This window comes from Nocardioides sp. NPDC087217 (genome assembly GCF_044744805.1).
GTDB lineage: Bacteria > Actinomycetota > Actinomycetes > Propionibacteriales > Nocardioidaceae > Nocardioides.
In genome coordinates, this window is the sequence record NZ_JBIUZB010000004.1 from 224,406 (window position 1) to 280,088 (window position 55,683).

Below are 55,683 nucleotides of genomic sequence, written 5' to 3' on the forward strand. Positions count from 1 at the left end.
CCTAGACGGCTGACCCAGCGGTCACGGGTCTCGGCGACCTCGGGGAAGTCGAGGCCGTTGTCGATCTGGAGCACAGGGAACGGGATCTTGGCGGGGAAGAAAGCCTTCTCCGCAAGTCGCAGCATCACGATGCTGTCCTTGCCCCCCGAGAACATCAGGACAGGCTTCTCGAACTCGGCCGCGGCCTCGCGGAAGATGTGGATCGACTCGGCTTCCAGCTGGTCGAGCTGGCTGAGCCGGTAGTCGGCGTGTGTTGCAGTCATTACGGAACCAGAGGACCTCTCCGTCAGGTTGAGGCGCCCATGCTAGTGGCGGCTTCCACGGCACGGCGAAATGTCCCATCCCCGCGTGGGCAGGAATCCGAGTGTACGCAGGCGACGGGCCATGTCCGGAAGCGCCACTCGCACGGTGAGATGGCCGGCGTGACCTGGTCAGCGCCGCGGCGCCACGGCGACCCGGTCCCCGGCCAGCAGGAAGGCGATCTTGTCGACGTCGTCCGCCGGAGACGGCGCCAGATCGAACCGCAGGAACAGGTCGCGTACGCCGCCGGGGTCGATGTCCTCGCCCGGCCGAAGGCCCAGCGCCTGCCGGATCGTCTCGGCGTGGATGCGCCGGCCGCCGAGCCGGTCCCAGCGCTCCGTGACGAGCGCCGCCTGCGCGCCGAAGGTGGCCAGCTCGGTGCGGGTGGCGGGGATCCCGACCGAGCGGGCCCGGCCCAGGTCGGCGATCCTCGCGGAGGCCTCCTCGGGTGTCGTCGGGCGCAGGATGTGCGTCGAGGGGTGCTCGTACGTCGGCCAGAACCACTTCCCCGAGGCCCGCCGCAGCGCGAACTTCCCGTGGTGGCCACCGAGGGAGAACCGGGGCCGAGCCCGCTGGTCGAGCCACGAGGTGGGCTGGTTGCGCAGCGCCGCGAGCCGGGTCGTGATCTCGGGCAGTGGCGCCTCGACCGGGTGCGGCGCCCGGCGCCAGGGCAGGTCGGGGTCGGCCGAGAGCGAGACCGCGCCGGGGAGATCGTCGCCGTAGGAGGCGAGCAGCGTCATCGGCTCGGTGTCGGGCAGCCCTCGCTCGCGCGCCCATCTGCGGCGTACGTCCTCGCGGGCGGGGAGCAGGTTGTCCAGCCAGGCGCGGGCTGCTCCCGGGTTCAGGGCGGGGCCGGTGCGGGGGAGGGAGAGCGAGATGGGCGTCGGGCCGGCGGTCTCGGCGTAGATGAAGTCGATCCGGTCGCCGACCTGGCGGAAGGTGCCCATCCGGCGCCGGCCGGCGAAGGCGTACAGCTCTCGCATCAGGGGCCGGTCAGACAGTGGGCCAGGACGGCGTCGAGGTCGACGTCCTCCAGGGGTGGGGCGATCGGGGAGAGCTGCGTGGGCGCCAGGTAGACGTCGAGGACCTCCAGCAGGGCGAGCGCCTTGCCGAGCTCGGCGCGCGGGTGGCCGGACTCGACGTCGACCACGAACCGCCGGCCCACGCCGGCCCGGTGCGCCAGCTCGCCCTGGGTGAGTCCGGCGCGGCGCCGGGCGGAGCGCACGGCTGACCCGAAGGCGGCCGGTGAGGTCAGGTACGGCGACGGCACGATGAACACTCTACGTGATGTTCCCGTACGGGAACATCGCTGCTTTATGCGCTGTGCCCGGTCTCGAACCGCTGCTTACAGTGCCGAACATGAAGATCACCGTTGTCGGCGTGGGCTACGTCGGGATGTCGCTCGCCGTCCTGCTCGCCCAGAAGCACGACGTCGTCGTCCTGGACATCTCCCAGGAGCGGGTCGACCTGGTCAACGCGGCCAAGACCCCGATCGAGGACGCCGAGATCACCACCTTCCTGGCCACCAAGGAGCTCGGCCTGCGCGCGACCCTCGACAAGGAGGACGCCTACGCGGACGCCGCGTACGTCATCGTCGCCACCCCGACGAACTACGACGAGGCCTCGAACTACTTCGACACCTCCACCGTCGACAGCGTGATCGCCGACGCGGTGACCTACGCGCCGGAGGCGGCGATCGTGGTGAAGTCGACCATCCCGGTCGGCTACATCGCGGCCAAGCGCGAGCAGCACCCCGAGGTGACGCTCTTCTTCAGCCCCGAGTTCCTTCGCGAGGGCAAGGCGCTCCACGACAACCTGCACCCCTCCCGCATCGTCGTCGGCGACGACTCCCCGGCGGCGAAGGGCTTCGCCGAGCTGCTGCTCGAGGGCTCGCTCGAGCCCGACGTACCGGTGCTGATGACCGGCGCCACCGAGGCCGAGGCGATCAAGTTGTTCGCCAACACCTACCTGGCGCTGCGGGTCGCCTACTTCAACGAGCTGGACACCTACGCCGCCACCCACGGGCTCAACACGACCCAGATCATCGAGGGGGTCGGCCTGGACCCCCGGATCGGCTCGCACTACAACAACCCGAGCTTCGGCTACGGCGGCTACTGCCTGCCCAAGGACACCAAGCAGCTGCAGGCCAACTACCAAGACGTCCCGCAGAACCTCATCTCGGCGATCGTCGAGGCCAACACCACGCGCAAGGACTTCGTCGCCACCGACGTCCTGCGGCGCGAGCCGAAGGTGGTCGGGGTCTACCGGCTGATCATGAAGTCCGGCTCGGACAACTTCCGCGAGTCCTCCATCCAGGGAGTGATGAAGCGGATCAAGGCCAAGGGCGTCGAGGTGGTCATCTACGAGCCCGAGCTCGACGAGCCGGAGTTCTTCCACTCAGAGATCATCAAGGACCTCGACGAGTTCAAGCAGCGGGCCGACGTGATCATCGCCAACCGGCGCACCGACGTGCTCGCCGATGTCGCCGACAAGGTCTACACGCGCGACATCTACGGGCGCGACTGAGGCCCACCGGCGGAAGAGTTCTGCTCCCGTGGGCGACCTGCGGGTAACGGACCGGTGAACATCGGTTCGCAATGAACCGTGCGCGGATGCGTACAGTTATGGTCGCGTCTTCTGTTCAGTTCTAGGAATGAGGCAACATCATGGCTGGTGACTCCGAGACCCGCCCCTGGGGTTCGTGGCACGTCATCGACATCGGTCCGGGCTACAAGGTCAAGCGGATCGAGGTGCTGCCCAACAGCCGCCTCTCCTACCAGACCCACACCCACCGCTCCGAGCACTGGGTGGTCATCTACGGCAAGGCGACCTGCATCATCGACGGCGTGACCACGATCGCCGGCCCGGGTGAGTCCGTCGACGTCGGCGTCGGCCAGGCCCACCGGATCTGCAACGAGACCGACGAGCCGCTCTCGATCATCGAGGTCCAGCGCGGTGGCTACACCGGCGAGGACGACATCGTCCGCCTCGAGGACGACTTCGGTCGCGCCGAGGCCGAGCAGAAGGTGGCCGCGGAGGCTTGAGTCAGCTGTAACACGCTGTTACAAGCACTACCCGGTCGTTCAGAACGACCGGATAGTGCTACGAACAGCGTGTTACACGCCTGGTCAGGCCAGCAGGCCGAGCAGGTACTTCCCGTAGCCGCTCTTCAGCAGCGGCTGGGCGAGCTGGGAGAGCTCCTCGTCGGAGAGCCAGCCCTGGCGCCAGGCGACCTCCTCGGGGGCGCCGATCTTGGTGCCCTGGCGGTGCTCGATGGCGCGGATGAAGTTGGCGGCCTCGTTGAGGTCCTCGAGGGTGCCGGTGTCGAGCCACGCGGTGCCGCGTGGCAGCACCTCGACCGAGAGCGTGCCGGCCTCCAGGTAGATCCGGTTGAGGTCGGTGATCTCGAGCTCGCCGCGCGCGGACGGCTTCAGGTTGCGGGCGTGCCCGATGACCGAGCTGTCGTAGAAGTAGAGGCCGGGGACGGCGTACGGGCTCTTCGGCTTCTCGGGCTTCTCCTCCAAGGAGATGGCCTTGCGGTTCTCGTCGAACTCGACGACGCCGTACGCGCGCGGGTCGGCGACCCGGTAGCCGAAGACGGCGCCGCCCGTGATCGTCTTGAAGCGGGCCAGCTGGGTGCCGAGGCCGGGGCCGTAGAAGATGTTGTCGCCCAGGACGAGACCGACGCCGTCCTCGGACTCGTCGAGGTAGCCGACGTCGGCGCCGATCGTGAACGCCTGGGCGAGGCCGTCGGGGGAGGGCTGCTCGGCGTAGCTGATGTTGACGCCGAGATGGCTGCCGTCACCCAGGAGCCGGTGGAAGCCGGAGGCCTCGTGGGGCGTCGTGATCACCAGGATGTCCCGGATCCCGGCCAGCATCAGCGTGGTCAGCGGGTAGTAGATCATCGGCTTGTCGTAGATCGGCATCAGCTGCTTGCTGATCGCGAGTGTGATCGGGTGCAGACGTGAGCCGGTGCCTCCGGCAAGGATGATCCCCTTCATGGTCAGTTGATCCTACGGATGTTCACCCCACGTTCTAGGGAACCCACCGGGGCGAGGCGACCACCGGGTGGTTAATTCTGCCTACGATGAACCGGTGAGACGGATTCTTGTGACAGGCGGGGCCGGGTTCATCGGCTCCAACTTCGTGCACCACCTCGTGGCCAACACCGATGCGTACGTGACGGTGCTCGACAAGCTGACCTATGCCTCCTCGGAGGCATCGCTGGCGGGGCTCCCGGAGGATCGGGTGAGGCTCGTGGTCGGCGACATCGCGGAGGCCGCGGTCGTCGAGCCGCTGGTGGCGGAGTCGGATGCCGTGGTGCACTACGCGGCCGAGTCGCACAACGACAACTCGCTCTCAGACCCGGCTCCGTTCGTCCAGACCAACATCGTCGGCACCTTCGTGCTCCTCGAGGCGGTCCGGCGTCATGACGTACGTTTCCACCACGTCTCCACCGACGAGGTCTACGGCGACCTGGACCTCGATGACCCGAAGCGGTTCACCGAGGACACGCCCTACCAGCCGTCCTCGCCCTACTCGGCCTCCAAGGCCGGCTCCGACCACCTCGTCCGCGCCTGGGTGCGCTCCTTCGGTGTCCGCGCGACGATCTCCAACTGCTCCAACAACTACGGCCCCTGGCAGCACGTCGAGAAGTTCATCCCGCGTCAGATCACCGAGGTGATCGAGGGGCGCCGGCCGCGCGTCTACGGCGACGGGCTCAACGTGCGCGACTGGATCCACACCGACGACCACTCCTCGGCGGTCTGGACGATCCTGGAGAAGGGCCGGATCGGGGAGACGTACCTGATCGGTGCCGACGGCGAGAAGTCCAACGTCGACGTCGTCCGCGCGATCCTGCGTCACTTCGGGCGTCCCGAGGACGACATCGAGTGGGTCACCGACCGCGCCGGCCACGACCGCCGCTACGCGATCGAGTCGGGCAAGCTGCGCAGCGAGCTCGGCTGGGAGCCGAAGTATCAGGACTTCGACAAGGGCCTGGCCGCGACGATCGCCTGGTACCAGGAGAACGAGGCCTGGTGGTCGCCGCTCAAGCACGAGACCGAAGCCAAGTACGCCGCGAAGGGGCAGTGATTCTCGGTGGCTGAGCTTCGCGTCGACGAGACGCCCATTCCAGGTCTGCTGGTTGTCCACCTGCCCGTGCACGGAGACGCCCGTGGCTGGTTCAAGGAGAACTGGCAGCGCCAGAAGATGGTGGAGCTGGGGCTCCCCGACTTCGGCCCGGTGCAGAACAACATGTCCTTCAACGCCTCCCGCGGCGCGACCCGAGGGATCCACACCGAGCCGTGGGACAAGTTCGTCTCCGTCGCGTGCGGGCGGGTGTTCGCGGCGTGGGTCGACATGCGTGAGGGGCCGTCCTTCGGAGCGACCTTCTCGATCGAGATCGGCCCGGAGACCGCGGTCTTCGTGCCGCGTGGGGTCGGCAACTCCTACCAGGCGCTGGAGGACCGCACCGTCTACTCCTACCTGGTCAACGACCACTGGCGTCCCGGGTTCGCCTACCCGGCGCTCAACCTCGCCGACGAGACCGCCGCGATCCCGTGGCCGATCCCGTTGGAGTCGGCCGAGATCTCCGAGAAGGATCTCGGCAACCCGCGCCTGGCCGAGATCACCCCGATGAAGCCGAAGAAGACGCTGATCATCGGCGCCAACGGCCAGCTCGGCCGGGCACTCGTGTCGGTCTTCCCGGACGCGGACGCGGTCGACCTCGACGAGCTCGACATCTCCGACGAGAAGGCGGTCGCGGCCTGGCCGTGGCCCGACTACCAGCTCATCCTCAACGCCGCGGCCTACACCGCGGTCGACGTCGCCGAGACCGCCGACGGCCGGCGTACCGCCTGGGCGGCCAACGCGACGGCTCCCGCGCTGCTCGCCCGGGTCGCCACCGAGCACCGGCTGACCCTGGTGCACTACTCCACCGAGTACGTCTTCGACGGCACCGCCACCGAGCACGCCGAGGACGAGCCGGTCTCGCCCCTCGGCGTCTACGCCCAGTCCAAGGCCGCCGGCGACATCGCGGTCGCCGGCACCGCTCGTCACTACATCCTGCGCACCTCCTGGGTCGTCGGCGACGGCAAGAACTTCGTACGCACCATGGCGGCTCTCGCCGAGAAGGGCGTCTCGCCGACCGTGGTCGACGACCAGATCGGCCGGCTCACCTTCACCGACACCCTCGCCGCGGCCACTGCTCACCTGCTGCGGTCCGAGGCTGCGTACGGGGTCTACAACTGCACCAACGCCGGGGAGCCGTGCTCGTGGCGGGACATCGCCGCGGAGGTGTTCTCGCTGTCGGGGCGTGACCGGGCCGATGTTGGTGCCACCTCGACCGAGGCCTACTTCGCGGGCAAGGAGGGCGTCGCGCCGCGACCGCTCAACTCGGTGATGTCCCTCGACAAGCTCACCGCCACCGGGTTCGAGCCCGAGGACCATCTCGACGCCCTGCGCCGCTACCTGAAGGCCTGACTGCCGACTCGGCTCGTCCTGACCAATTCTCCCGTCGAGTCGGCTCGTCATGACGAGCCGACTCGGCCGTGCTACTTCTCCGAACGCTCCGGCAGCCGCCAGGCGGCGGCGTTGTTGTCGAAGGCCTCCAGGCCGCGCGACTGGCGGATGAAGCCCCATACGAGCGGGCCGAGGAGCAGCATCGCGCCGCCGAGGAGCAGCAGGAAGGTGGCGTCGGCGCCGAGCATCTTGGCGCCGGAGAGCGTCAGCATGATGACGATGCCGCGCCGGATGACCGACTGGGAGACCCAGCGCGCCATCCGGGAGCCGAGGAACGTGCCGGGGGTGCCGCCGAGGATGAGCGGGATCAGCACCGCCCACTCGACGCCGTGGTTGAGCACCTGGCCGATCGCGGCGGCCAGGACGAGCGGCACCGCCTGGAGCAGGTCCGTGCCGACCAGCTTGACCGCGGAGAGGGTCGGGTAGACCAGCAGCAGCGCGATCATGATGACCGAGCCGGAGCCGACCGAGGTGATGCCGACCAGCAGACCGCCGAGCGCGCCGATCACGACCGTGAGCAGCGGCTTCAGGCGGGGATCTTCCTCGGGAGCCTCGTTGCCGCCGGTGACCAGACGCAGCTGCAGGTACATCCGGAACATGTAGGACGCCGCCGCGAACAGCAGAGCCCCGCCGAGGACGAGCTTGAGGAAGTGGTCGGTGTCGCCCGGCGCCAGCTTGTGGACGAAGGTGCCCAGGAACGCGCACGGCACCGAGCCGATGATGAGGTACGTCGCCAGCTTGATGTTGGGCGAGCCGTGGCGCCAGTGCACCGCGGCCCCGACCGACTTGTTGACCGAGGCGGCGACGAGATCGTTGGCGACCGCGGTCGTCGGGGGCACCCCGAGGAAGATCAGCGCCGGGGTCATCAGGGCGCCACCGCCCATGCCGGTCAGCCCGACGACGATGCCGATGCCGAAGCTGACCACGAGCACGCTGAACGCGTCTTGGGTGAGGAGGTCGGCGAACACGGGGCAACTCTCACATAGTCTCGCCCCCATGCCAGCACCAGTGCCGTTCGCCGAGATCATCCGCTCCGACTTCGTCGAGGGACACCACTACGGGTCCGCCGTCTCCCTGGCGGCCGACGGAACCGTGAGCTGGTCGCTCGGTGACGTCGACTCCCCGATCCTGCCGCGCTCCTCGAACAAGCCGGTCCAGGCTCTCGCGATGGTGATCCTCGGCCTCGACCTGCCGCCCGCCCTGCTCGCCCTCGCCTGCGCCTCCCACTCGGGCGAGGCGTTCCACCAGGAAGGCGTACGCCGCATCCTCGCCACCGTCGGCCTGGACGAGTCCGCGCTGGGCAACATCGAGGACTACCCGTTCGGTGTCGAGGCGCGGGAGGAGGCGCTCCGTCACGGTGAACCGAAGACCCGGCTGGCGATGAACTGCTCCGGCAAGCACGCCGCGATGCTGGCCACCTGCGTCGCGGCAGGCTGGCCGTTGGAGGACTATCTCGACCCGAAGCACCCGCTCCAGGAGGGAATCCAGGAGGTGCTCGAGGCGTGCACCGGCGAGGCCACGTACGCCACCGTCGACGGCTGTGGGGCGCCGGCCCTGTCCACGTCGCTGACGGGTCTGGCGCGGGCGTTCTCGACGATCGGCTCGGCGGTCGACGGTCCGGCCGCGCGGGTCGCCGAGGCGATTCGCTCCCACCCCGAGTACGTCTCGGGCACGACCCGCGACGAGGTGGCGCTGCACCGGGCCGTACCCGGGCTGATCGGCAAGCTGGGTGCCGAGGCGGTCTACGCCGTCGCGCTTCCCGACGGCCGCGCGTGGGCGCTGAAGGCCGACGACGGCGGTGACCGGGCGCGCCCGGTCGTGATGGCCGCCGCGCTGCTGCGGGACGGGGTCGGTGACCTGGAGGGGGTCGATGCCGAGGCCCTGCGGGCGACCGGCGCGGCGACGATCCTCGGCGGCGGCCGTCAGGTGGGGGAGATCCGCGCGCTGCTGTGACCTGCTAGCGGGCTGCTAGCGCTCACAAGGCGCGAGAGACCTTGCATTTCTGCCCGTTGACGAAGCAACTAATGGGTGATGTTGGTCACTTCGGTCGCTCAGGCCTTGTGTTTGCTAGCAATTGTTAGCACACTGGAGTCATGGTCAAGAGCAAGGTCACGAGTGCGGTTGGCACGCTCGGCGAGTATCTGAAGGAACAGAGGATCTCGGCTGAGATGTCTCTGCGTCAGCTCGCCGACCAAGCAGGCGTGTCCAACCCCTACCTCAGCCAGATCGAGCGCGGTCTGCGCAAGCCATCGGCTGAGGTCCTCCAGCAGATCGCCAAGGCGCTGCGTATCTCGGCGGAGCAGGTCTATGTCCGTGCCGGGATCCTCAGCCCCGACTCCAATGTCGGGGGGTCCGTGGAGCTCGCCGTGCTCGCCGACCCGAGCCTGACCGAGCGGCAGAAGCACTCGCTGCTCGACGTCTATCACTCGTTCCTTGCTCTCAACAGTCGTGTCACCGACGATGCGCCGGCCGCCGATGAAACCGCTGAACCCCATCATGAGGAGAACCCAGATGCCCACCCTGCCCAAGATTGAGACCACCAAGCCCCTCAACGCCGTCGCCGGTGTCGCGGACCTCGCCTACGAGACCGTCAAGGACCTCGCCACCGACCTGCAGAAGAAGGTCGAGGACTACCGCTCCGAGGCGACCACCAAGCTGACTGACGCCCGCTCCAAGGCGACCGAGAAGGCGACCGCCTACCGCACCCAGGCGACCGAGAAGGCCACCGCTGCCAAGTCCACCGTGACCGGCTTCGACCCGAAGTCCCTCCCGGCCCTGGCCAAGGAGCAGTACACCGTTCTCCCCGAGAAGCTGAAGACCACCGTCAAGGCCAAGCTCGACGAGACCACCGACTCCGCCACCGGCACCTACGACAAGCTCGCCACCCGTGGTGAGACCTTCGTCGCGAAGTTCAAGAAGTCCGAGACCCCTGAGGCCCCGGCCGAGGCTCCGAAGGCTGAGGCCCCCAAGGCGGAGGCCCCGAAGGCCGAGGCTGCTCCGGCCGAGAAGCCGGCCCCCGCCAAGAAGGCTCCGGCCAAGAAGGCTCCCGCCAAGAAGGCCTGATCCAGGCTCTCAACCGAAGACGGCCCGCTCGAAAGAGCGGGCCGTCTTTCATTTGCCGACGCGTCAGTTCTGCAGGCCGAGACGTCACTTGCGTCGGCCGAGTTGGCGCACGAGTGCCATCTCGACCGGCGGCGTTGACGCTTCGGCCTGCGGGGGTGACGCCTCGGCTGTGGTCAGCTGGGGTAGTCGGCGCCGGCCGCCTGGCGGGCCTCCCAGGCGGTGGCGACCATGGAGCGCAGGTCGTGGCGCATCTCCCAGTCGAGGTCGCGCCGGGCGAGCTCGCCGGTGGCGACGATGCGGGCGGGGTCGCCGGGGCGACGCGGCTTGATGACCGGCTCGAAGTCGATACCGGTGACCTCGCGGATGGCATCCATGATCTGCCGCACGGAGGAGCCGTCGCCCGAGCCGAGGTTGTAGACCGGCTCGAGGTCCTTGCCCTCGGCGAGCCGCTTGGCGGCGACGACGTGGGAGTGGGCGAGGTCGGCGACGTGCACGTAGTCGCGTACGCAGGTGCCGTCGGGGGTCGGGTAGTCGTCGCCGTTGATCTGCGGCGTCTTGCCCTTGGCCAGCGCGTCGAAGACGAGCGGGAAGAGGTTGTGGGGGCTGGTGTCGTAGAGGTCCTTGCTGCCGGACCCGACGACGTTGAAGTAGCGCAGGCTGGTGTGGGCGAGCCCCTCGGCGCGCGCCACGTCGGCGATCAGCCACTCGCCGATCAGCTTCGACTCGCCGTAGGGGCTCTCCGGGTTGGTCGGCGTGGTCTCGGTGACCAGGTCGACGTCGGGGGTGCCGAAGGTCGCGGCGGACGAGGAGAAGACCAGCTTGTCGACACCGGTGGCCGTCATCGCCTCGAGGAGGTTGGCGGTGCCGGTGACGTTCTGTGCGTACGTGTGCAGTGGCCGCTGCACCGACACGCCCGCGTACTTGAAGCCGGCGAGGTGGATGACTCCCTCGACGCCGTGGTTGGAGATCGCCTGCTCGATCGCGGACTTGTCCAGCAGCGTCGCCTCGACGAACGTGACGTTGTCGGGCACGAACTTCGCGAACCCCGAGGACAGGTCGTCGATGACGACCGGCTCCATGCCCGCGTCGAGCAGTGCCTGCACGACGTGCGATCCGATGTAGCCCGCGCCTCCGGTAACCAACCAACTCATGCGATGAAGATAGCGGGGTGCCCTGAGCGGTTAGGTTTGCGGGGTGAGGCTCCTGCACGGTGACGGCGACCCGACGACCCCTGAAGGCCTGCGCGCCATCTACGCACCGCCTCGCCTGCCATGGCTGCGGGCCAACATGGTGAGTTCCCTGGACGGTGCGGCGACCGGCTCCGACGGCCGTTCCGGCACGGTCAACAACGCGGTGGACGTCGACGTCTTCCACGTCCTGCGTGACCTCGCCGACGCCGTTCTGGTCGGCGCCGGGACCGCCGTCGCAGAGACGTACAAGGCCAAGGGCGCGCCGATCGTCGTCGTCTCCCGCCGCGGCCGGATCCCCGACGATCTCCGCGGCTGCGAGCCCGGCGCGGTCCGGCTCGCCACGGTGGCCGAAGCGCCCGGCCTGGAAGCCGCGCGCGACGAGATCGGCGAGGAGAACGTCTACGTCACCGGCGCCTCCGAGGTCGACCTGCCGGCGCTCCTCGACCGGCTGCACGAGGAGGGCATGCAGCATGTGCTGTGCGAGGGCGGGCCGGCCCTTCTCGGCTCGCTGCTCGAGGCCGGCGTGGTCGACGAGCTCTGCCACACGATCACGCCCAAGCTCCTCGCCGGCGACGGCCGGCGAATCGTGACCGGGCCACCCACGGACGTACCGGTGTCGTTGGGTTCGCTCATCGAGCACGACGGCACGTTGCTCGGACGTTGGCTCGTAAACCCATGACGTTCACGGTCAGTTTCCGGTAACGAAATCTTGAGACCAAGAGTTTTACTCTTGACGGGGTCCGACCCAGCCGCTTGACTCACCGATCGTGCCAGGTATGACGGCCGTCACGACCAAGCGACCACGTCAGGCACTCTCGGGAAGACGCATACGGGAGTGGCTGATCTTTGTCGCGTTCGTCGCGCCCAACGTCGCTCTGATCGCGGTCTTCACCTACCGACCGCTCTTCCAGAACATCTACTACTCCACGCTCAACTGGACGCTGGGCTCGAAGTTCGCGACCCCCGTCGGGCTGGGCAACTACCGCGACTTCTTCACCTCCGGCGAGGCGAGCAAGGTGCTCACCACGACGGCGATCTTCACCGTCGCGACCGTCGGCCTCACCCTCGCCCTGGGTCTGGGGGTCGCGCTGGCGCTCAACCGAAAGCTTCCGGGCGCCGGGTTCGCGCAGGCCACGGTCTTCGCGCCGTACATCCTCTCCGGCTACGGCGTCGGGCTCGCCTGGCTCTACATCTTCGACCCCAACATCGGCGCGCTCTCCGCGATCCTGCGCGACATCGGCCTGAACAGCCCGGAGTGGATCAACTCGCCTCCGTGGACGCTGACGATGGTGATCATCGTCTACGTCTGGAAGAACCTCGGCTATGCCGCGGTCATCTACCTCGCCGGCCTGCAGGCGGTGCCGGGTGACGTGCTGGAGGCAGCCGATCTCGACGGCGCCGGCCCGGTGAGGCGGTTCTTCACGGTGACCCTGCCGCTGCTGTCGCCGACCACGTTCTTCCTGATGGTCACCACGATCCTGAACAGCCTGCAGGCCTTCGACCTGCTGATCGCGATGGACAAGCTCGGCCGCGGCGCCCGCACGCTCATCTTCGACGCCTACCTGACCGGCTTCAAGGAGCAGAGCCAGGCGGGCTACTCCGCGATGCTGTCCACGGTGCTCTTCGCGATCCTCGTGGTGATCACGCTCGTCCAGCTGGTCGTCGTGGAGAGGCGGGTCCACTACCGATGAGCACGACGGCTCCCTCACGCAAGCTGCGGCTGACGCCGCTGACCGTACGCGACTACCTGGTGCTCCTGCTCGCCGTGCTCGTCGTCGTGCTGCCGCTCGGCTACATGTTCCTGGCCTCCTTCAAGGGCAGCGGCGACCTGGCGACCACCGACCTTGTCGTCTTCCCCGAGGTCTGGCAGCCGGAGAACTACGCCGAGGCCGCGCAGAAGGTCCCCTTCGGGCGGCTCTTCCTCAACTCCACCATCGTCACGGTCGTCGGCGCCGGGCTGAAGGTGCTGCTGGCGATCCTGACGGCGTACGGCCTGGTCTTCTGCGAGTTCCCCGGCAAGAAGTACATCTTCTGGGGCGTGCTCGCCACGATGATGGTGCCGCCGCAGGTCACCGCGCTGCCCAACTACGTCTTCATCAGCAGCCTCGGCGGCGAGAACACCTACTGGGGCCTCATCCTGCCGGGTCTCGGCACCGGCTTCGGTACGTTCCTGCTGCGCCAGGCCTTCATGCAGCTGCCCTACGAGGTGATCGAGGCGGCTCACCTCGACGGCGCCGGCCACTGGCGGAGGCTGTGGCACTGCGTGGTGCCGATGTCGCTTCCGTCGATCGCGACCGTGGCCCTGGTCAACGTGGTCTACGAGTGGAACGACTACCTGTGGCCGCTGATCATCATCACCGATCCCGAGATGATGACGCTGCCACGCGGTCTGACGCTGCTGCAGAACAGCGAGTCCGCGGCCAGCTCGTTCGGCGTCCTGATGGCCGGCACCGTGATGGTGCTGCTGCCGATCCTCGTCGTCTTCGCGTTCCTGCAACGGCACATCGTCAACGGCTTCACCCAAGGCGGCGTCAAAGGCTGACGTTCGCCACAACAGGGAAGGGATGCACCATGAACACCTCGTCCAACCTGCATCGCTCGGGTCTGATCCTGGACCGACGACGGTTCCTCGGCCTCAGCGCCCTGGGCATCTCCGCGGCGGCGCTCTCCGCCTGCGGTGGTGGCCCCTCGACCAGCGGGGGAGGCGGCGGCGCCAGCAAGGTCGAGCAGATCGACTTCAGCGGGGTGAAGCCGGCCAAGGAAGTCACCTTCTGGACCTCCAACCCGGGTGACTCGATCAAGGTCAGCACCGAGATCGTCAACGCCTTCAACGCCTCCCAGTCCGACATCACCGTCAAGCTCGTCACGGCCGGGGCCGACTACGAGGAGATCGCGCAGAAGTTCCAGACCGCGCAGACCGGCGGCGACCTGCCCGACATCATCAATCTGTCGGACGTGTGGTGGTTCCGCTACAAGATGAACGACCAGATCATCCCGCTCGACTCGCTCTTCGAGGCGCTCGAGTTCGACACCGACGACTACGTCGACTCGCTGCTGGGCGACTACCTCTACGACGACGCCCACTGGGCGGTCCCGTGGGCGCGCTCGACGCCGCTCTTCTACTACAACAAGGACCACTGGAAGAAGGCCGGGCTGTCCGATCAGGGCCCGCAGACCTGGGAGGAGTTCGGCGAGTGGAAGACCGAGCTCGCCGCGACCAGCGGCGCGAAGTTCGCCTTCCAGTTCCCCGCCCTGGCGGGCTACGCCGGCTGGACCCTGCAGAACAACCTGTGGGGCTGGGGCGGCGGCTGGTCGAAGGAGGAGTCGTTCGACATCACCTGCAACTCGGCCAGCTCGGTCGAGGCGCTCTCCTTCCTCAAGGACTGGGTCTACAAGGACAAGGTCGCCGGGGTCGCCGGGGTCGACCAGATCCAGGACTTCGCGGCTGGCGTCGCGAGTGCCACCGTGGGCTCGACCGGTGACCTGATCAACGCGATCACCTCGGCGAAGTTCGACGTCGGCGTCGCGCCGCTGCCGGCCGGGCCGGCGGAGGCCGAGCGCATCTGCCCGACTGGCGGCTCGGGCGTCGGCATCCCGAAGGACATCAGCCCGGAGCGGCAGCTCGCGGCCGGCACCTTCATCAAGTTCCTCACCGAGCCCGAGCAGGCGATCAGGTTCTCGGAGGCGACCGGCTACGTGCCGATCCGCAAGTCCGCCGACCCCGCCGCGATCCTGAAGAAGACCCCGCAGGCGCAGGTCGCGATCGACCAGCTCCCCAACACCCGCTCGCAGGACTACGCCCGTGTCTTCCTGCCCGGTGGCGACTTGGAGATGGCCAACCACATGGCCTCGATCCTCACCGAGAACAAGGACGTCCAGACCGAGATGGACAGCCTGAAGACGGCGCTGGAGAAGATCTACACCGACCAGGTGAAGCCGCACGTCTGATGAGCACCTGCGTAGGGCACCCCGCGGGGTGCCCTACGCTCGGTTCTCGTGAGCGAGGACTTGGTAGTGGAGCGGCGCCCGGGCGTCGTACAGGTGACCTTCAACCGGCCGCAGAAGCACAACGCCTTCACCGCGGAGATGTACGGCGCGCTGCACGGCCTGTGCGACGAGCTGGCCACCGACGAGTCGGTGAAGGTGCTGGTGCTGACCGGCACCGGCGGGCGGGCGTTCGCCGCCGGCAACGAGATCTCCGACTTCCTCTCCCGCGACGCGGTCGACTACGAGGACTGGATCCGCGCGCTGCTCGAGAAGCTGTTCGCGCTCCCGCAGGTCACCATCGCGGCGGTCGACGGCGTCTGTGTCGGCGGCGGGCTCGCGGTCGCGACCCACTGCGACCTGCGGGTCGCGACGCCGCACTCGCGCTTCGGCTACCCGATCGCGAAGACGCTCGGCAACGCGCTCGCGGCCTCCATCGTCTACCGCGCGGCCGCCGTCTTCGGCGAACCTGTCGTGCGGGAGATGCTGCTCGCGGCACGCCTGGTCGGTGCGGACCGCGCCTATGCCACCGGCGCGCTGACCGCCGTCACCGACTCGCTGGCCGACGAGGTCGACGCGCTGGTCGAGGGCATCCTGCCGCTCTCCGGCGTCACGGTCCGGGCCACCAAGAGGCAGCTCGCCGCGTACGCCGCCCGGTCGGAGGCCTCGCCGGAGGGCGATGAGGATCTGCTGCGCGAGGTCTACACGGGCGCCGACTTCAAGGAGGGCGTACGCGCGTTCCTGGCCAAGGAGAAGCCCGCCTTCCGCTAGGCCGCGTCGAGGTCCACGTCGACGTCACGCCTCGTCGTCGAAGTCGATGCGGATCATGCTGCGCTCGATGGTGGACAGGTCCGCGATCGTCGGCTCCTGGGCGCCGCTGACCTTCAGCCCGAGCTCGAACGGCGACGCACCGTTGTCCAGTGCTGCGCGCAGAGCGGTGCCGACCTGCAACGGTGTGGTCTGCAGGAGGACGGCTCGGCCGTGCCGTACGCGGCCCTGCTGAGTGACGGTCACCGGTGCGGGGTCGGTGAAGTTGAACCGCCATGGCCGCTCGGTGAAAACCGTCGGGATGCCGTTGATCGTGTGCAGGCACACCGGCACCCGCAACGTCCTGCCGCTGCGTCGGCCGGTGAACTCCAGCAGCGCCTTGAGGGCGATGCGTGGGCCCAGCCGAGGATCGGTCAGGACCCGCCTGACCAGGGGATTGACCATCCGCATCAGGGCCGGTGGCGGTGGCGCCAGCCGCACCGTCGTCGACGTCCGTGTCCTCGTCTGTGTCATCGCGCGCTCCTCGCACTCGTCCTGCGACGATGCTAGGAAGACGGCGGACGGCGCGATATACCACCAATCTGGCATTCCGGGGCCGCTCGGTTGAGCCTACGGTGGGTGGATGAGCGCCGACACGATGCGGCGGGGCGCGGAGAAGATCACCCGGCTCTGTGCCGAGCCGCGCGATCTCGTGTCGCTCTGGAACGAGACCACCGAAGTCCTCCAACGGGTCGTCCCACACTTCTGGACACCGTGCTTCTACACCTTGGATCCCAGCTCGCTGTTGATGACCAGTCACTTCCACCTCGGTCTTGCCGAGTTTCCCGGCGAGTGGCTCGCTGCCGAGTACTACGCCGACGACGTCCATCAGCTCACCGATGTGGCCCGCTCGACCTCGGGTATCTCGACCCTGCACGAGGCGACCGGCGGCGATCCATCGTCCAGCCCGCGGTGGCACCGGAACATGGCCATGGGAGGGGACCAGGAGCTCATCGCCAGGCTCCGCACCCGCTCTGGTGAGGTCTGGGGAGCTCTGGGTCTCTACCGCGAACCACGGGACGCGATGTTCACCGAGCTCGAGAAGGCCTTCGTCATGTCGGTTGCACCGGCGCTCGCCGAAGGCGCCCGTGCGGCACTGCTGGTGGGGCAGGCCCGCGAGCCAGAATTCGCCGACTCGCCGGGCCTGCTCATCCTCGACCGCAGCTGGAACGTCGACTCCGCCACACCGGGCGTCGAGCGTTGGTTGTCCGAGCTGCCCGACGGTGACTGGGACGCCGGTCGCCTGCCGTCCTCGGTGCTCACCCTCGCCGGCCGGGTGCTGGGCATGGCCGAGAATCCTGACCGCGGCGAGATCGCCGTGTTCCGCGTTCTGTCACGAACCGGCATCTGGGTCGTCCTGCACGGCGCTCGCCTGACCTCGACCGGTGACCCGCGCATCGCGATCATCATCGAGCCGGCCAATCCTGGCCGGCTGTACCCGTTGTTGATGTCCGCCTACGGGTTGACCGAACGCGAGAAGGAGGTCACCAGGCTCGTCCTGCAAGGCAGCTCGACCGCGCAGATCGCCGCCGACCTCGTGCTCTCGGCCCACACCGTCCAGCAGCACCTGAAGAGCATCTTCGACAAGACCGGTGTCCACAGCCGCCGCGACCTCGTCGGCAAGGTCTTCTTCGCCCACTACGAGCCTCGGCTCCGCGACAACGAGCGCCGCGCCCAGAACGAGCAGCCGCTACGCGGAGAGCCCTGGCAAAGCCGTTGACCTGCGGACGAGGTTGACGGACGATGACCCATGCCTTCCGAGCAGAAGACGTACGTCGAGACCGACCAGTTCCGAGACGCGCTGATCCGGCAGAGCGATGTCAGCGGTCTGGAGATCCGGGACTGCTGGTTCGAGGAGCGAGTGAAGATCGTCGACTGCTACGGCCGCGACGTCTATCTCGGCGGCGACTTCGGGCGGGTCGTGGTCAACGACATCGACGTGACGGCGTACGTCGAGGCCGAGCTCGATCGTGTCGAGCCCAACCGGGCGCTGGCCCGCGAGGCGCAGACGGCGGCTGAGATCCGTGCGGCCTGGGCGGCGATCGAGGCGACCTGGGCGGCGACGTTCGAGCGGGTCCGGGCGCTGCCGGAGGAGCTGCATCGTCGGCGGGTCGACGACGAGTGGTCGTTCATCGAGACCCAGCGTCATCTGCTCTACGCGAGCGACAAGTGGCTCGGCAACCCGGTCCTCGAGGAGGACGAGCCCTACCATCCGCTCGGTTTCGGCCCCGGCGGCGATCCGGACGGAGTTCCAGGAATCACCGTCGACGCCGACCCGTCGCTGGAGGAGATCCTGGCGCCCCGCCTTGCCCGGATGGCCACGATGCGCACCTACGTGGCCGGTCTCACCGATGCCGACCTCGACCGGCTCTGCACCCGCAAGCCGATCGGCAACGACCCCGCCGCCGACTACACCGTGCGCCGCTGCCTCAAGGTCGTGCTCGCCGAAGAGGCCGAGCACCACCGCTATGCCGTACGTGACCTCGCCGTTCTCACGGCCGGATGAGGAGCAGCATGCGATCGATCGTGCCGGTCTTCGGCTGGTTCGTGCTGACCCTGGTGTTCGTCGACGAGCTGCTCGCGATGGCCGCCTTCGGCGTATGGGGCTGGCAGCACGAGCCGCGGTGGCTGCTGGTCTGGCTGCTGCCGCTGGCGGCCATGTTCGTCTGGTGGTCGTTCGCCTCGCCGAAAGCGCCTCGCGGTGGTCCCGTGATCCGGCCGGTGGCCAAGGTGATCGTCTTCGGGCTCGCCTCGCTGGCGCTCCTGGACGCGGGCCAGCCGGGATGGGCGCTCGCTCTGCTGGTCTTCTCGGTCGTCGTGAACGGCGTGGCTCAGGTGCCGGCGATCAGCCGGCTGCCCAACGATGTGCCTCGACCAGACTCGGTCCGTACCAGGTGATCAGCCGGCCGCTGACCAGCTCGGTCGGCGTCTGCGAGAACGCCTCCGGGCCGTCCTCGGCGGTGAAGACGTACGGCTCGTCGGGCAGCAGTACGGCGTCGGCCCCGGCGCCGTCGATCTCGGCCAGCTCGGCGTGCGGATAGCGGTCCGCGTGCTCGCCGAAGACGTTCTCCCAGCCCAGCCGCCGCAGCAGGTCGCCGGTGAACGTCCGTGAGCCGACCACCATCCAGGGATCCCGCCAGATCGGCACCACGACCCGGCGAGTGACCCGGGGGAGCGGCCCGCACCAGAGCCGGCGAGCCTCCGCGAGCCAGCCCGGACGGTCCCAGCCGAGGCCGTCGAGGAGGTTCTCCATGGACGCGATCGCCTGGGGGACCGTCTCGATGTCCGTGACCCAGACCCGGACGCCCCGCTCCCGCAGCCGGCGTACGTCCAGCTCCCGGTTCTCCTCCTTGTTGGCCACCACCACGTCGGGCTCCAGCGCCGCGACCGCGGCCAGATCGGGGTTCTTGGTGCCGCGCACGCGCGGCACGTCGAGGTCTGCCGGATGCGTGCACCAGTCAGTCGCCCCGACGACCCGGTCCGCCGCGATCGAGACGAGCGCCTCGGTCAGCGACGGGACCAGCGAGACCACCCGGGTCGCCGGACGCGGGCCGTCGTACGCGGTGCCCAGGTCGTCGGGTCGGCCCGAATGCTCACCGAGGTAACTCACTCAACGCTCGCTTCCTTCGTGGAACTCCACGAGGGATGTGGCTGTTCACCGAGTTACCTCGGTGAACAGCCACCCCCTCACACGTTGCGCCGATACTGCCCGCCGACCTCGAAGAACGCCTCGGTGACCTGGCCGAGCGAGCAGACCCGGGCCGCGTCCATGAGCGCGGCGAAGACGTTCTCGTCGGAGGTGGCGGCCTGCTTGAGACGTACGATCGCCTCTTCCGCCTCACGGGAGTGGGCGGCCTGGAAGGCGTGGACGCGGTCGAGCTGGGACTTCTTCTCGGTCTCGGTCGCACGGGCGAGCTCGACGGGGCCGGCGGGGGCACCGTTGGTGTCGCGTACGAACGTGTTGACGCCGACGATCGGCAGCGTGCCGTCGTGCTTGCGGTGCTCGTAGAGCATCGACTCGTCCTGGATCTTGCCGCGCTGGTAGCCGGTCTCCATCGCGCCGAGCACGCCGCCGCGCTCGGAGATCCGGTCGAACTCCTTCAGCACGGCCTCCTCGACGAGGTCGGTGAGCTCGTCGATGATGAAGGAGCCCTGGAGCGGGTTCTCGTTGAACGCCAGGCCCCACTCGCGGTTGATGATCAGCTGGATCGCCAGGGCGCGCCGCACCGACTCCTCAGACGGGGTGGTCACGGCCTCGTCGAAGGCGTTGGTGTGCAGCGACTGGGCGTTGTCGTAGATCGCGATGAGCGCCTGCAGCGTGGTGCGGATGTCGTTGAAGTCCATCTCCTGCGCGTGCAGGGACCGGCCCGAGGTCTGGATGTGGTACTTCAGCTTCTGCGAGCGCTCCGAGGCGCCGTAGCGCTCCCGCATCGCGATCGCCCAGATCCGTCGGGCGACGCGGCCGATGACGGAGTACTCCGGGTCCATCCCGTTGGAGAAGAAGAAGGACAGGTTGGGCGCGAAGTCGTCGATGTCCATGCCGCGGGCCAGGTAGGACTCCACATAGGTGAAGCCGTTGGCGAGGGTGAAGGCGAGCTGGGAGATGGGGTTCGCCCCGGCCTCGGCGATGTGATAGCCGGAGATGCTCACCGAGTAGAAGTTGCGCACCCCGTTCTCGATGAACCACTCCTGGATGTCGGCCATGCAGCGCAGCGAGAACTCCGTGGAGAACAGGCAGGTGTTCTGTCCCTGGTCCTCCTTGAGGATGTCGGCCTGGACCGTGCCGCGGACCGTCTGCAGCGCCTTCGCCGGGTCGATACCGCGCTCGCGCGCCTGGTCGATCACGGTGTTGAGGAAGAACGCCAGGATCGTCGGCGCCGGACCGTTGATCGTCATCGACACCGAGGTCGTCGGGGCCAGCAGGTCGAAGCCGTCGTAGAGCGCCTTCATGTCGTCCAGCGTCGCCACCGAGACGCCGGAGGTGCCGACCTTGCCGTAGATGTCGGGGCGTACGTCGGGGTCACGGCCGTAGAGGGTGACCGAGTCGAACGCGGTCGAGAGCCGGGTCGCGGGCTGGCCCTCGGAGAGCAGCTTGAAGCGGCGGTTGGTGCGGAACGGGTCGCCCTCACCGGCGAACATCCGCGCAGGATCCTCGTTGGCTCGCTTGTAGGGGAAGACGCCCGCGGTGAACGGGAAGAACCCGGGCAGGTTCTCGTTGCGCAGGAACCGGGTCAGCTCGCCGCGGTCGGTGTAGCGCGGGGTCGACACTCGCGGGATGTAGTTGCCGGCGAGCGACGTGCGGCCGCTCTCGTCAGCCGCGTACGTCTCCCTGGTCTCCTGCCAGGAGGAGAGCTGCTTGCGCAGGTCGTCCGGGATCTCGCTGGCTGGAGCCTCGAGCTCGGGGTGGTCCGCGGCCACGATCTCGTAGGCCTGCTCCTTCCGCGCCGCGGCGACGAGCTCGACGGTGCGGGCGTGGTAGTCGCGTACGTCGCCCGCGATGTCGGCGAGGTAGCGGACCCGCTTCTCGGGGATGATCGGGTGGAGGCCCGTCGAGTGGCGGGTCGAGACCTGGGGAAGGACGCCCTCGCTGATGGCGAGCCCGGCCTCGGCGAGGAGCCCGCGCAGGTGCTGGTAGAGCGCGGTGACGCCGTCGTCGTCGAAGGCGGCGGCCGAGGTGCCGAAGACGGGCATGTCGTCGGGGGAGGAGGTGAACGCCTCCCGGTTGCGGACGAGCTGGCGGGACACGTCGCGCAGTGCGTCCTCGGCCCCGCGCCGCTCGAACTTGTTGATCGCCACGACGTCGGCGAAGTCGAGCATGTCGATCTTCTCCAGCTGCGACGCGGCGCCGAACTCGGGCGTCATCACATAGAGCGAGACGTCGACGAAGTCGCTGATCCCGGTGTCGCCCTGGCCGATGCCGGGGGTCTCGACGATGACGAGGTCGACGGCGGCCTTCATCACGGTGAGCACGTCGCCGAAGTGCTCGGGCACCTCGTGACCGCCGCGCGTGGCGAGGGAGCGATAGTACGTCGTCGAGCCACCATCGGTGATGGCGGCGAGCGAGTTCATCCGGATCCGGTCGCCCAGCAGCGCACCGCCGCCGCGCCGCCGGGTCGGGTCGATGGCGAGTACGCCGATGCGGATCTTGTCCTCCTGGTCGACCCGCAGCCGCCGGACCAGCTCGTCGGTGAGCGAGGACTTGCCGGAGCCGCCGGTGCCGGTGACGCCGAGCACGACGGCCTGGTCGGCCTCGCGCAGCCGGGTGAGGAAGTCCTCGGGGAGCCGGCCCTGCTCGGCGCCGGTGATCGCGCGTCCGATGGAGAGCCCGTAGCCCGCGATCACGCCGTTGGGGGTGATGGGGAAGGTGGGCCACAGGTCGCGGTCGATGTCGCGTACGACCGTGTTGATCATCCCCGGGAGCCCCAGCCGCTGGCCGTCCTCGGGGGAGAAGATCTTGACGCCGGAGTTGGCCAGCCGCTCGATCTCGTAGGGAACGATCACGCCGCCGCCACCGCCCACGACCTTGACGTGGCCGGCGCCGCGCTCCTTGAGGGCGCACACCAGATACTCGAAGAACTCCACGTGCCCGCCCTGGTAGGAGGAGACCGCCACGCAGTGCGCGTCCTCCTGGACGGCGGCGTCGGCGATCTCGGTCACCGAGCGGTTGTGGCCGAGGTGGATCACCTCGCATCCCTGCGCCTGGAAGATCCGGCGCATGATGTTGATCGCCGCGTCGTGACCGTCGAACAGACTGCTCGCGGTCACGATCCGTACGTGGTTCTGGGGGATGTGGAGGTCGGACATGGGCGGTGCTCCCAGGGAATAGTTGGACGTCCAAGTAATTCCAGCATAGGTCGTCCCTGGCGTACTTGCCAGTACGCGACGTCGGCGTCTCAGCCGACGGCATCCCCCGAGGCCGCGCGGAGCTGGGTGAGCAGCGCGGTCAGGCCGTGCACGTCGTCGATGCCGGGTTTCTCGAAGACCTCGCTGTTGAGCGAGATGGTGGCCGCCTCGACGACCTCGCGTCCGGCGTCGGAGATGGCGGCGAGGACCACGCGACCGTCGTCGGCGGAGCGGCTGCGGCGTACGAAGCCCTGCTTCTCCAGGCGGGCGACGGCGCTGGTCACCGAGGCGGGGTGGACCTGGAGGCGGGAGCCGAGCTTGGCCATCGGGAGCTGGCCGTCCTGGGTGAAGGAGAGGAGGCGGAGCACCTCGTAGCGGGCGAAGGAGAGGTCGTGGGGGCGCAGCGCCGCGTCGACGCGCTCCATCACGAGCTGGTGCACGCGCACGAGCGAGGTCACCAGCGCCATCCCGTCGGCGGCATCGGCCCAGCCGTGCGCGATCCACTGCCGTTTCGCCTCGCCGATCGGATCCATGCGGGCCAGCATCACACAGATGGCTTTACGAAATGATTACGACGGCGCGCCGAACGTCCCGAGCAGGTTGAGAATCACCGCGACGCCGATGACGGTCGCGATCACCGAGAGCGTCACGACCAGGCCGACGGCGACGGAGAAGCCCGCCCCCTCGTGCCGTGCGCCGCGCTGCTGCAGCGCGTAGAGCCGGGCGACGCTGGTGATCAGCGTGCGCCCCTCCTCGGCGTCGAAACGGTACTGGTCCAGGTCGGGGACCGCCTCGGGGTCGTGCACGGTCCACACGCCCTGGTCGGTCTGCTCGTCATCGGCCTCGATGCGGCGTACGCCGGTCCTCTGCGTGTGCGGCACGTCGCCGAACCAGACGAGGCTGCGGGTGTCCTCGATGATCGCGTACGAGCTCCGGGTCGGCATCGAGACGTGGTAGGTGAAGACCCAGTGCAGCTTGGCGGCCAGCAGCGTGGAGTGCCAGCGTTCGTCGGCCAGGTCGAGCTCCACGTCGAAACCGCGCGCCGTCTCGGTCGCCTTGTAGGGCGTTCCGTCGCACACGCGCGCGACATGTTCGAAGAAGGGCCTCGCATGAGGGGACACGTCTCAAGAGGTTATCGGTTCCGAGGACTCTGTGGGCTCACTCCGTGGCGTTGGGCGGCACGTCGATCTGGAAGTGGACCCGGCCACCGTCGACGTCGTCGACGGTGAGGATCGCGTCGTACTTCTCGCCCTCGGAGGTGAGGACGCAGGTCATCTCCGTGCCGACCTTGCCCTCGAGATCACCGGGGCAGTCGAGATCCTCGGGCGTGACGCCGATGGCGTTGGTGAGCTGCTCGGTCGCGATCCGCTCGACCGTCTTCTCCTGCACGTAGTCCTTGTCCGAGCCGCCGCAGGCCGTCAGAGACAGACTGAGCGGCAGCACGAGCAGTGCCGCGCCGGTGGTGGCGCCCGAGAAGGCGCGGGTGCGTGTCATGCGCACAGACTAGGGGTAGGCAAAGATCAGGCAGACGTACGCCGCACCAGCACGGGCGAGCAGACGCGAGCGGCCGCCGACCCCGATGGGGCCGGCGGCCGGGCGGCGGAGGGGTCAGCCCACCGGAGTGAAGTCGCGCGCCCCGATGAACGTGGGCCGCGGCCTCGGGGCCGAGAACGGCTCGACCGCGGTGTTCTCCACGCTGTTGAACACCAGGAAGACGTTCGAGCGCGGGTAGGGCGTGATGTTGCCGTTGGACCCGTGCATGCAGTTGCAGTCGAACATGACTGCGCTGCCGGCGGCGCCGGCGAGCACGTCGATCCCGTAGGTGTCCGCCATCTTCGTGATGGTCTCCTGGTCCGGGGTGCCCGCACCCTGCATCACCAGCGAGGACTTGTAGTTGTCCTCGGGAGTGGCGCCACCGCACGAGACGAACGTCCGGTGCGTGCCGGGCATGATCATCAGCGGCCCGTTGAAGGAGTGGTTGTCGGTCAGCGAGATCGAGATGCTGGCGGTCCGCATCCGGGGCAGGCCGTCCTCGGCGTGCCAGGTCTCGAAGTCGGAGTGCCAGTAGAAGTCACCGCCGCCGAAGCCGGGCTTGAAGTTGATCCGGCTCTGGTGGATGTAGACGTCCGAGCCGAGGACCTGCCGCGCCCGGCCGACCACGCGCGGGTCGGCTGCCAGCCGGGCGATGAGGTCGCTGGTCCTGTGCACCTCGAAGATCGAGCGCACCTCCTGCGAGGCGGGTTCGATGATGGTGCGCTCGTCGGCCCGGGTGTCCGGGTCGTTGCTGAGCCGGTGCAGCTCGGCGCGCAGCTCCGCGACCTCCTCGCGCGTGATCAGCTCGGGGACGGTCAGGTAGCCGCGCTCGTCGTAGGAGTCGAGCGTCTGCTGATCCATCGGCCCGTCGGCCGCGGTGCCGCAGACGACCTCGTCCAGGCGGGGGAGCGTGCTGAAGCCCTCTTCGAGACGGGTGGGGTACACGTCCTCGACGTGTTCGATCGCAGCGGTCATGCAGGTACCTCCTCGGTCGGGTTGCTGGCGTCGGGCTCGGTGAGGAGCGGGTAGACGCCGTCCTCGTCGTGCACCTCCCGGCCGGTGACCGGCGGGTTGAAGGTGCAGATCAGACGCAGGTCGGTATGGGCGGTGACGGTGTGCTTGTCGTGCTTGTCGAGCAGGTAGCACATCCCGTCGCGGATCTCGTACGTCTCTCCGGTCTCGCGGTCGAGGAGCTCGCCCTCACCGCCGACGCAGTAGACGCACTCGATGTGGTTGGCGTACCAGAACTCGTTCGTCGTCCCGGCGGGGATGTTGGTCTCGTGGAAGGAGAAGCCGACGCCCTCGCGGGCCAGCACGATCCGGCGGCTTCGCCAGGTGCCGTGCTCGGACTCGACGCGTACGTCTCGGTCGGTCTTGTCGAGGTCTTCCAGATAGGTGACGCGCATGTTCTCTCGTTTCAGCTGTCGGGGGAGGTCAGGCCGGGTTGCCGTCGCCGAGGACGGACGCGGTGGCCTCCTCGACGATGGCGAGACCGCGGGCGAGCTCCTCGGAGGTGACGGTCAGCGGCGGCATCGTCTTGAGCACCTCGTCCTCGGGGCCGGAGGTCTCGACCAGCAGGCCCCGCTCGTACGCCGCCGTCGCGATCTTCCCGGCCGCGCTGACGTCCGGGAAGGCGATGCCGGTCAGCAGGCCGCGGCCGCGGACGGTCGCACCCTCGTACCGCTCGGCGACCTTCGTCAGCCCGTCCCGCAGCTCGGCGGCCTTCGCCTGGACGTCCTTCTGGAAGGAGTCGTCGGACCAGTACGTCTCCAGCGCCGCCCGGCCGGTGACGAAGGCGAGGTTGTGACCGCGGAAGGTGCCGTTGTGCTCACCGGGCTCGAACTGGTCCAGCTCGGGCCGGATCAGGGTCAGCGCCATCGGCAGGCCGAAGCCGGAGATCGACTTCGACAGACAGACGATGTCGGGGGAGAACCCGGCCTCCTCGAAGCTGAAGAAGGTGCCGGTACGTCCGCAGCCGGCCTGCACGTCGTCGACGATCAAGATGATGTCGTACTCGCGGCACAGGTCCGAGAGCGCCTTGAGCCACTCCAGCCGGGCGGCGTTGAGGCCGCCCTCGCCCTGAACGGACTCCACGATGATCGCGGCCGGCTTGTCGACGCCGGAGCCGCTGTCCTGGAGCACCCGCTCCAGCCACATGAAGTCGTCGACGGCACCGTTGAAGTAGTCGTCGTACGGGATCTTCGAGCTGTTGGTCAGCGGGATGCCCGCGCCCTTGCGCTTCATCGAGTTGCCGGTCACCGCGAGCGAGCCGAGCGTCATCCCGTGGAACGCGTTGGTGAACGACAGCACGTGCTGTCGTCCGGTCACCTTGCGCGCCAGCTTGAGCGCGGCCTCGACGGAGTTGGTCCCGGTCGGACCGGGGAACATCACCTTGTAGTCGAGGTCGCGCGGCTCGAGGATCAGGTCCGAGAAGGCTTGCAGGAAGTCCCGTTTCGCGCTGGTGTGCATGTCCAGGGAGTGCAGGATGCGGCCCTCGCGCAGATAGTCGAGCAGCGGCTCCAGCAGAGCGGGGTTGTTGTGCCCGTAGTTGAGCGCGCCGGCTCCGGCGAAGAAGTCCAGGTACTCGGTCCCGTCCTCGCTGGTGACGGTGGCGCCCTGGGAGTGGGTCATCACGGCGGGCCAGCTGCGGCAGTAGCTGCGTACCTGTGACTCCAGGGAGTCGAAGATCGCAGTGGCAGGTTCGGTGGTCGTCGTCATGGGTATGACACCTCCGTGATCGGGTCGTGCGGGTGGGAACGGGCCGATGCGGAACAGCAGCTCCGCGTCGTGCCCGTCGGGGAACATCGCGGCTTCGAAGAGCGGCGTGCGCTCGATCGGGGCGCCGCGTGCGTTCGCGAACGAGGTGAACAGGGCGATGGAGGCGCTGTTGTCCGCGGTGATGGTCGTCTCCAGGTGGCGTACGCCCTGGTCGACGGTGAGGCGGTCGACGAGCTCGTCGAGCATGCGGCGGGCCAGGCCCTGGCCGCGGTGCTGCTCGTCGACGGCGACCTGCCAGATCATCAGGCTCTCCGGATCGTCCGGACGGAGATAGCCGGTGACGAATCCTCCTGGATCGTCATCGACGGTCGCGATGAGCGACGTCTCTGCGAAGTCGCGCGCCCACAGCAGGTAGGCATACGAGGCATTGACGTCGAGTACCCGAGATTTCGTTGCCATCCGCCACAGGTGCTGACCGTCCTCGAGGTCCGGTGAGCGGAAGTCGACTCGGGAAGCCGACTTCAGGCGGGGCACGCTGCCAGTCGAATTGCGATGTGGCATCGCCACACGACGCTAACAGCCTTGCCGCGGGCATGCTCGGGTCGCGTCCGCACTCCGATATGCAGGCGGACGAGGCTGCGTGTCAGGTCAGGCGGACGTACGCCGCACCAGCTCGGGCGCGAAGACGACCCGCCGCGGGAGGGTGGTGGTGCCGTCGAGCTGGGCGAGGAGGAGCCGGCAAGCCTCGGTGGCCATCGCGACGATCGGGTTGGTCATGGTGGTGAGCGGCGGAACCGTGCGTGCTGCCGTGCCCAGGTCGTCGAAGCCGATCAGGGCGATGTCATCGGGCACGCGCAGGCCGCGCTCGCCCAGGCAGCGCAGGGCACCGGCAGCCATCAGGTCCGAGGCAGCGAAGATGCCGTCGAGGTGGGGGTGGGCATCGAGGAGGCGCCCGCAGGCGAGCGCGCCGCCGTCCTCGGTGAAGTCGCCTTCGACCATGGCCTCGTCCGACAGGCCGGTCTCGGCGAGCTCGGCCCGCCAGCCGGTCAGCCGGTCCCAGCCGGCGTGCATGTCGGCTGGTCCGGCAATGGTGCCGATCCTTCGGCAGCCGCGATCGACCAGGACGCGGGTCGCCTGCCGTCCGGCGCCGACGTTGTCGCTGTCGACGTAGGACACCAAGTCCTCGCTGGTCCAAGGACGGCCGATGAAGACGTTCGGCAGGCCGATGGCGGCCAGATGGTCCGGAAGGGCGTCGCTGCGGTGGTGAGAGACGACGATGGCCCCGTCGACGTGGCGTCCGCGCAGGTAGCGGAGCATCCGCTCCTCCTCGCCGCCCTGCGCGATCAGCAGCACCACCTGCAGGTCGCGCTCGGACAGGACCCGCGTGACGACGTGCAGCGTGCGCGCGAAGAACGGGTCGGAGAAGACCCGCTCGTCGGGCTCGGGCACGACCAGCGCGACCGAGTCGGTGCGCCGCGTGACCAGCGACCGCGCCGCCGGGTTGGGGGTGTAGCCGAGCGTGCGGACCGCTTCGGACACGGCCTCAGCGGCCTTAGCGGAAACGCGGGAGCCGCCGTTGATGGCACGCGACGCGGTCGCCCGGCTGACACCAGCCAGCCGAGCGACCTCGTCGAGCGTGGGCATGTTCACGACAGTGCCTATTCCTTCCGGGCCGGCACCCGGTTGTTGGCGGCGACGTCGGCGAACCAGAGGCCGCTGTCCTTCGGCGTACGCACCTGGGTCTCGAAGTCCACGTGCACGATCCCGAACCGGTGCGCGTAGCCGTAGCTCCACTCGAAGTTGTCGAGCAGGGACCAGGCGAAGTAGCCGCGTACGTCCGCACCCTGCTCCATCGCGTCGAGAGTCGCCCGCAGGTGCGTGTCGATGTAGTCGAGTCGGGCGGTGTCGTGCACGGCGCCATCCTCCACCACATCATCGTAGTAGGCCCCGTTCTCGGTGATGTAGACGGGCGGGGCGCCGTACTCACCGCTGAGCCGGGTCAGCAGCCTGGTCAGCCAGACCGGGTCGATCTCCCAGTCGCGGGCGGTCGTGGCGCGGCCCGTACGCGGGGTGACGAACTCGGCGCCGGGGTAGGGGTTCCCCCGCGGCAGGTCGGAGTGCACCAGCCGGCTGCCCAGCACCTGGTCGGGGTCGATCTCGAACGGCTCCGCCGCGATGGCGTTGCCGAAGTAGAAGTTGATCCCGAGCACGTCGAGCGGCGCGGAGATGACCTCCAGGTCGCCCTCGAGCACCCAGTCCTGCCACGGACGGCCCTGGAAGGTCAGGCCCTCGGTGTCCGCGGCCAGGTCGTCGGCGTACTTGCCCCGGAACAGCGGGTCGAAGAACACCCGGTTGTGCAGACCGTCGATCCGCCGGGTCATGTCGACGTCCTCGGGTCGGTCGGCGTCGTAGGGGTCGACGACCGTCGGGTTGAGGGTGATGCCGAGGGACTTGCCGTTCTCCGGCGTCGCGCCGCGGGCGCGCAGCTCGTTGATCACGAGCCCGTGCCCGAGCATGAGGTGGTGGGCCGCGACGATGCCGGCCACGCCCTCCTGGCGACCCGGCGCGTGCTGGCCACCGGAGTAGCCGAGGAACGCCGAGCACCACGGCTCGTTCAGCGTCGTCCAGTTGTCGACGCGGTCGGAGAGCGCGTCGTAGACGGTCGTGGAGTACTCCACGAACCGGTAGGCGGTGTCCCGGCTGGTCCAGCCGCCCTGGTCCTCCAGCGCCTGCGGCAGGTCCCAGTGGTAGAGCGTGATCCACGGCGCGATCTCGGCCTCGAGCAGCTCGTCGACGAGACGGCTGTAGAAGTCGAGCCCCGCCTGGTTGACCTTCCCGCCGTCGGGACGGATCCGCGGCCACGCCGTCGAGAACCGGTACGAAGCCAGGTTGAGACGCTTCATCAGCGCGACGTCCTCGGGCACCCGGTGGTAGTGGTCGCAGGCCACCTCGCCGGTGTCGCCGTTGAGGATCGCCCCCGGCACCTTGGTGAAGGTGTCCCAGTTGCTGGGTGTACGTCCGTCCTCGTCGATGGCTCCCTCGATCTGGTAGGAAGCCGTCGCCGCACCCCAGAGGAAGTCCTGGGGAAACGTACGCTCGGCGCGGGCTGGGTTTGTCGAGAGATTCATCCCTTGACGGCTCCTTGCATGATGCCGGACACCAGGTGGCGGCCGGTGGCGATGAACAACAGAAGTAGGGGCACGGTCGCGAGGATCGTTCCGGCCTGGACCAACGCCATGTCGGCATGCCCCTGTCCAGGCGCGACCTTGAGCGCGTCCAGCGCGGTCTGCAGGGTCTGTACGTCGGAGCCCTGCAGCACGATCAGCGGCCACATGAAGTCGGTCCACACCTGCATGAAGGTGAACAGGCCGAGGATCGCCATCGCGGGTCTCGCTGCCGGGATGGCGACGGTCCAGAACGTACGGATCATGGACGCGCCGTCGACGCGGGCCGCGTCGATGAGCTCGTCGGGGATCGCGTCGACGAGGTACTGCCTCATGAAGAAGACACCGAACGCGGTCACCACCCACGGCAGGATCACGGCGGCGTGGGTGCCGGTCAGACCGAGGTTGGAGAACTGCTTGAGCATCGGCACCAGCGCCAGCTGGGTCGGGACCGCCAGGGTGGCGACGACGAAGATCATCCCCACGTTGGAACCGCGGAAGCGGAGCTTGGCGAAGGAGTAGCCGGCCAGGGTCGAGAAGAGCACGACCGAGGCGGCCGAGATCCCGGAGATGATGATCGAGTTGAGCAGCGCCGACCAGAAGTCGATCCGGTCGAAGACCCGGGCGGCGTTCTCGAAGAAGTGCCCTCCCGGGACCAGCGGCGGAGGCGCCTGGATCGCCCGATGCCGGGTGACCGAGCCGATGACGAACGACCAGTACAGCGGGAACGCCGAGCCCAGCAGGAACGCCGTGAGCAGGCCGTAAACGAGGAATCCGGGACGTCTGCTCATCTGAGGTTCCTCCGTTGTACGGCCCGGGTGACCAGGAAGTTGACCAGGGCGATTCCCACGATGATCAGGAACAGCACCCAGGCGGCGGCGGCCGCACGTGGATAGGGGTTGGTCGTGGTCTGGGCGGTGTTGAAGACGTACATCGTCAAGGTCGTGTACTGGAAGTCGGAGCCGCCCTGGAAGCGCAGGTTGGTGTCGAAGATCCGGGGCTCGGTGAAGATCTGCAGGCCACCGATGGTCGAGGTGACGATGACGAAGATCATCGTCGGCCGGATCGAGGGCAGCGTGACGTGGAAGAACTGCTTCACCTTGGAGGCGCCGTCGATCTCGGCCGCCTCGTAGAGATCCCGCGGGATCGCCTGCATGGCGGCGAGGATGATCAGAGCGTTGTAGCCCGTCCAGCGCCAGTTGACCATGGTCGCGATCGCGGTCCAGCTCGCGAACCGGTCGGCGTGCCACGGCACCTTGTCGAAGCCGAAGCCGTCGAGCGTCTGGTTGATCAGGCCCGTGCCGTCGGCGAAGATCGCGCCGAAGATCATCGCGGACGCCGCAGGAGCGACCACGAAGGGCAGCAGGATGCTCATCCGCCACAGGGTGCGGCCCCGGAGCCGGGTGTCGAGCAGAGCGGCGAGGATCGTCGCCACCATGATCTGTGGCACCGAGGAGAGCAGGAAGATCCCGATGGTGTTCCAGAAGGCCTTGCGGAAGACCGAGTCACCGAGGACGTGGGCGTAGTTGTCCCAACCGACCCACGGACCGACCTCGGACCCGTAGGCGGGCCAGGAGAAGAAGGACAGGTAGCCGGTGTAGAGCATCGGGTAGAGCCCGATGAGCAGGAACACCAGGAAGAACGGCGCGACGTACAGGTAGGGCGAGAACTTGAAGTCCCACCGGGAGAGCCGGTTACGCCACGCCTGGCGGCGGGGTGCTGCCCCGGTCGAGGGCGCCGGGGTGGCGTTCTCGACCGGGGCAGAGGTGGTGGTCGGCATGGATCAGGACATTCCTTCGACGCCCTCGACGAAGGTCGCCCACGACTTCTCGGGGTCGGTGCCCTCGTCCACACGTCGGATCGCCTGCTGGAAGAGGCCCAGGATGTCGGAGTACTTGTCACCCTTGAACGGGACACCCGCCGGCACGGCCTCCGCGCGGCTGGCGAGGATCTGCGACGTGGGGGCGTTGTTGAAGTAGGGGTCGGTGGCGTTCTCGTCGGCCAGGACCGTCTGCGCCTCCAGGTTGGCCGGGAAGTTACCGGCCACCTTCGACGCGGCCACCTGGGACTCGGCGGTGGTCAGGTAGTTGGCGAACTCCTTGGCCTCCTCCTGGTGCTCCGACTGCGCCGGGACGGCGAGGTAGGAACCACCCCAGTTGCCGCCACCGCCCGGGAAGGCGTCGACGATGTCCCAGCCCTTCACCTCGGGTGCGGAGTCCTTGATGTTGGCGAACATCCAGCCCGGGCACGGGATGGTGGCGAAACCGTCGTTGGTGAAGTTGGCCGTCCAGTCCTCGCCCCACTGCTCGACCTTCGTCGAGAGGGTGGGGGCGTACTGGGCGACCGTGTCGTAGACCTCCCGGAGCTCCGGGTTGTCGACGTCGACCTTCTGGTCCTTGGTCTGGAAGGGGTACTCCACCTGGTTGAGCATCGCCTGGGCGATCGCGCCGCTGGAGTCGTACCAGGCCGTCTTCGGCATCTTCTTCTTGAACTGCTCGCCGGTGGCGAAGTAGGTGTCCCAGTCCTTGAAGAGCTCCTTCACGGCCTCGCGGTCGCTCGGGAGGCCGGCCTTCTCGAAGAGATCGGCGCGGTAGCAGAACGCCTCGGGGCCGGCGTCGGTCGGATAGCCGATCTGCTTGCCGTCGGCGGTCTGGCCCTCGAGGTACTTCGACTCCATCCAGCGGCTGTCGAGCTCCTTGTCGGTCAGGTCGACGAACTGCTCGGAGGCGCCCTCGGCGACGAGCGCGGGCATCATGTCGCCCTCGATGCCGACGATGTCGGTGAGACCCTCGCCCGACTGCAGGCCGGTGGTGAGGCTCTGCTTCCAGGTGTCCCACTCGGCAACGACGGTCTGCTTGACCTTGAAGGGGCGATCAGGGTCGGCGTTCCACTGCTCGATGAGGTCGCCGTAGCCGAACTCGCTGAAGGTCGTGATGGTCAGGGTGTCGTCCTTGCCGAGCTTGGCCTGCTCGCCGGTGTCGTCGCTGCCGCCGCAGGCCCCGACGAGGCCAGCGACGAGAGTGGCGACCGCGCCAGCGGCTAGACCGCGGCGCCAGGACTTGGAGATCTTGGACACGGGGTGCTCCTGCACGTCTGTGTGGGGAGTGAGAGCGCTTCCACTCTCGGGACTACGGAGAGTGTGATCGCGCTCACAAGGATCTGTCAAGTAGCCGGGTGGTAACGATTTTGTGATCGTGGGAGCGCTTCCACCAAACTGGGGAAAAGAGGTGTCGCTCAGCCCGAGATGACGGTGAGCAGCCGGGCGGTCTCGGCGGCCATCGCGTCGCGGCCGGCACCGAGGTAGCGGCGCTGGTCGACCAGGGCGGGGTCTGCTTCGAGGGTGTCGCGGACGGCCGCGGTGAAGGCCTTGTTGAGCTGGGTGGCGACGTTGATCTTCGTCATCCCGGCGGCGATGGCGGCTCGGAGTCCGTCGTCGCTCACGCCGGAGGAGCCGTGCAGGACCAGCGGGACGTCGACGGCGCGGCGGATCGCTGCGATCAGCGCCTCGTCCAGGGCTGCGTCGCGGGTGGTCATCTTGTGGCTCGAGCCGACCGCGACGGCGAGGGCGTCGACGCCGGTGCTGGCGACGAACGCGGCCGCCTCGGCCGGGTCCGTGCGTACGCCGGGCGTGTGGACGCCGTTCTTTCCGCCGACCTCGCCGAGCTCGGCCTCGACGTGCGCGCCGCGGTCGTGGCAGCGGCGGGCGACGGCGGCGGTGCGGGTGAGGTTGTCCCCGTAGGGGAGCTGGGAGGCGTCGTACATCACCGACGAGAAGCCGAGGTCGACCGCGATCCCGACCATTCGCTCGTCGGTCGCGTGGTCCAGATGGAGCGCGATCGGCATCGTCGAGCCGGACGCGACCGCGATCGCGGCCTGGGCCAGGGGAGCCAGGCCGCCGTGGTAGCGCACCGCGTTCTCGCTGATCTGCACGATGACCGGCCGGTTCGCGGTCTCGGCTCCGGTGGCGATGGCCTCGACGGTCTCCAGGTTGATCGCGTTGAAGGCAGCGACGCCACGGCCTTCCTCATAGGCCGAGCTGATCAGCGAGGCGGTGGTCGCGAGGGTCATGGTCGAAGTGTCGCAGGCAGCCGACGACGAGAACGGCCGCCGACCCACGAGGGTCGGCGGCCGTCCGATGAGTCGATCAGGACTTGTTGGCCTTGCGCGCCCGGCTCGCGATCTTGGCGCGGTCGTTCTGGTCGAGGACGACCTTGCGGATGCGGACCATGTCGGGGGTGACCTCGACGCACTCGTCCTCGCGGCAGAACTCCAGGCACTGCTCGAGCGAGAGCTTCTTCGGCGGGATGAGCTTCTCGAAGTTGTCGGAGGTGGCGGAGCGGACGTTGGTCTGCTGCTTCTCCTTGGTGATGTTGACGTCCATGTCGTCGGCGCGAGAGTTCTCGCCGACGATCATGCCTTCGTAGACCTCGGTCGCCGGCTCGACGAACATGACGCCGCGCTCCTGCAGCGAGGTCATGGCGTACGCCGTGGCCGCACCGGCCCGGTCGGCGACGAGCGAGCCGTTGTTGCGCGAGCGGATCTCGCCGGCCCAGCGGTCGTAGCCCTCGGAGATGTGGTGGGCGATGCCGGTGCCGCGGGTCTCGGTGAGGAACTCGGTGCGGAAGCCGATCAGGCCACGGGCCGGGACGATGAACTCCATGCGCACCCAGCCGGTGCCGTGGTTGGTCATGCCCTCCATGCGGCCCTTGCGGTTCGCGAGCAGCTCGGTGATGGCGCCGAGGTACTCCTCCGGCGCGTCGATGGTCAGGCGCTCGAACGGCTCGTGGATCTTGCCGTCGATCTCCTTGGTGACCACCTGCGGCTTGCCGACGGTCAGCTCGTAGCCCTCGCGGCGCATCTGCTCGACCAGGATCGCGAGCGCCAGCTCGCCACGGCCCTGGACCTCCCAGGCGTCGGGACGCTCGGTGTTGAGGATCTTCAGGGACACGTTGCCGATGAGCTCGGAGTCGAGGCGGTCCTTGACCAGGCGCGCGGTGACCTTCGAGCCCTTGACCTTGCCGACCAGCGGCGAGGTGTTGGTGCCGATGGTCATCGAGATGGCCGGCTCGTCGACGTGGATGAGCGGCAGCGCGACCGGGTTCTCCGGGTCGGCGAGGGTCTCGCCGATGGTGATGTCCGGGATGCCGGCGATGGCGACGATGTCGCCGGGGCCGGCGATCTCGCCCGGCTTGCGCTCGAGGCCCTCGGTGATGAGCAGCTCGGTGATGCGTACGTTCTTGACCTCGCCGTCACGGCGCATCCAGGCGACGTTCTGGCCCTTCTTCAGGGTGCCCTGGTGGATGCGGACCAGCGCGAGGCGGCCGAGGAACGGGCTCGCGTCGAGGTTGGTGACGTGGGCCTGGAGCGGCGCGCCCTCGACGTACGTCGGAGCCGGGATCGTGTCCATGATCGTCTGGAACAGCAGCTCCAGGTCCTTGGAGTCGGGCAGCTCGCCGTTGCCGGGCTGCTCGAGCGACGCGACGCCGGCCTTGCCCGAGGCATAGATCACCGGGAAGTCGAGCGCGTCCTGGCTGTGGGAGTCGTCGAGCAGGTCCATGAAGAGCTCGTACGTCTCGTCGACGACCTCCTCGATGCGGGCGTCGGGGCGGTCGACCTTGTTGACCACCAGCACGACCGGCATGTCGGCGTTGAGCGCCTTGCGCAGCACGAACCGGGTCTGCGGGAGCGGGCCCTCGGAGGCGTCCACCAGCAGCACGATCCCGTCGACCATCGACAGGCCGCGCTCGACCTCACCACCGAAGTCGGCGTGGCCGGGGGTGTCGATGATGTTGATCGTCATCCCCTCGGGCGCGCTCGGCCCGGTGTAGTGGATGGCGGTGTTCTTCGCGAGGATGGTGATGCCCTTCTCGCGCTCGAGCTCACCGGAGTCCATGACCCGGTCGGCGACCGATTCGGCCTCGTGCTCGGTGAACGTGCCTGCCTGACGCAGCATGGCGTCGACCAGCGTGGTCTTGCCGTGGTCGACGTGCGCAACGATGGCGACGTTGCGTAGATTGGCCTTGAGGATCTCGGACATGTGCGAAGCGGCTCGATTTCTGGCGCGGGACGGGACGTCTGATCTTATCCGCCGTGACCTCCTTGACCCGCATCCGGAGATGACGGTTGGCTGAGGCCCATGACTTCTCGGAAACACGTCTGCCAGATCGTGCCCCCGTATCTCATGCAGCGGCTCGACGCCGGCCGCCTCGACCAGGACAACGCGTTTCGAGCCGCTCGGGCCGAGCACCTGACCAGGGTTCTCGCCCAAGGCCCCGCCCCCGAAGCCGGCAAGACCACCGCCGAGGCCGGGGACTGGACGGTCTACACCGCCAACAACGGCACCGACCTCCCCGGGGAGAAGGTCCGCGCCGCGGGTGAGCCGGAGTCGGGCGACGAGAGCGTCGACGAGGCCGCGACCGGGATCACCGGCTCGCTGGCGCTCTTCGAAGAGGTCTACGGCCGCGACTCCTACGACGGCCGGGGCATCGAGGTCGTGATGACGGTCCACTACGACCGCGACTACGCCAACGCCTTCTGGGACGGCACCCAGCTGGTCTTCGGCGACGGCGACGGCGAGATCTTCCAGCGGTTCACCAAGGCCGTCGACGTGATCGGTCACGAGCTCTCCCACGCGGTCACCGAGCACACCGCCGGGCTCGTCTACCAGGGCCAGCCGGGCGCGCTCAACGAGTCGATGTCGGACGTGTTCGGCTCCTGCCTCAAGCAGCGCCTCCTCGGCCAGAGCGTCGACGAGGCCGACTGGATCATCGGCGAGGGACTCTTCACCGAGTCGGTCCAGGGCGTCGGGCTGAGGCACATGCTCGAGCCGGGGACCGCCTACGACGACCCCAACCTGGGCAAGGACCCGCAGCCGGCCCACATGGACGACCTCTACGACGGCACCGACGACAACGGCGGCGTCCACATCAACTCCGGCATCCCCAACCGCGCCTTCGCCCTCGCCGCCAATGCCATCGGCGGCAACGCCTGGGACGGTGCCGGCAAGATCTGGTACGCGGCGCTGACCAACGGCGCCGTCACCGCCGACACCGACTTCGCCGGGTTCGCCGCAGCCACCATCGCCGAGGCCGGCGACCAGGCCGAGGCGGTCACCAACGCGTGGTCCGAGGTCGGGGTCACCCCGGCGTCCGGGACCCCCGCGCCCGATGGTGAGGCGCCGACCAGGGTGAAGGTACGCCGCAGCGGCGGTTTCCTGGGACGTACCAAGGAGGGGGCCGCGGAGCTCGCGCCGTCGGCCGCCCACGTGGCCGCCCTGCGCAACCTGGTCGCGCAGCGCGACGTCACCCCTTCGAAGCCGAAGGGTGCCGACCGCTACATCTACGAGTTCGAGGTCGACGGCCGCACCGTCGTCGTGCACGAGGGCGACATGAGTCCCGAGCTGCGCGCCGTCGCCAACGAGCTGCTCGAGAGCTGATCAGCCTCAGGGCAGGGCGCGGTCGAGCGCGGCCTCGACGTGCACGGTGATGGCGTCGAGGATGGGTACGTCGACGTCGCTGGGTCGCACCAGGAGGCTGAGCTCGGAGGCGCCGAGGATGACGCCGTCGGCACCCGCGTCCCACAGCTCGTGGACGACCTCGAGGACCCGCTTGCGCGAGCCGGACACGATGTTCCGGTGGATGAGCTCCTCGTAGATGATCGAGTCGAGCATCTCCACGTGGAGGGTGTCGGGCAGGTTCACGTCGACGCCGTGGTCCGAGATCCGCTGGGCGAAGAAGTCGTTCTCCACGGTGTAGCGGGAGGCGAGGAACCCGGCCTTGGTGATGCCGAGCTCCTTGGCCTTCGCGGCGAGCTCGTCGGCCAGGTGCAGCACGGGTACGTCGACGGCGGCCGCCACCTCGTCGTAGACCTTGTGGAAGGTGGTGGTGCACAGCAGGATGAAGTCGGCGCCGCCGGCCACCACGCTGCGGGCTGCGGCGGTCAAGATCTCGGCGACCTGGTCCCAGGACTCCTTCTCCTGCAGTGCCGTCAGCTCGGCCAGGTCGACGGAGGCCAGCACGATCTTGGCGGAGTGGAGACCGCCGAGCCGCTCCTGGACACCCTTGTTGAGTCCCTCGTAGTAAGCGGCGGTGCTTTCCCAGCTCATGCCGCCGATGAGTCCGATCGTCTGCACGTCATCGAGTGTGACACCGTCGGCTGTCGCGTACTGAATCCTCGGCGTCGCTCTGACCTGGACTAGACCAGGTCAGAGGCCGGATCAGGGCCTATCAGCTCTCGCGGTGCACCTTGTGCGGGGCCGCCTGGGCGCGGGGCTTGATGACCAGCTCGTCGATGTTGACGTGAGCCGGACGGGTCGCCATCCACACGATGGCGTCGGCGATGTCCTCGGCCACCAGCGGGTCGGCGACGCCCTGATAGACCGCGTCGGCGGCCGCCTGGTCACCCCCGAGACGTACGAGCGAGAACTCCTCGGTCTGGACCATGCCCGGGGCGACCTCCATGATCCGCACCGGCTTGTCGACGATCTCCAGGCGCAGCGCCTCGGTGACCGCGCGGGTGCCGAACTTGGCCGCGTTGTAGCCCGCACCGCCCTCGTAGGCGCGCCGGCCGGCGATCGAGCCGACGTTGATGATCGCGCCGGCTCCCGAGGCGACCAGCGCGGGGAGCAGCGCCTTGGTCACGCGGGTCAGGCCGATCACGTTGACCTCGAACATCGCCTGCCACTTGGTCAGGTCTGCCTCGGCCACCTTGTCCACACCGAAGGCGCCGCCGGCGTTGTTGACCAGCAGGTCGAGACGGTCCCCGACCGCTTCGGCGAGCGCGGCGACGGAGTCGTCGGAGGTGACGTCGGTCGCGATCGCGGTGCCACCGATCTCCTCGGCCAGGGCCTCGATCCGGTCGGCCCGGCGAGCGGCGAGGAAGACGTGGTAGCCCTCCTTGGCGAGCTGGCGGGCGGTGGCCGCGCCGATCCCGCTCGAGGCGCCGGTGACGACAGCATTCTTGGACGACATGGAGTCATTCTCTCGTCGCTCGCTCGACTTTGCCCACCGGGTCCCACGATCGAAGACGATCCACGCGGGTTCACACGCCCGGGAATGATGAGTGAGATCCGAGTGTTGAGAGACGGGACCACAGGCATATACACAAAGGGGCAGGAATGATCCACCGCGTAGCGATGGTCAGTCTGCACACCTCTCCGCTCGACCAGCCCGGCACCGGCGACGCCGGCGGCATGAACGTCTACGTGCTCGAGCTCTCCCGGCGGCTGGCCACCCAGGGCATCGCGGTCGACATCTTCACGCGCGCGACCTCCTCGCGCCTGCCGCAGGTCGTGGAGGCGTACGACGGGGTCGCTGTCCATCACGTCCACGCCGGTCCGTTCGAGGGGCTGGCCAAGGGTGACCTTCCGGGGCAGCTGTGCACGTTCGCGCGCGAGGTGCTCCGGGCGGAGGCGTCCAACCCGCCGGGCTACTTCGACGCCGTGCACTCCCACTACTGGCTCTCGGGCCAGGTCGGCGCGCTCTCCCGCGACCGCTGGGGCGTGCCCCTGGTCCACTCGATGCACACGATGGCCAAGGTCAAGAACGAGGCGCTCGCCGAGGGCGACTGTCCCGAGCCCGAGGCCCGCGTGATCGGGGAGGAGCAGGTCGTCGACGCCGCCGACATGCTCATCGCCAATACCGACCTCGAGGCCAAGCAGCTGATCAACATGTACGACGCGGAGCCGGGCCGTGTCGCCGTCGTGCATCCCGGGGTCGACCTGCGGGTCTTCCGTCCGCGCGGACGGGCCGCGGCGCGTGCCGCGCTCGGGCTCCCTGCCCGTGCTCACGTGCTGCTCTTCGCCGGTCGCATCCAGCCGCTCAAGGCTCCCGATGTACTCCTGCGGGCGGCCGCGGTCATGCTGGCGCGTGACCCGTCGCTGCGCCCCAACCTCGTCGTGCCGATCGTCGGTGGTCCCTCCGGCTCGGGTCTGGAGCACCCGACCGGGCTCGCCGATCTGGCCGCTGAGCTGGGGATATCCGACGTGGTCCGGTTCGTCCCGCCGGTGCGCCAGGACAAGCTCGCGCTCTGGTACTCGGCCGCCTCCGTCGTCGCCGTCCCCTCCTACAACGAGTCGTTCGGCCTGGTCGCCGTCGAGGCCCAGGCCTGCGGCACGCCCGTCGTCGCGGCCGCGGTCGGCGGACTGACAACCGCCGTGCACCACGGCCGGAGCGGGCTCCTGGTCGACGGCCACGACCCGGCGCAGTGGGCCGACGCGCTCACCAACGCCATCGCCTCCCACTCACGCTGGTCCGCCCTGGCCGACGGAGCCCGCGAACACGCCCAGGACTTCTCCTGGGATCTCACCGCACGCAATACGCTCGAGGTCTATGAAGAGGCCAAGATGCTGATGCGTGAGGAGCTGACGGCATGACTGATGCGCGGACCGACCAGGAAGAGGTCGTACGCGGCTGGCTGAAGTCCAACGACCTGACCTGGGACGAGACGTCCCAGCCGGGTGGCGAGGTGGTCTTCTCGTTCTCGCTCCCGGGCGAGCGCAAGCTGCAGACGCCGGTCCGGCTCGACCTGGGGCAGCACGCCCTCGGCGTACATGCCTTCGTCTGCCGCCGCCCCGATGAGAACCACGAGACTGTCTACCGCTGGCTGCTCGAGCGCAACCTGCGGCTCTACGGGGTCTCGTTCGGTCTCGACCGGCTCGGCGACATCTACCTCGACGGCCGGCTGCCGCTGGCGATGGTCGAACCAGGCGAGCTCGACCGGCTGCTCGGCTCGGTGCTGACGTACGCGGACGAGTCCTTCAACACCATCCTCGAGCTCGGCTTCGCCTCCTCGATCCGCAAGGAGTGGGAGTGGCGCAAGCTGCGCGGTGAGTCGACCGCCAACCTCGAAGCCTTCCGGGGCTGGCTCGAGGCTGGCGAGGCCTAGCGCGGCTGGCGCCGGGTGATCAACACACCCGCGATGCACATCGCGCCACCGATGAAGGCGAGCGCCGGCGGCACCTCGTCGAGCACCAGCCACGCCATCAGGGCGGTGATGAACGGCACCAGGAACGTCGACTGCGCGAACTTGCCGGCATCGGAGTGGGAGAGGGCGTAAGCCCAGGTCACGAAGGCCAGCGCGCTCGGGAAGAGACCGAGGTAGACGATCCAGCCGATGTTGCCGACGCTGATGTCGGGGATCGTGGTGGCCAGCTCGAACGACCAGGGCAGGCAGATGACGAGGCCGGCGATGGCGTACCAGAACGTCAGCAGCAGCGCGCTCATCGTCGGCAGCAGCTTCTTCTGGGTGAGGACGCCGACGGCGAAGGTGAGCGCCGCGACGACCGAGAGGGCGACGCCGATCCAGTCGCCGGTGTCACCGTTGGCCGAGGCGCGGCCGATGACGACGACCCCTGCGAAGCCGACACCGGTGCCGATCAGGATCCACCGGTGGATCGTCTCCTTGAGCACGAGGCCGGCCAGCAGCGCCACGACGATCGGCCCGACCTGCACGATCAGCGCCGCCGTCGCCGCGTCGATCCGGCGCTCGGACTCGTTGAGCGCCAGGTTGTAGACCCCCAGCCACGACGCACCGCCCAGTGCGATCAGCGGCCATTCCTTCCGGGTCGGCAGCCGGAACCCGCCCTTCAGTGCGAGGTAGGCGCCGAGCGCCGCCACCATCACCACGAGCCGGCCCAGCGACAGGCTCCCCGGAGGAACGGTGTCGCCCAGGTGACGGATCCCGACGAACGCCGATGCCCACAGGACCAGCGTGATCCCGCAAGCGATCAGCGGCTTCCAGATCGGCGTGGTCGCAGCGGGCGCGGGGCTGATCGTCGTCGTCACGATAAAAGGGTAAAGATCCGCGCCCCAGGGCGCGAGCGGATATCAGCCATCCATGTTCGACATCCCGCCATCTCGCCCCCGCCGAGACGTCAGCCGCGTCGGCCGAGACGTCACTGGCGTCGGCCGAGAGGTCACGGTGGTGCCCACTCGGCCGACCGGAGTGACGCCTCGGCCGACCGGGGCGACGCCTCGGTGGGGTCAGCCGCGGAAGGTGCGGCGGTACGCGGTGGGGGTGACGCCGAGGGCGGCGTGGAAGTGGAGGCGGAGGGACTGGGCGGTGTTGAGGCCGCAGCGGGCGGCGACCTGCTCCATCGAGAGGTCGGTGGTCTCCAGCAGGTTGCGGGCGAGCTCGATGCGCTGGCGCTGCAGCCAGCGGCCGGGGGAGTCGCCGGTCTCGTCGCGGAACCGCCGGGTGAAGGTGCGTACGGACATCGAGACCCGGGACGCCATCGCCTCCAGGGTCAGCGGCTGGTCGAGGTGGGCGAGGGCCCAGGCGGTCGCCGCCGAGATGCCGGTGTCGCCGGGGGCGGGTGCGTGATGCCGGATGAACTGCGCCTGCCCGCCGTCGCGGTGGGGAGGTACGACCGTCGCGCGGGCGACGCGGTTGGCGACCGCGGCGCCGTGGTCGCTGCGCACGACATGCAGGCAGAGGTCCAGGCCCGAAGCCACGCCGGCGGAGGTGAGGATGTCGCCGTCGTCGACGAAAAGTACGTCAGGGTCCAGCTTGACCTGCGGAAACAGGGCCCGGAAGTCGTCGGTGTGCGACCAGTGGGTGGTCGCCGGGCGGCCGTCGAGGAGACCCGCCGCGGCGAGCGCGAAGGCGCCGGTGCAGATCGACATGATCCGGGTGCCGGGCCGGATGAGGTCGAGCGCCTCCTTCAGCGGCGCCGACAGGACCCCGTCCGAGACCGTCGGGTAGTCGAGGCCGAACTTCGGGATCACCACGGTGTCCGCGTCCGCGAGCGCCTCGGGTCCGTGCGGTGCGAGGACGACCACGTCCGAGTCCGACTGCACCGGTCCGGCGCCGCCGGTGGTGCAGGTGACGACCTCGTAGAGCAGCCGGTCCTCGCTGTCGCGGGCCCTGCCGAAGATCCGGTGCGGGATGCCGATCTCGAACGGGATGAACCCGTCCTGGATCAGCACCGCGACCCGATGCGGAGAAGCCACCCGTACGTCGCTCATGGCTGGATCTTACCGATAGATGACAATCAGGCCACTGTCTGGAGCGGTGCGAATCCGGAAGGATCACCGTCATGACCCAGACGACGACCCCGCCGCCTGCCGGCAGCGCAGCTGCGCGCCGTCCCCGTATCCACCCGGCCTGGTGGGTCGCCGCCGTCGCCTTCGTGACCATCGTCGGCGCCGCCGCCTTCACCGCAGCGCCGGGCCTCCTGGTCGGTCCGCTGCACGAGGAGTTCGGCTGGTCGCGGGGCACGATCGGAGTCGGGATCACGCTGCAGCTCGCGCTCTACGGCCTGACCGCGCCGTTCGCCGCCGCGCTGATGGACCGCTTCGGGATCCGTCCGGTGGTCGCCGTCGCGCTCACCATGATCACCCTCGGCTCACTCGGCACCGTCTGGATGAGCCAGTCGTGGCAGTTCGTCCTCGGCTGGGGCGTTCTCGTCGGCGGTGGCAGCGGCTGCATGGCGCTCGCCTTCGGCGCGACGATCACCACCCGCTGGTTCGACAAGCGGCAGGGCCTGGTCAGCGGTCTGCTGACCGCCGGTGGCGCCTCGGGACAGCTGATCTTCCTGCCGGTGCTGGCGGTGCTGATCGGGGAGCTCGGCTGGCGGGCCGCCTCGGTGACCATCGCCCTGGTCGCCGCCGCCGTGATCCCGTTCGTGCTGCTGCTGCTCCGCGACTACCCGGCCGATATCGGCCTGGCGCCCTACGGCGCCTCGAAGATCGTGCCGCGCCCCGCGCCCGCGACCGGCGCCGCGCTCCGGACCGTACGCGTGCTCGGGATGGCGATGCGTACCAAGGCCTTCTGGCTTCTCGCCGGTGCCTTCGCGATCTGCGGGATCACCACGAACGGGCTGATCAGGACCCACTTCGTGCCCGCTGCGCACGACCACGGGATGGCCACCGTCGCGGCCGCCTCGCTGCTCGCCGTGATCGGGATCTTCGACGTCGTCGGGACGATCTTCTCCGGCTGGCTCACCGACCGGTTCAACCCCGTGGTGCTGCTCGGCGTCTACTACTCGCTGCGCGGGATCTCGCTGATCTTCCTGCCGATGCTGCTCTCGTCCGAGGTGCACCTGCCGATGGTGTTCTTCATCGTCTTCTACGGCCTCGACTGGGTCGCCACCGTGCCGCCCACGCTCGCGTTGTGCCGCGAGATCTGGCCCGAGGACGCTCCAATCGTCTTCGGCTGGGTCCTCGCCTCCCACCAGGTCGGAGCCGGCCTGGTCGCCTGGGTCGGTGGCGTCGTACGCGATGTCACCGGGTCCTACGACCTGGTCTGGTACGCAGCCGGTGCCCTGTGCGCCGCCGCCGCACTGATGTCTCTGGTGATGCCGCGGAGCCCGGTGACGGAGAAGCAGATGACGCCAGCCTGACCCGGGGCCGCTGCAGAGGCCTACGGCGCGGGAGTGACCATCATGTCGTTGGAGGTGTAGAGCCGTCCGAGGTACGCATTGAGCCGCGTCACGGCTCCACTGCTGCTGCTCGGTAGGTGCACGACACCCTGGAAGGTCGCGCTGGTCTCTCCCGCGGGGATGATCACGCCGCTGGGTACCTGGAACGAGCTCGAGCCCGAGATGAGGCGAACCGGCGTGTCCACGGTGGCGACTCCCGTCAGTGTGACCGTGCCGGTGAAGGGTTCGTCGCTGGTGGCTCTGTCCGGCAGCGTGATGGTCGCCAGTCCGGGCTGCAGCGTGATCGGTACGTCGTAGGTGTGTGTTCCCGCGGTCACGTGGAGCGTGACCGGTGTGCTCTCGGTGACCTCGGCGGCGTCGAAGTAGAGGCTGGCGACGGTGTGGCCGGGTCGGAACGCGGTCGGCTCGAATGTGAGCAGTGACGAGTCCGAGGACATGGTGACCGGTACGCCGTCGGGACCGGCAGGGCGTTCGATATCGATCGAGACACCTGCCCGCCCGCCGCCGTAGAACGTCTGCCTGCTCAGCGAGACCGGGTCTCCGGGCCGGAAGCTCCGCTGGACCAGCACGCTCGCGGTTCGCTGCTGACTTCCGAAGGTGGCGGTGATGCGTACTTCGGTGTCCTCCGCAGGTGCGGTGATGGTCTGATCGATGTCTGCGCGGGTCGCGCCCTTGGCAACGGTCATGCTCGGCGGGAGCGCGATCAGGGGGTCGCTCGACTCGACCCGGACTACGGTGTCCGTGATCGCCGGGAATCCCAGGTCGACGTGGGCACGCACGGTGCGCGCTCCGTTTTCGTCGGCCCATGCATCCAGATTGGCCGATTCGAGCCCCGGGTGCGCCTCGACATCGAAGTGGTGCGCCCACGCTCCTGGTGCATACCCGACGCTCAGCTGTGCATGGATCAGGCTGCCCCCGGCCCTGGTGCCGTCGGCGACGTAGACCGGTACGCCGACGCTCGCTTTCCCGGCGAGGACGAGAACCCGGCTCGGCACCTTCACGTCCGGGTTGTTGGTGCCCAGGTAGACGTAGCGCGAGATGTCGAGCGCGCATGGCTGCTTGAGCGTGACCGTCGTCGGCCTCGTACCGGCATAGATCACGTTCGACGTCGCCCGTGAGGACGGCATGCACATCTCGGGGTTCGCGGTGGCTACGAAGGTATCCGAGACCCAGCGGGTCGACCCTGCCTTGCGAACCTTGACCGTTGCGACGAGCCGGCTGGTGCGGGCCGTCGCGGTGACCTGGAAGGTGACGCTCGGCCGGTCCCGCCCGATCCAGATGTCCCCGGCGTTGTGCGCGACCGTCCCTTTGGTCGTCGAGACGACCAGACGGATCGACTTGGTCGAGCGGCAGGCGAGCCGGGCAACCGCCTTGGTGGCATTCCCGCTGACCAGTGTCGTGGGGCTGACTGTCAAGCTGCTCAGCGGAGGACTCGCGCAGTAGGCGTACCGGCGGGTGAGCGCGGTGGACACTGTGCGACGGTTGTACGTCGCGCTGACCGAGCCGCGGGTGGTGATCGCGGTGAGTCTGGTCCTCACCGTGAAGGACCGGGTGCGATGCCCGCTCCTGACGTAGACCGAGGACGGTACGACGATTCCCGACGTCGCCTTCACGGCAACCAGCTTCCGGGTGCGGGGCGCACACGAGAGCGTCACGGTCGCGGTGGTGGACTGACCTGCCGTGACGGTGCTTCGCGCCACGGTGATCTTCGAGAGCTGCGGGCTGCTGCAGGCTGCCTCCGCAGGCGAAGCGGTGGTGCCCACCGGTAGCAGGACGGCGACCACGAGAGCGATCAGGAGCGGCAGGCGACGCAACACGACGTACTTTCCGTTCGGCGCCGCGGGCTGCGGGCAGGCAAAGGAATGCTAAGCAAAGCAAGCGGCCCGGGACATGGCCCGAAGGGGCTATGTCCCGGGCCGCTGCGTACGGCTCAGAGGTCGAGCTTGTAGCCCAGACCGCGGACCGTGACCAGGAACTTCGGCTCCGACGGGTCCGGCTCGAGCTTGGCGCGCAGGCGCTTGACGTGTACGTCGAGGGTCTTGGTGTCGCCGACGTAGTCGGAGCCCCAGACGCGGTCGATGAGCTGGCCGCGGGTGAGGACGCGGCCAGGGTTGCGCAGGAACATCTCCAGGAGCTCGAACTCCTTGAGCGGGAGGCGCTGCTCGTTGCCGTCCACGGTCACGACGTGGCGCTCCACGTCCATCCGGACGGGCCCGGCCTCGAGGGTGGCGGGGGCCGCGTCGGGCTCGGTGCCTCGGCGGAGGACGGCGCGGATCCGGGCGACCAGCTCGCGCGGGGAGTAGGGCTTGGTGACGTAGTCGTCGGCGCCGAGCTCGAGGCCGACGACCTTGTCGACCTCGTCGTCCTTGGCGGTCACCATGATGACCGGGACCGACGAGGTGGCCCGGATCTGCCGGCACACCTCGGTGCCGGAGAGGCCGGGAAGCATCAGATCGAGCAGCACGATGTCTGCCCCGTTGCGGTCGAACTCCTTCAGAGCGTCGGTGCCGTCCTCGGCGACGGCGACCTCGAAGCCCTCCTTGCGGAGCATGTAGGACAGTGCCTCGCTGTAGCTGGCTTCATCTTCGACGACGAGTACCCGGGTCACGGGCGTTCCTCCTTGCTTGTGCCGGACTTCCCGGCAGTTGGTAGGTGCTGGGGCAGGGTGAGGGTGAAGGTGGAACCCTGACCCTCCTGCGACCAGACCTTGACCTCGCCACCATGCGTAGCGGCGACGTGCTTGACGATCGACAGGCCGAGCCCGGTGCCGCCGGTGGAGCGGTGGCGAGCCGGGTCGACGCGGTAGAAGCGCTCGAAGATCCGGTCGATCTCCGTGGACGGGATCCCGATGCCCTGGTCGACCACGGAGATCTCGACGGAGCCGTCGGTCGCGCGGGTCGAGACGGTCACGGTCGAGCCGGGGTCGGAGTAGGCGACCGCGTTGGAGACCAGGTTGGTGACCGCGGTCGAGACCTGCTCGTCGTTGCCGAAGACGTGCAACCCGGCGGTGCCGGCGCTGACCACGTTGATGCCCTTGGCGTCGGCGTCGACCGTCGAGGCGTCGACGGCGGCCGCGATGACCTTGTCGACGTCGACCGCGATCGGTGCCTCCAGGGGCTCGTCGCCCTGGAGCCGGGAGAGCTCGATGATCTGCTGGACGAGCTCGGTCAGGCGCTCGGACTCGGTGATCATCCGGTGGGCGAAGCGGCGTACGGCCTCGGGGTCGTCGGAGGCCTCGGTGACCGCGTCGGCGAGCACTCGTATCGCGCCGACCGGCGTCTTGAGCTCGTGGCTGACGTTGGCGACGAAGTCGCGGCGTACGGCCTCGACGCGGCGCTCGCGGGTGCGGTCCTCGACCAGGGCGAGCGCCAGGCGCGTGCCGAGCGGAGCGACCCGGGCGGTGACGTGCCGTGAGGCCCCGTTGGCGCGCGAGATCACCAGCTCGGTCTCCCGGATCTGGCCGTCACGGCGCACACCGTGGACGAGCTCGGAGAGCTCGGGCGAGACCAGCGAGGTGCCGCGCACCAGACCCAGGGCGTACGCCGGGGCGCTGGCCTTGAGCACCGTGTCGTGCTCGTCGACGACGACCGCGCTGCTGCGCAGGACCGAGAGGACCGCGGCCACCTCGGAGGGAACCTTCGGGGGCTCGACCTCGGGGATCCGACGGCGGGAACGTTCGCTCATCGCCCACGCAAGCACCGCCGCTCCGGCGACGACAGCGCCGAGGAGCGCAGCAAGAAAGGCCTGCGTCGTCGAGTCCACACGATCAGGGTAAGCCCATCAAACACCCATTCTTCACCTCTGGACGTCTCCGCGCCGAACGTTCACCGTCGGTTCACTCGGGATGGAGATCAGTACATGTCGTGTGTCTAGGATCGGCCCATGCGCGCTGCTTTCCATGAGGACCTCGATGCCATCTTCACCGATCTCACCAGTGTCTGTGAGCTGGTGTCGGTGGCCGTACGCGACGCCACCACCGCTCTCCTCGAGGCCCGCAACGACCTCGCCGAGCAGGTGATCGACAAGGATGTCGAGATCGACGACGCCCGCGAGCGCATCGAGGAGAACGCCCTCGAGCTGCTCGGCCTCCAGTCGCCGGTCGCCGGCGACCTGCGCGTAGTCGTCGCCGCGCTGCGGATGATCTCCGACCTCGAGCGGATGGGTGACCTCTCCGTCCACGTCGCCAAGATCGCCAGGCTGCGTACGCCGAACAAGGCCGTCCCCGAGCTGGCCCAGCCGACCATCGGCAAGATGGCCGAGATCGCCCAGCAGATGGTCGAGCGCACCTGCGAGATCCTCCGCACCCGCGACGTTTCCGCAGCTCAGGACCTGGTCGCCGACGACGACGAGATGGACCAGCTGCGACGCAAGTCCTTCGCCGAGCTGCTGGGTCAGGACTGGACCCACGGCGTCGAGCCCGCCGTCGACGTGGCTCTCCTGGGCCGCTACTACGAGCGCATCGCCGACCACGCCGTCACGGTGGCCAACCGGGTCGTCTTCGTCGTCACCGGCGAGACCCCCACCGACTCCTGACCCGCCGAGTCGGCTCGTACTGACCGAAAATCCCGCCGAGTCGGCTCGTCAAGACGAGCCGACTCGGCGGGATCGTGGTTGTTACTGCTTGCCTTGGTTGGCGACGGCCTCGGCGGCGGCGGCCGCGGCCTCGGGGTCGAGGTAGGTGCCGCCGGTGACGACCGGCTTCAGCGACTCGTCGAGCTCGTAGACCAGCGGCTGGGCCGTGGGGATGTTGAGCTTGGCGATCTCGGTGTCGGAGATGTTGTCGAGGTGCTTGACCAGCGCGCGAAGGCTGTTGCCGTGGGCGGTGACCAGAACGGTCTTGCCGGCCTGGAGGTCGGGCACGATCGCCGACTCCCAGTAGGGGATCATCCGGGCGACGACGTCCTTGAGGCACTCGGTGGCGGGCACGTCGATGTCGGCGTAGCGCGGGTCACCGGCCTGGGAGTACTCGGAGTCGGCCTCGATCGGCGGCGGCGGTACGTCGTAGGAACGACGCCACAGCTGGAACTGCTCCTCGCCGAACTTCTTCAGCGTCTCGGACTTGTTCTTGCCCTGGAGCGCGCCGTAGTGGCGCTCGTTGAGACGCCAGTCGCGGCGCACCGGGATCCAGTGGCGCTCGGCGGTGTCGAGCGCGATGTTGGCGGTGTTGATCGCACGTCGCAGCAGGCTCGTGTGGACCAGGTCGGGAAGGATCCCGGCCTCGGCCAGCAGCTTGCCGCCGTTGACGGCCTCGGCCCGGCCCTTGTCGGTGAGGTCGACGTCGACCCAGCCGGTGGACAGGTTGAGCGCGTTCCACTCGCTCTCGCCGTGACGCAGAAGGACGAGCTTGTAGGTCATCAGTGAGCTTCCTCGGCACCGGGCAGAGCGGCCGGGGGGAACTCGCAGGAGTAGGGGTCCTCGGAGATGGTGCCCGCGGACTCGTCGTGCGCCTCGCCCTCGGTGGCGTGCTCGCCCTCGGTCTCGGTCTCGGTCGCGTGCTCGCTCTCGGCGGGCTCGTCGGCAGGCAGGGTCGACGCCTCCTCGGTGCCCTCGGCAGCGCCCTCGGCGGCAGCGTCCTCGGCGGCAGCGTCCTCGGACGCCTGGGCCTCGGCGTTCTTGCCCTTCTTCGCGGGCTTCGTGGTCTCGTCGACGGCTGCGACGACCTCGGCGTACGGACCACACTGGGTGACCACCGGGACGGAGATGGTCTTCTCCTCACCCTCGGAGAAGGTGAAGGTCATCGGGATGCTGTCGCCCGGCTTGAAGTCGCCGGTGACCGCGATGCCACCGATGGTCGGGTCGGCCAGGTTGATGATGCCGGACTTCGGAAGCTCGATCGGGGTGAACGACTCGGGCGTGACCGTCTCCTCGGCGTCGGCCGCCGTGGCGATCGAGGTGACCGTCGGCAGCGCCTTGCCGGCGACCGCCGGGTTGATCGCCGGGTCGAGCGAGAAGGTGCCGACCAAGACGCCGGAGCCTTCCTGCGCGGTCACGATGCGAGCGGCGTTGATCCGGATGGCACCGTCGAGCGTCGACCCGCCGTGGGTGATCTCGTTGGGCCGGTCCGTCGCGTAGTCGAAGCTGCTGCAGGCGGTGAGCGCCGGAAGCGCGAGAGCCACGAGTGCGCCCGTCACTGCGAGCCGCTTCTGCATAACCTTGGTCGTCACGCGCGACACTCTATCCGCCCGATCCCGCGATCTCGGAAAAGGGTCAGGCACGCAGTCCGACGGCGCTCGCGGCGTACAGCATCCCGGCGATCACCACGGCGATGTAGACGAGCGTGACGAGGAGGAGCTTGCCGGCCCCGAGCTTCAGTCCGGCCTTGAGCGGCAGGTACGTCCACTTGTCCTCGTTGTCGGCGACCAGGCCCCACAGCGCGGTCAGGAAGTGCACGCCGACACCGAGCGCCGCGGCGAGCGCGACCATCACCCAGTGCGGCGGTCCGCCCGAGGACTCACCGGCCCAGCCGGCGTACGAGAGGTATCCGGGGTAGCAGGCGAAGGCCGCCGCCCACAGGACCCAGGAGAAGAGGCCCTTGCGCAGCAGTACGTTGGCGAGCATCCCGAGCACCAGCGAGCCGAGGTAGAACAGGCCCGCGACGGTGCCCGAGGTGACCGAGAGCGGGATGACGAGCAGTACGCCGCAGCACAGCGCGAACCAGACGCTGCCCGATTCGAGACGGCCGTCCGAGATCGGCTTGCCCTCGCGCTCGTGACGACGGTCGACGGCCTGGTCGACGAGGTCGTTGTGCCAGCCGAGGACGGCCTGGCCGACGAGCACGGTGACCGCGATCAGCGTGACCTCGCGCGTCGTCAGCCCGGCGAGGACGGCCGCCACCGACAGGCCGATGGCGGTCAGCACCGCCTGGCGGGGGTGGGTGGAGCGGATGAGGAGGAACGGGGCCCAGTTGCCCACCTTGTCCATGACGCTTGCTCGGCCCGCCGGGGCATCAGGAACGGCCGACGCACTGGCTTGCGTCTCTTCCGGGTCCTGATCCTGGGCGTGCGACGACGACACGGTGAAGATGGTCTTGGGGGCGCTCTGCGATGCATTCGCCATGGCGGCAGTATCGGGCACTTGGCCGAGCCGCGCAGGACAACAGGCTGGCTACGGCGAGATTTCGGAGTCGTTTCGAAATCAGCCATGCTGCCACGTTCGACGGGCCTGCGCGCGCGGAACCACACAAGTTATCAATCTGTCAACCCCAGATTGAGCCCCTGACCTGCGCAAACACGGAATCCGAATTCTAAGATCCGTGGTAGACTTATAGCCCTAGGAAGGGGTACCTAAAAATATGACTTTCACCGTCGGCGAGACCGTCGTATACCCGAACCATGGCGCGGCCGTCATCGAAGACATCGAGATGCGCACCATCAAGGGCGAGGAGCGGCAGTATCTGGTCCTCCGCATCATCGCTCAGCAGGACCTCGTGGTGCGTGTTCCGGCCAACAACCTCGAGCTCGTCGGAGTTCGAGACGTCGTAGACAAGGACGGGCTTGATCGAGTCTTCGAGGTGCTTCGTGCGGAGCACGTCGAAGAGCCGACCAACTGGTCGCGTCGTTACAAGGCAAACCTGGAGAAGCTGCACAGCGGCGATGTCATGAAGGTCGCCGAGGTCGTGCGTGACCTGTGGCGTCGTGAGCGTGACCGTGGCCTCTCCGCCGGGGAGAAGCGCATGCTCGCCAAGGCACGCCAGATCCTCGTCTCGGAGCTCGCGCTGTGCGAGCACACCAACGAAGACAAGGCTGAAGTCCTCCTCGATGAGGTGCTGGCCAGCTGACGCTGGTTTCGGTCTGCGTTACAGGCTCCGGGGAAACCCGGGGCCTGTTTCGCGCTTTTGGGGGGCTCAGCGGAGGGCTCAGCAGGGCCGATACGGTGACTTCCATGGAGGACCCCTACGCCGACTACGACGAGATCGACGAGACTGCCGAGGTTCCGCCGGCCCTCGGGTTCGTCGCCGATGACGGTCGAGGCTCGCTGCCGTTCACGTTGATCCACGGTGAGGCGCTGGTCGCCGCGGCGACCTGGTCCCTCGGCGAGTCCGGCGTGACGCCCGTCGACTTCACCACCTCGTGGGAGGGGATGGTCGCGGCCGAGGAGCCGCTGGTCCTGCACGACTCGCTGTGCCCGATGACCCCGCCGGCCTTCATCGCTCACTGTGTCTCGACCGCGCTCGCGCGCGAGGCGGTCGTCGTCGGCGTACGCCCGGTGACGGACACGGTCAAGAACCTGGCCATCGAGGACGGGGTGCCGGTGCTCGGCGCGACCATCGACCGCACCTCGCTGGTCTCGGTCGCATCGCCGATCGTGCTGCCCCCGGCCGTCGTCGCGGCCTTGGACGACTGGCCTTCCGGCGACTTCGCCGAGATCGCGGGCTCGCTGGCCCGCCGGTTCCCGGTCGTCTCGGTCGAGGCGCCGCCGGTCGGCCGCCGCGTCGCCTCCGAGGATGACGTACGCCTGCTCGAAGCGCTGTCGGTGAGCGCAGTCAGCTGAGCAGCTTCCCGACCGCGCCCAGGTCGTCGGCGAAGGTGACCTTGAGGTTCAGCGACGAGCTGGGCACTGCGACGATGCGTACCCCGGAGGCGTAGCGCTCCAGGGTGGCGCCGGTGTCGGTGCCGTCGAAGCCGTCGGCCGCGGCCTGGGCATAGGCGGCCAGCAGGTCGGCCGCGCGGAACGCCTGCGGTGTCTGTACGCCGACGAGAGGACCTGCCACCGGCTGCAGGTCACGCGTCGAGAGGTGGCTGAGCGGGGCGGCGGGGATGGCGCCACCGTGCTTGCGGGCGACGCCGATGACCACGGAGAAGAGCTCGGGCGACACCAGCGGCCGGGCAGTGTCATGGATCGCGACCACGTCGATGCCGTCCTCGCCGGCTGCCTCGATGTCGGCCCGGAGCACCGCCAGCGCGGCCTGTTCGGATGCGTGCCGGGTCTCGCCGCCGGCGACCATCACGACCTCGCGGTCCCCGAGCAGGGGCTGGGCGACGGCCGCGACCGCCTCCTCGTCGCCGCTGCGTACGACCAGGACGAGACGGTGCACGTCGGGCACGGCCAGGGCGGTCCGGAGCGAGAGGCCGAGGGCTGAGGAGGCCGGATCGTCGGACCCGTCGAGCGGGAGCAGCACCTTGTTGGTGGCGGCTCCGACGCGGGTGCCGGATCCGGCGGCCAGGAGGACGAGAGCGGCAGGCACCCCTGGAGGCTATCCGTTCGGCGGCGAGGACGGCGTACGGGCTGGGCGCTGGTGTTTACGTACGCGTAACAGAGCGAAACAGGAGGTGTCCCTCACGCGTCCTACGGTTCAAATCCACCGAAGGGAGGACCCGAGAATGTCGACGAAGCGGCTCGGGCCGGCGACGTCATGAGTGCTCATGCCCAGCGGGACGACCAGGGTGACTGGCAGTCCGTCTGCCCGGTCGACGCGCTCGAGGTGAAGCGCGGCGCCACGGCACTGGTCCATGGGCAGGCCATCGCGATCTTCCGGATGCCCGACGATGTCGTCTACGCCCTGGGGAACCACGACCCGTTCGCCAAGGCGTCGGTGATCGCCAAGGGCATCGTCGGGGTGCGCGACGGGGTTCCGTTCGTGGCCTCGCCCGCTCACCGGCACGGGTTCGACCTGCGTACGGGACAGTGCCTGGACGACCCGCACGTGACCATCCCCGCCTACGAGGTCCGGGTTGTCGACGGGCTCATCCACGTCGGCCACCGAAAGGCTGCCTGAGCACTATCTGGGAGACTGCGGAGCGTGCAGCTTCCTCTGATCGGCATCGGGACCGACGTACACAGCCTTGCCGACGGTGTCCCGATGCATGTGGCCGGCCTCGCCTTCCCCGACGAGCCGCAGGGTCTCGCCGGTCACTCCGACGGGGACGTGGCCGCCCACGCCTGCTGCGACGCGCTCTTCTCCGCCGCGGGGCTCGGCGACCTGGGGTCCAACTTCGGCACCTCCGAGCCCGAGTGGGCAGGGGCAGCCGGGGTCGTCCTGCTGGCGGAGGCCGCGCGCCGGGTCCGCGAAGCCGGTTTCGAGATCGGCAATGTCGCGGTGCAGGTGATCGGCAACCGGCCCAAGATCGGTCCGCGGCGGGCCGAGGCCAACGAGGCGCTCTCCGCGGCGGCGGGCGCGCCGGTCGCCGTGACCGCCACGACCACCGACGGTCTCGGGCTCACCGGGCGCGGTGAGGGCGTCGCCGCGATCGCCTCGGCGCTCATCGTGCGTCGCGATAGGTAGGGAACCCGCGTACGTCCCTAGACTTGGGGTATGGCACTCAGGCTCTACGACTCGGCGACCCGTGAAGTACGTGACTTCACCCCCTTGCAGCCCGGCAAGGCGTCGCTCTATGTCTGTGGCCTGACCGTGCAGAGCGAGCCGCACGTCGGGCACGTGCGGAGCGGGGTGAACTTCGACGTGCTGCAGCGGTGGCTGCGGGCGTCGGGCTACGAGACCACCTTCATCCGCAACGTGACCGACATCGACGACAAGATCCTGGCGAAGTCGGCCGAGCAGGGACGTCCCTGGTACAACCTCGGCTACACCATGCACCGCGAGCTCGACGCCGCCTACGCCTCGCTCAACGTCGCCCGGCCGACCTACGAGCCCCTGGCCACCGGTCACATCCCCGAGATCATCGCGCTGATCGAGGAGCTGATCGCGAAGGGCCATGCCTACGCTGCCGAGGACGGCTCTGCGGACGTCTACTTCGATGTGCGCTCCTGGCCCTCCTACGGCGAGCTGTCGGGGCAGAAGGTCGACGACATGGAGGCCGCCGCCGACGCCGACCCGCGCGGCAAGCGCGACCCACGTGACTTCGCGCTGTGGAAGGGCCGGAAGGTCTCCGAGCCGGAGACCGCCTCCTGGCCCTCGCCCTGGGGTCTGGGACGGCCCGGGTGGCACATCGAGTGCTCGGCGATGGCCGGGAAATACCTCGGTCCCGCCTTCGACTTCCACGGTGGTGGCATCGACCTGCGCTTCCCGCACCACGAGAACGAGCAGGCCCAGTCGCGCGCTGCCGGCCGGCCCTTCGCGAGCTACTGGCTGCACAACGCCTGGATCACGACCTCCGGCGAGAAGATGTCGAAGTCGCTGGGCAACTCGCTGGTCATCCCCGAGGTCCTGAAGAAGGTACGCGGCATCGAGCTGCGCTACTACCTGGTCGCGGCCCACTACCGGTCCCACGTCGAGTTCTCC

At 68.6% G+C, this 55,683-nt stretch carries 58 protein-coding genes (2 of these 58 running past the window's edge); 25 read left to right on the top strand and 33 right to left on the bottom strand.

The genetic code is table 11. The annotated features are described in order from the left end of the window. The 3 genes from cysD to ACIO3S_RS19185 all read right to left on the bottom strand — a co-directional run. A protein-coding gene (cysD, locus tag ACIO3S_RS19175; protein ID WP_160026779.1) for a sulfate adenylyltransferase subunit CysD crosses the window boundary here: on the bottom strand, positions 1-263 show its 5' portion. It extends 652 nt beyond the left edge of the window; 263 of the gene's 915 nt are visible here — the first part of the coding sequence; the start codon lies at positions 261-263; its stop codon lies off the left edge, out of view. A 168-nt stretch (positions 264-431) separates the two neighbouring features. Continuing rightward, positions 432-1,283 (bottom strand): HipA N-terminal domain-containing protein, encoded by an 852-nt coding sequence (locus ACIO3S_RS19180; RefSeq protein WP_400466973.1) that lies wholly within the window; start codon positions 1,281-1,283, stop codon positions 432-434. Next, entirely contained in the window at positions 1,283-1,570 is a 288-nt protein-coding gene (locus ACIO3S_RS19185; protein ID WP_400466976.1) for a helix-turn-helix transcriptional regulator, read from the bottom strand. The genes ACIO3S_RS19180 and ACIO3S_RS19185 overlap by 1 nt, the downstream gene beginning before the upstream one ends. A gap of 89 nt (positions 1,571-1,659) precedes the next feature. Between ACIO3S_RS19185 and ACIO3S_RS19190 the strand changes: the two genes are divergently transcribed. After that, positions 1,660-2,826, top strand: a complete 1,167-nt coding sequence (locus ACIO3S_RS19190; protein WP_400466980.1) for a nucleotide sugar dehydrogenase — start codon at positions 1,660-1,662, stop codon at positions 2,824-2,826. A gap of 140 nt (positions 2,827-2,966) precedes the next feature. After that, the gene (locus tag ACIO3S_RS19195) at positions 2,967-3,344 is read left to right on the top strand and encodes a phosphomannose isomerase type II C-terminal cupin domain (RefSeq protein WP_400466982.1); all 378 of its coding nucleotides are present in this window, start codon (positions 2,967-2,969) and stop codon (positions 3,342-3,344) included. 84 nt (positions 3,345-3,428) lie between these two features. Here the strand turns inward: ACIO3S_RS19195 and rfbA are convergent, their stop codons facing one another. Then, entirely contained in the window at positions 3,429-4,301 is an 873-nt protein-coding gene (gene rfbA / locus ACIO3S_RS19200) for a glucose-1-phosphate thymidylyltransferase RfbA (protein WP_400466985.1), read from the bottom strand. Between the two features lie 94 nt (positions 4,302-4,395). Here rfbA and rfbB point away from each other — a divergent pair, with 94 nt between their 5' ends. Both rfbB and ACIO3S_RS19210 read left to right on the top strand, forming a co-directional pair. After that, positions 4,396-5,394 (top strand): dTDP-glucose 4,6-dehydratase, encoded by a 999-nt coding sequence (gene rfbB / locus ACIO3S_RS19205; RefSeq protein ID WP_400466988.1) that lies wholly within the window; start codon positions 4,396-4,398, stop codon positions 5,392-5,394. A gap of 6 nt (positions 5,395-5,400) precedes the next feature. After that, positions 5,401-6,783, top strand: a complete 1,383-nt coding sequence (locus ACIO3S_RS19210) for a sugar nucleotide-binding protein (protein ID WP_400466990.1) — start codon at positions 5,401-5,403, stop codon at positions 6,781-6,783. 71 nt (positions 6,784-6,854) lie between these two features. Here ACIO3S_RS19210 and ACIO3S_RS19215 read toward each other — a convergent pair whose 3' ends face one another. Beyond that, positions 6,855-7,790, bottom strand: a complete 936-nt coding sequence (locus ACIO3S_RS19215) for a sulfite exporter TauE/SafE family protein (RefSeq protein ID WP_400466993.1) — start codon at positions 7,788-7,790, stop codon at positions 6,855-6,857. A 28-nt stretch (positions 7,791-7,818) separates the two neighbouring features. Here ACIO3S_RS19215 and ACIO3S_RS19220 point away from each other — a divergent pair, with 28 nt between their 5' ends. The 3 genes from ACIO3S_RS19220 (at position 7,819) to ACIO3S_RS19230 (ending at position 9,885) form a co-directional block, all read left to right on the top strand. Further along, the gene (locus tag ACIO3S_RS19220) at positions 7,819-8,775 is read left to right on the top strand and encodes an asparaginase (protein WP_400466996.1); all 957 of its coding nucleotides are present in this window, start codon (positions 7,819-7,821) and stop codon (positions 8,773-8,775) included. Between the two features lie 140 nt (positions 8,776-8,915). Beyond that, positions 8,916-9,356, top strand: a complete 441-nt coding sequence (locus ACIO3S_RS19225) for a helix-turn-helix transcriptional regulator (RefSeq protein ID WP_160026788.1) — start codon at positions 8,916-8,918, stop codon at positions 9,354-9,356. Continuing rightward, positions 9,334-9,885 (top strand): hypothetical protein, encoded by a 552-nt coding sequence (locus ACIO3S_RS19230; RefSeq protein ID WP_400466999.1) that lies wholly within the window; start codon positions 9,334-9,336, stop codon positions 9,883-9,885. The genes ACIO3S_RS19225 and ACIO3S_RS19230 overlap by 23 nt, the downstream gene beginning before the upstream one ends. 173 nt (positions 9,886-10,058) lie before the next feature. Here ACIO3S_RS19230 and galE read toward each other — a convergent pair whose 3' ends face one another. Continuing rightward, entirely contained in the window at positions 10,059-11,036 is a 978-nt protein-coding gene (gene galE, locus ACIO3S_RS19235; RefSeq protein ID WP_160026790.1) for a UDP-glucose 4-epimerase GalE, read from the bottom strand. 43 nt (positions 11,037-11,079) lie between these two features. Between galE and ACIO3S_RS19240 the strand changes: the two genes are divergently transcribed. The 5 genes from ACIO3S_RS19240 (at position 11,080) to ACIO3S_RS19260 (ending at position 15,830) form a co-directional block, all read left to right on the top strand. Then, entirely contained in the window at positions 11,080-11,754 is a 675-nt protein-coding gene (locus ACIO3S_RS19240; RefSeq protein ID WP_400467003.1) for a dihydrofolate reductase family protein, read from the top strand. Between the two features lie 97 nt (positions 11,755-11,851). Further along, positions 11,852-12,766, top strand: coding sequence for a carbohydrate ABC transporter permease (locus ACIO3S_RS19245; protein WP_400467006.1), 915 nt, complete (start codon positions 11,852-11,854; stop codon positions 12,764-12,766). Further along, entirely contained in the window at positions 12,763-13,617 is an 855-nt protein-coding gene (locus ACIO3S_RS19250; protein ID WP_400467009.1) for a carbohydrate ABC transporter permease, read from the top strand. The genes ACIO3S_RS19245 and ACIO3S_RS19250 overlap by 4 nt, the downstream gene beginning before the upstream one ends. A gap of 29 nt (positions 13,618-13,646) precedes the next feature. After that, the gene (locus ACIO3S_RS19255; protein WP_400467012.1) at positions 13,647-15,023 is read left to right on the top strand and encodes an ABC transporter substrate-binding protein; all 1,377 of its coding nucleotides are present in this window, start codon (positions 13,647-13,649) and stop codon (positions 15,021-15,023) included. A 48-nt stretch (positions 15,024-15,071) separates the two neighbouring features. Beyond that, positions 15,072-15,830, top strand: a complete 759-nt coding sequence (locus ACIO3S_RS19260; protein WP_400467015.1) for an enoyl-CoA hydratase-related protein — start codon at positions 15,072-15,074, stop codon at positions 15,828-15,830. 24 nt (positions 15,831-15,854) lie between these two features. Here ACIO3S_RS19260 and ACIO3S_RS19265 read toward each other — a convergent pair whose 3' ends face one another. Further along, entirely contained in the window at positions 15,855-16,340 is a 486-nt protein-coding gene (locus ACIO3S_RS19265) for a hypothetical protein (protein ID WP_400467017.1), read from the bottom strand. Between the two features lie 109 nt (positions 16,341-16,449). Here ACIO3S_RS19265 and ACIO3S_RS19270 point away from each other — a divergent pair, with 109 nt between their 5' ends. From ACIO3S_RS19270 to ACIO3S_RS19280, 3 genes are read left to right on the top strand one after another with little or no spacing between them, the layout of a single operon-like run. Beyond that, positions 16,450-17,586: a LuxR C-terminal-related transcriptional regulator gene (locus ACIO3S_RS19270; protein ID WP_400467020.1), complete on the top strand. Its 1,137-nt coding sequence runs from the start codon at positions 16,450-16,452 to the stop codon at positions 17,584-17,586. Between the two features lie 30 nt (positions 17,587-17,616). After that, positions 17,617-18,372, top strand: a complete 756-nt coding sequence (locus ACIO3S_RS19275) for a DinB family protein (RefSeq protein WP_400467023.1) — start codon at positions 17,617-17,619, stop codon at positions 18,370-18,372. 8 nt (positions 18,373-18,380) lie between these two features. Next, positions 18,381-18,764 carry a YrdB family protein gene (locus ACIO3S_RS19280; RefSeq protein WP_400467025.1) on the top strand — a complete coding sequence of 128 codons (384 nt, stop codon included), beginning with the start codon at positions 18,381-18,383 and terminating at the stop codon, positions 18,762-18,764. Here the strand turns inward: ACIO3S_RS19280 and ACIO3S_RS19285 are convergent. The 15 genes from ACIO3S_RS19285 to typA form a co-directional block, all read right to left on the bottom strand. Beyond that, entirely contained in the window at positions 18,712-19,476 is a 765-nt protein-coding gene (locus tag ACIO3S_RS19285; protein ID WP_400467028.1) for a helical backbone metal receptor, read from the bottom strand. The genes ACIO3S_RS19280 and ACIO3S_RS19285 overlap by 53 nt on opposite strands. Before the next feature lie 77 nt (positions 19,477-19,553). Beyond that, positions 19,554-22,670, bottom strand: coding sequence for a fused isobutyryl-CoA mutase/GTPase IcmF (gene icmF / locus ACIO3S_RS19290; RefSeq protein WP_400467031.1), 3,117 nt, complete (start codon positions 22,668-22,670; stop codon positions 19,554-19,556). 89 nt (positions 22,671-22,759) lie between these two features. After that, positions 22,760-23,242: a MarR family transcriptional regulator gene (locus tag ACIO3S_RS19295; protein ID WP_201451218.1), complete on the bottom strand. Its 483-nt coding sequence runs from the start codon at positions 23,240-23,242 to the stop codon at positions 22,760-22,762. Positions 23,243-23,278: 36 nt separating this feature from the next. Further along, on the bottom strand, positions 23,279-23,788 hold the full coding sequence (locus tag ACIO3S_RS19300) for a hypothetical protein (RefSeq protein WP_400467035.1): 510 nt from the start codon (positions 23,786-23,788) through the stop codon (positions 23,279-23,281). Positions 23,789-23,867: 79 nt separating this feature from the next. Then, positions 23,868-24,203, bottom strand: coding sequence for a DUF4333 domain-containing protein (locus ACIO3S_RS19305; RefSeq protein ID WP_400467037.1), 336 nt, complete (start codon positions 24,201-24,203; stop codon positions 23,868-23,870). A 114-nt stretch (positions 24,204-24,317) separates the two neighbouring features. Next, positions 24,318-25,217 (bottom strand): ectoine hydroxylase, encoded by a 900-nt coding sequence (gene thpD, locus ACIO3S_RS19310; protein ID WP_400467040.1) that lies wholly within the window; start codon positions 25,215-25,217, stop codon positions 24,318-24,320. Continuing rightward, entirely contained in the window at positions 25,214-25,648 is a 435-nt protein-coding gene (locus tag ACIO3S_RS19315; protein ID WP_400467042.1) for an ectoine synthase, read from the bottom strand. Before ACIO3S_RS19315 ends, thpD begins: the two co-directional genes overlap by 4 nt. Before the next feature lie 28 nt (positions 25,649-25,676). After that, the gene (ectB, locus tag ACIO3S_RS19320) at positions 25,677-27,494 is read right to left on the bottom strand and encodes a diaminobutyrate--2-oxoglutarate transaminase (protein ID WP_400467045.1); all 1,818 of its coding nucleotides are present in this window, start codon (positions 27,492-27,494) and stop codon (positions 25,677-25,679) included. A 114-nt stretch (positions 27,495-27,608) separates the two neighbouring features. Further along, entirely contained in the window at positions 27,609-28,604 is a 996-nt protein-coding gene (locus ACIO3S_RS19325; protein ID WP_400467048.1) for a LacI family DNA-binding transcriptional regulator, read from the bottom strand. A 14-nt stretch (positions 28,605-28,618) separates the two neighbouring features. Next, positions 28,619-30,088 (bottom strand): glycoside hydrolase family 1 protein, encoded by a 1,470-nt coding sequence (locus ACIO3S_RS19330; RefSeq protein ID WP_400467051.1) that lies wholly within the window; start codon positions 30,086-30,088, stop codon positions 28,619-28,621. Next, positions 30,085-30,915, bottom strand: a complete 831-nt coding sequence (locus ACIO3S_RS19335; protein ID WP_400467054.1) for a carbohydrate ABC transporter permease — start codon at positions 30,913-30,915, stop codon at positions 30,085-30,087. Before ACIO3S_RS19335 ends, ACIO3S_RS19330 begins: the two co-directional genes overlap by 4 nt. Continuing rightward, on the bottom strand, positions 30,912-31,904 hold the full coding sequence (locus tag ACIO3S_RS19340; RefSeq protein WP_355020901.1) for a sugar ABC transporter permease: 993 nt from the start codon (positions 31,902-31,904) through the stop codon (positions 30,912-30,914). Before ACIO3S_RS19340 ends, ACIO3S_RS19335 begins: the two co-directional genes overlap by 4 nt. Before the next feature lie 3 nt (positions 31,905-31,907). After that, positions 31,908-33,200 (bottom strand): ABC transporter substrate-binding protein, encoded by a 1,293-nt coding sequence (locus tag ACIO3S_RS19345; RefSeq protein WP_400467058.1) that lies wholly within the window; start codon positions 33,198-33,200, stop codon positions 31,908-31,910. A 158-nt stretch (positions 33,201-33,358) separates the two neighbouring features. Further along, positions 33,359-34,192, bottom strand: a complete 834-nt coding sequence (locus tag ACIO3S_RS19350) for a ketose-bisphosphate aldolase (protein WP_400467061.1) — start codon at positions 34,190-34,192, stop codon at positions 33,359-33,361. 76 nt (positions 34,193-34,268) lie between these two features. Continuing rightward, positions 34,269-36,161 (bottom strand): translational GTPase TypA, encoded by a 1,893-nt coding sequence (gene typA / locus ACIO3S_RS19355; RefSeq protein ID WP_400467064.1) that lies wholly within the window; start codon positions 36,159-36,161, stop codon positions 34,269-34,271. 99 nt (positions 36,162-36,260) lie between these two features. On the opposite strand from typA, the gene ACIO3S_RS19360 reads away from it, so the two are divergent. Continuing rightward, positions 36,261-37,559 (top strand): M4 family metallopeptidase, encoded by a 1,299-nt coding sequence (locus tag ACIO3S_RS19360; RefSeq protein ID WP_400467066.1) that lies wholly within the window; start codon positions 36,261-36,263, stop codon positions 37,557-37,559. 6 nt (positions 37,560-37,565) lie between these two features. Here ACIO3S_RS19360 and ACIO3S_RS19365 read toward each other — a convergent pair whose 3' ends face one another. Together ACIO3S_RS19365 and ACIO3S_RS19370 are read right to left on the bottom strand one after the other, a co-directional pair. After that, positions 37,566-38,255: an aspartate/glutamate racemase family protein gene (locus ACIO3S_RS19365; RefSeq protein WP_400467069.1), complete on the bottom strand. Its 690-nt coding sequence runs from the start codon at positions 38,253-38,255 to the stop codon at positions 37,566-37,568. Positions 38,256-38,349: 94 nt separating this feature from the next. After that, entirely contained in the window at positions 38,350-39,093 is a 744-nt protein-coding gene (locus ACIO3S_RS19370; RefSeq protein ID WP_400467072.1) for an SDR family NAD(P)-dependent oxidoreductase, read from the bottom strand. Between the two features lie 146 nt (positions 39,094-39,239). Here ACIO3S_RS19370 and mshA point away from each other — a divergent pair, with 146 nt between their 5' ends. Together mshA and ACIO3S_RS19380 are read left to right on the top strand one after the other, a co-directional pair. Further along, complete coding sequence (mshA, locus tag ACIO3S_RS19375; protein ID WP_400467075.1) at positions 39,240-40,496, top strand: D-inositol-3-phosphate glycosyltransferase; 1,257 nt, start codon at positions 39,240-39,242, stop codon at positions 40,494-40,496. After that, entirely contained in the window at positions 40,493-41,008 is a 516-nt protein-coding gene (locus ACIO3S_RS19380) for a YbjN domain-containing protein (protein ID WP_400467078.1), read from the top strand. Before mshA ends, ACIO3S_RS19380 begins: the two co-directional genes overlap by 4 nt. Here the strand turns inward: ACIO3S_RS19380 and ACIO3S_RS19385 are convergent. After that, complete coding sequence (locus ACIO3S_RS19385; protein WP_400467080.1) at positions 41,005-41,907, bottom strand: DMT family transporter; 903 nt, start codon at positions 41,905-41,907, stop codon at positions 41,005-41,007. The two genes, ACIO3S_RS19380 and ACIO3S_RS19385, sit on opposite strands and share 4 nt — an antisense overlap. Before the next feature lie 198 nt (positions 41,908-42,105). After that, positions 42,106-43,089 carry a GlxA family transcriptional regulator gene (locus ACIO3S_RS19390; protein WP_400467083.1) on the bottom strand — a complete coding sequence of 328 codons (984 nt, stop codon included), beginning with the start codon at positions 43,087-43,089 and terminating at the stop codon, positions 42,106-42,108. Between the two features lie 71 nt (positions 43,090-43,160). On the opposite strand from ACIO3S_RS19390, the gene ACIO3S_RS19395 reads away from it, so the two are divergent. After that, positions 43,161-44,465 carry an MFS transporter gene (locus ACIO3S_RS19395; RefSeq protein ID WP_400467086.1) on the top strand — a complete coding sequence of 435 codons (1,305 nt, stop codon included), beginning with the start codon at positions 43,161-43,163 and terminating at the stop codon, positions 44,463-44,465. Positions 44,466-44,485: 20 nt separating this feature from the next. Here ACIO3S_RS19395 and ACIO3S_RS19400 read toward each other — a convergent pair whose 3' ends face one another. From ACIO3S_RS19400 to ACIO3S_RS19410, 3 genes are all read right to left on the bottom strand, one after another. After that, positions 44,486-46,321: a hypothetical protein gene (locus ACIO3S_RS19400; RefSeq protein WP_400467089.1), complete on the bottom strand. Its 1,836-nt coding sequence runs from the start codon at positions 46,319-46,321 to the stop codon at positions 44,486-44,488. Between the two features lie 113 nt (positions 46,322-46,434). Continuing rightward, positions 46,435-47,112 carry a response regulator transcription factor gene (locus ACIO3S_RS19405; RefSeq protein WP_008360778.1) on the bottom strand — a complete coding sequence of 226 codons (678 nt, stop codon included), beginning with the start codon at positions 47,110-47,112 and terminating at the stop codon, positions 46,435-46,437. Further along, positions 47,109-48,266, bottom strand: a complete 1,158-nt coding sequence (locus ACIO3S_RS19410) for an ATP-binding protein (RefSeq protein WP_160026818.1) — start codon at positions 48,264-48,266, stop codon at positions 47,109-47,111. Before ACIO3S_RS19410 ends, ACIO3S_RS19405 begins: the two co-directional genes overlap by 4 nt. Positions 48,267-48,386: 120 nt before the next feature. Between ACIO3S_RS19410 and phoU the strand changes: the two genes are divergently transcribed. Beyond that, complete coding sequence (gene phoU, locus ACIO3S_RS19415) at positions 48,387-49,037, top strand: phosphate signaling complex protein PhoU (RefSeq protein WP_400467093.1); 651 nt, start codon at positions 48,387-48,389, stop codon at positions 49,035-49,037. Between the two features lie 81 nt (positions 49,038-49,118). On the opposite strand, the gene ACIO3S_RS19420 is transcribed toward phoU, so the two are convergent. From ACIO3S_RS19420 to ACIO3S_RS19430, 3 genes are read right to left on the bottom strand one after another with little or no spacing between them, the layout of a single operon-like run. Further along, entirely contained in the window at positions 49,119-49,859 is a 741-nt protein-coding gene (locus tag ACIO3S_RS19420) for a phosphoglyceromutase (RefSeq protein ID WP_400467096.1), read from the bottom strand. Next, positions 49,859-50,668 carry a hypothetical protein gene (locus tag ACIO3S_RS19425; protein ID WP_400467099.1) on the bottom strand — a complete coding sequence of 270 codons (810 nt, stop codon included), beginning with the start codon at positions 50,666-50,668 and terminating at the stop codon, positions 49,859-49,861. Before ACIO3S_RS19425 ends, ACIO3S_RS19420 begins: the two co-directional genes overlap by 1 nt. Before the next feature lie 43 nt (positions 50,669-50,711). After that, the gene (locus tag ACIO3S_RS19430; protein WP_400467102.1) at positions 50,712-51,560 is read right to left on the bottom strand and encodes a UbiA family prenyltransferase; all 849 of its coding nucleotides are present in this window, start codon (positions 51,558-51,560) and stop codon (positions 50,712-50,714) included. 235 nt (positions 51,561-51,795) lie between these two features. Here ACIO3S_RS19430 and ACIO3S_RS19435 point away from each other — a divergent pair, with 235 nt between their 5' ends. Together ACIO3S_RS19435 and ACIO3S_RS19440 are read left to right on the top strand one after the other, a co-directional pair. Further along, positions 51,796-52,281, top strand: coding sequence for a CarD family transcriptional regulator (locus ACIO3S_RS19435; RefSeq protein ID WP_008360791.1), 486 nt, complete (start codon positions 51,796-51,798; stop codon positions 52,279-52,281). Positions 52,282-52,385: 104 nt separating this feature from the next. Beyond that, positions 52,386-52,994: a hypothetical protein gene (locus ACIO3S_RS19440; protein WP_400467105.1), complete on the top strand. Its 609-nt coding sequence runs from the start codon at positions 52,386-52,388 to the stop codon at positions 52,992-52,994. On the opposite strand, the gene ACIO3S_RS19445 is transcribed toward ACIO3S_RS19440, so the two are convergent. Beyond that, on the bottom strand, positions 52,987-53,688 hold the full coding sequence (locus ACIO3S_RS19445) for a 2-C-methyl-D-erythritol 4-phosphate cytidylyltransferase (RefSeq protein ID WP_400467108.1): 702 nt from the start codon (positions 53,686-53,688) through the stop codon (positions 52,987-52,989). The genes ACIO3S_RS19440 and ACIO3S_RS19445 overlap by 8 nt on opposite strands. Positions 53,689-53,856: 168 nt before the next feature. On the opposite strand from ACIO3S_RS19445, the gene nirD reads away from it, so the two are divergent. The 3 genes in view from nirD to cysS are tightly spaced (at most 30 nt apart) and all read left to right on the top strand, a layout consistent with a single transcriptional unit that may run on beyond the window. Continuing rightward, the gene (nirD, locus tag ACIO3S_RS19450; protein ID WP_350715866.1) at positions 53,857-54,219 is read left to right on the top strand and encodes a nitrite reductase small subunit NirD; all 363 of its coding nucleotides are present in this window, start codon (positions 53,857-53,859) and stop codon (positions 54,217-54,219) included. A gap of 24 nt (positions 54,220-54,243) precedes the next feature. After that, complete coding sequence (gene ispF / locus ACIO3S_RS19455) at positions 54,244-54,726, top strand: 2-C-methyl-D-erythritol 2,4-cyclodiphosphate synthase (protein WP_400467111.1); 483 nt, start codon at positions 54,244-54,246, stop codon at positions 54,724-54,726. 30 nt (positions 54,727-54,756) lie between these two features. Further along, on the top strand, positions 54,757-55,683 hold the 5' portion of the coding sequence (gene cysS, locus ACIO3S_RS19460) for a cysteine--tRNA ligase (protein ID WP_400467114.1). The gene runs 483 nt beyond the window's last position; only the first 927 of its 1,410 coding nucleotides appear in the window; it begins with the start codon at positions 54,757-54,759; its stop codon lies beyond the right edge, outside the window.

Coding starts and splice junctions, on each gene's coding strand:
- ACIO3S_RS19420 (WP_400467096.1), bottom strand. CDS start 49,859: ATGACCTACAAGCTCGTCCTTCTGCGTCACGGCGAGAGCGAGTGGAAC.
- ACIO3S_RS19395 (WP_400467086.1), top strand. CDS start 43,161: ATGACCCAGACGACGACCCCGCCGCCTGCCGGCAGCGCAGCTGCGCGC.
- galE (WP_160026790.1), bottom strand. CDS start 11,036: ATGAGTTGGTTGGTTACCGGAGGCGCGGGCTACATCGGATCGCACGTC.
- ACIO3S_RS19350 (WP_400467061.1), bottom strand. CDS start 34,192: ATGACCCTCGCGACCACCGCCTCGCTGATCAGCTCGGCCTATGAGGAA.
- thpD (WP_400467040.1), bottom strand. CDS start 25,217: ATGACCGCTGCGATCGAACACGTCGAGGACGTGTACCCCACCCGTCTC.
- ACIO3S_RS19275 (WP_400467023.1), top strand. CDS start 17,617: ATGCCTTCCGAGCAGAAGACGTACGTCGAGACCGACCAGTTCCGAGAC.
- ACIO3S_RS19370 (WP_400467072.1), bottom strand. CDS start 39,093: ATGTCGTCCAAGAATGCTGTCGTCACCGGCGCCTCGAGCGGGATCGGC.
- ACIO3S_RS19360 (WP_400467066.1), top strand. CDS start 36,261: ATGACTTCTCGGAAACACGTCTGCCAGATCGTGCCCCCGTATCTCATG.
- rfbA (WP_400466985.1), bottom strand. CDS start 4,301: ATGAAGGGGATCATCCTTGCCGGAGGCACCGGCTCACGTCTGCACCCG.
- ACIO3S_RS19440 (WP_400467105.1), top strand. CDS start 52,386: ATGGAGGACCCCTACGCCGACTACGACGAGATCGACGAGACTGCCGAG.
- ACIO3S_RS19225 (WP_160026788.1), top strand. CDS start 8,916: ATGGTCAAGAGCAAGGTCACGAGTGCGGTTGGCACGCTCGGCGAGTAT.
- ACIO3S_RS19245 (WP_400467006.1), top strand. CDS start 11,852: ATGACGGCCGTCACGACCAAGCGACCACGTCAGGCACTCTCGGGAAGA.
- typA (WP_400467064.1), bottom strand. CDS start 36,161: ATGTCCGAGATCCTCAAGGCCAATCTACGCAACGTCGCCATCGTTGCG.
- ACIO3S_RS19180 (WP_400466973.1), bottom strand. CDS start 1,283: ATGCGAGAGCTGTACGCCTTCGCCGGCCGGCGCCGGATGGGCACCTTC.
- ACIO3S_RS19305 (WP_400467037.1), bottom strand. CDS start 24,203: ATGACACGCACCCGCGCCTTCTCGGGCGCCACCACCGGCGCGGCACTG.
- ACIO3S_RS19190 (WP_400466980.1), top strand. CDS start 1,660: ATGAAGATCACCGTTGTCGGCGTGGGCTACGTCGGGATGTCGCTCGCC.
- ACIO3S_RS19280 (WP_400467025.1), top strand. CDS start 18,381: ATGCGATCGATCGTGCCGGTCTTCGGCTGGTTCGTGCTGACCCTGGTG.
- ACIO3S_RS19315 (WP_400467042.1), bottom strand. CDS start 25,648: ATGCGCGTCACCTATCTGGAAGACCTCGACAAGACCGACCGAGACGTA.
- ACIO3S_RS19230 (WP_400466999.1), top strand. CDS start 9,334: ATGCCCACCCTGCCCAAGATTGAGACCACCAAGCCCCTCAACGCCGTC.
- mshA (WP_400467075.1), top strand. CDS start 39,240: ATGATCCACCGCGTAGCGATGGTCAGTCTGCACACCTCTCCGCTCGAC.
- ACIO3S_RS19255 (WP_400467012.1), top strand. CDS start 13,647: ATGAACACCTCGTCCAACCTGCATCGCTCGGGTCTGATCCTGGACCGA.
- ACIO3S_RS19330 (WP_400467051.1), bottom strand. CDS start 30,088: ATGAATCTCTCGACAAACCCAGCCCGCGCCGAGCGTACGTTTCCCCAG.
- ACIO3S_RS19335 (WP_400467054.1), bottom strand. CDS start 30,915: ATGAGCAGACGTCCCGGATTCCTCGTTTACGGCCTGCTCACGGCGTTC.
- ACIO3S_RS19270 (WP_400467020.1), top strand. CDS start 16,450: ATGAGCGCCGACACGATGCGGCGGGGCGCGGAGAAGATCACCCGGCTC.
- icmF (WP_400467031.1), bottom strand. CDS start 22,670: ATGTCCGACCTCCACATCCCCCAGAACCACGTACGGATCGTGACCGCG.
- ACIO3S_RS19340 (WP_355020901.1), bottom strand. CDS start 31,904: ATGCCGACCACCACCTCTGCCCCGGTCGAGAACGCCACCCCGGCGCCC.
- ACIO3S_RS19265 (WP_400467017.1), bottom strand. CDS start 16,340: ATGACACAGACGAGGACACGGACGTCGACGACGGTGCGGCTGGCGCCA.
- ACIO3S_RS19390 (WP_400467083.1), bottom strand. CDS start 43,089: ATGAGCGACGTACGGGTGGCTTCTCCGCATCGGGTCGCGGTGCTGATC.
- ACIO3S_RS19250 (WP_400467009.1), top strand. CDS start 12,763: ATGAGCACGACGGCTCCCTCACGCAAGCTGCGGCTGACGCCGCTGACC.
- ACIO3S_RS19220 (WP_400466996.1), top strand. CDS start 7,819: ATGCCAGCACCAGTGCCGTTCGCCGAGATCATCCGCTCCGACTTCGTC.
- ACIO3S_RS19325 (WP_400467048.1), bottom strand. CDS start 28,604: ATGCCCACGCTCGACGAGGTCGCTCGGCTGGCTGGTGTCAGCCGGGCG.
- ACIO3S_RS19435 (WP_008360791.1), top strand. CDS start 51,796: ATGACTTTCACCGTCGGCGAGACCGTCGTATACCCGAACCATGGCGCG.
- ACIO3S_RS19380 (WP_400467078.1), top strand. CDS start 40,493: ATGACTGATGCGCGGACCGACCAGGAAGAGGTCGTACGCGGCTGGCTG.
- ACIO3S_RS19430 (WP_400467102.1), bottom strand. CDS start 51,560: ATGGCGAATGCATCGCAGAGCGCCCCCAAGACCATCTTCACCGTGTCG.
- phoU (WP_400467093.1), top strand. CDS start 48,387: ATGCGCGCTGCTTTCCATGAGGACCTCGATGCCATCTTCACCGATCTC.
- ACIO3S_RS19195 (WP_400466982.1), top strand. CDS start 2,967: ATGGCTGGTGACTCCGAGACCCGCCCCTGGGGTTCGTGGCACGTCATC.
- nirD (WP_350715866.1), top strand. CDS start 53,857: ATGAGTGCTCATGCCCAGCGGGACGACCAGGGTGACTGGCAGTCCGTC.
- ACIO3S_RS19295 (WP_201451218.1), bottom strand. CDS start 23,242: ATGGATCCGATCGGCGAGGCGAAACGGCAGTGGATCGCGCACGGCTGG.